This window comes from Pseudomonas sp. BO3-4, assembly GCF_034044115.1.
Taxonomy (GTDB): Bacteria; Pseudomonadota; Gammaproteobacteria; order Pseudomonadales; family Pseudomonadaceae; genus Aquipseudomonas; species Aquipseudomonas alloputida.
This window is the reverse complement of the sequence record NZ_CP139018.1, coordinates 3,748,532-3,806,202: the sequence shown is the minus strand read 5'-3', so window position 1 is coordinate 3,806,202 and position 57,671 is coordinate 3,748,532. Positions and strand designations below refer to the sequence as shown.

At 62.3% G+C, this 57,671-nt stretch carries 46 protein-coding genes and 1 pseudogene (2 of these 47 running past the window's edge); 16 read left to right on the top strand and 31 right to left on the bottom strand.

Features of this window, described 5'->3' with window-relative positions; translation table 11 throughout:
- A protein-coding gene (locus tag REH59_RS17650; protein WP_003250851.1) for an FAD-dependent oxidoreductase crosses the window boundary here: on the bottom strand, positions 1-1,705 show its 5' portion. The gene continues 8 nt to the left of window position 1, outside the view; the window shows 1,705 of its 1,713 coding nt (coding positions 1-1,705); its start codon is at positions 1,703-1,705; the stop codon falls past the left edge of the window.
- Between the two features lie 193 nt (positions 1,706-1,898).
- On the opposite strand from REH59_RS17650, the gene REH59_RS17645 reads away from it, so the two are divergent.
- The 3 genes from REH59_RS17645 to REH59_RS17635 all read left to right on the top strand — a co-directional run bounded on the left by REH59_RS17645 (position 1,899) and on the right by REH59_RS17635 (position 4,711).
- Entirely contained in the window at positions 1,899-2,675 is a 777-nt protein-coding gene (locus REH59_RS17645) for an IclR family transcriptional regulator (protein WP_003250853.1), read from the top strand.
- Between the two features lie 138 nt (positions 2,676-2,813).
- Entirely contained in the window at positions 2,814-3,866 is a 1,053-nt protein-coding gene (locus REH59_RS17640; protein ID WP_004575428.1) for a Gfo/Idh/MocA family protein, read from the top strand.
- A gap of 29 nt (positions 3,867-3,895) precedes the next feature.
- A complete protein-coding gene (locus REH59_RS17635; RefSeq protein WP_014859227.1) occupies positions 3,896-4,711 on the top strand; it encodes a sugar phosphate isomerase/epimerase family protein in 816 nt (271 codons plus the stop codon).
- A 155-nt stretch (positions 4,712-4,866) separates the two neighbouring features.
- Here the strand turns inward: REH59_RS17635 and REH59_RS17630 are convergent, their stop codons facing one another.
- The 5 genes from REH59_RS17630 to REH59_RS17610 all read right to left on the bottom strand — a co-directional run bounded on the left by REH59_RS17630 (position 4,867) and on the right by REH59_RS17610 (position 11,017).
- The gene (locus REH59_RS17630) at positions 4,867-6,192 is read right to left on the bottom strand and encodes an MFS transporter (RefSeq protein WP_014859228.1); all 1,326 of its coding nucleotides are present in this window, start codon (positions 6,190-6,192) and stop codon (positions 4,867-4,869) included.
- 242 nt (positions 6,193-6,434) lie between these two features.
- The gene (locus REH59_RS17625) at positions 6,435-8,123 is read right to left on the bottom strand and encodes an FAD-dependent oxidoreductase (protein ID WP_014859229.1); all 1,689 of its coding nucleotides are present in this window, start codon (positions 8,121-8,123) and stop codon (positions 6,435-6,437) included.
- A gap of 41 nt (positions 8,124-8,164) precedes the next feature.
- The gene (locus REH59_RS17620) at positions 8,165-8,485 is read right to left on the bottom strand and encodes an NIPSNAP family protein (protein WP_003250862.1); all 321 of its coding nucleotides are present in this window, start codon (positions 8,483-8,485) and stop codon (positions 8,165-8,167) included.
- Complete coding sequence (locus REH59_RS17615) at positions 8,470-10,203, bottom strand: FAD-dependent oxidoreductase (RefSeq protein WP_014859230.1); 1,734 nt, start codon at positions 10,201-10,203, stop codon at positions 8,470-8,472. Before REH59_RS17615 ends, REH59_RS17620 begins: the two co-directional genes overlap by 16 nt.
- 4 nt (positions 10,204-10,207) lie before the next feature.
- Positions 10,208-11,017, bottom strand: a complete 810-nt coding sequence (locus tag REH59_RS17610) for a shikimate dehydrogenase family protein (protein WP_014859231.1) — start codon at positions 11,015-11,017, stop codon at positions 10,208-10,210.
- Positions 11,018-11,173: 156 nt separating this feature from the next.
- Here REH59_RS17610 and REH59_RS17605 point away from each other — a divergent pair, with 156 nt between their 5' ends.
- Positions 11,174-11,944 (top strand): IclR family transcriptional regulator, encoded by a 771-nt coding sequence (locus REH59_RS17605; RefSeq protein WP_003250869.1) that lies wholly within the window; start codon positions 11,174-11,176, stop codon positions 11,942-11,944.
- Between the two features lie 151 nt (positions 11,945-12,095).
- Here the strand turns inward: REH59_RS17605 and REH59_RS17600 are convergent, their stop codons facing one another.
- The 7 genes from REH59_RS17600 to REH59_RS17570 form a co-directional block, all read right to left on the bottom strand.
- A complete protein-coding gene (locus tag REH59_RS17600) occupies positions 12,096-12,353 on the bottom strand; it encodes a PAAR domain-containing protein (protein WP_003250871.1) in 258 nt (85 codons plus the stop codon).
- Positions 12,350-13,240 carry a DUF6708 domain-containing protein gene (locus REH59_RS17595; RefSeq protein WP_128573558.1) on the bottom strand — a complete coding sequence of 297 codons (891 nt, stop codon included), beginning with the start codon at positions 13,238-13,240 and terminating at the stop codon, positions 12,350-12,352. The genes REH59_RS17600 and REH59_RS17595 overlap by 4 nt, the downstream gene beginning before the upstream one ends.
- Before the next feature lie 149 nt (positions 13,241-13,389).
- A complete protein-coding gene (locus tag REH59_RS17590; protein WP_320450335.1) occupies positions 13,390-14,286 on the bottom strand; it encodes a DUF6708 domain-containing protein in 897 nt (298 codons plus the stop codon).
- A gap of 4 nt (positions 14,287-14,290) precedes the next feature.
- Positions 14,291-17,281: a T6SS effector BTH_I2691 family protein gene (locus REH59_RS17585; protein ID WP_265536667.1), complete on the bottom strand. Its 2,991-nt coding sequence runs from the start codon at positions 17,279-17,281 to the stop codon at positions 14,291-14,293.
- Positions 17,278-18,174 carry a hypothetical protein gene (locus tag REH59_RS17580; protein ID WP_121783658.1) on the bottom strand — a complete coding sequence of 299 codons (897 nt, stop codon included), beginning with the start codon at positions 18,172-18,174 and terminating at the stop codon, positions 17,278-17,280. Before REH59_RS17580 ends, REH59_RS17585 begins: the two co-directional genes overlap by 4 nt.
- Positions 18,175-18,176: 2 nt before the next feature.
- On the bottom strand, positions 18,177-21,167 hold the full coding sequence (locus REH59_RS17575) for a T6SS effector BTH_I2691 family protein (protein WP_265536666.1): 2,991 nt from the start codon (positions 21,165-21,167) through the stop codon (positions 18,177-18,179).
- A 332-nt stretch (positions 21,168-21,499) separates the two neighbouring features.
- On the bottom strand, positions 21,500-21,784 hold the full coding sequence (locus REH59_RS17570; protein ID WP_003247660.1) for a hypothetical protein: 285 nt from the start codon (positions 21,782-21,784) through the stop codon (positions 21,500-21,502).
- Between the two features lie 164 nt (positions 21,785-21,948).
- Here REH59_RS17570 and REH59_RS17565 point away from each other — a divergent pair, with 164 nt between their 5' ends.
- Complete coding sequence (locus REH59_RS17565; RefSeq protein WP_003247665.1) at positions 21,949-22,377, top strand: DUF2231 domain-containing protein; 429 nt, start codon at positions 21,949-21,951, stop codon at positions 22,375-22,377.
- Entirely contained in the window at positions 22,374-23,666 is a 1,293-nt protein-coding gene (locus REH59_RS17560) for a PQQ-dependent sugar dehydrogenase (RefSeq protein WP_267826867.1), read from the top strand. Before REH59_RS17565 ends, REH59_RS17560 begins: the two co-directional genes overlap by 4 nt.
- A gap of 84 nt (positions 23,667-23,750) precedes the next feature.
- On the opposite strand, the gene REH59_RS17555 is transcribed toward REH59_RS17560, so the two are convergent.
- Positions 23,751-25,883: a TonB-dependent receptor gene (locus REH59_RS17555; protein ID WP_014861625.1), complete on the bottom strand. Its 2,133-nt coding sequence runs from the start codon at positions 25,881-25,883 to the stop codon at positions 23,751-23,753.
- 215 nt (positions 25,884-26,098) lie between these two features.
- Here REH59_RS17555 and REH59_RS17550 point away from each other — a divergent pair, with 215 nt between their 5' ends.
- Positions 26,099-26,680, top strand: coding sequence for a hypothetical protein (locus REH59_RS17550; RefSeq protein ID WP_014861624.1), 582 nt, complete (start codon positions 26,099-26,101; stop codon positions 26,678-26,680).
- A gap of 147 nt (positions 26,681-26,827) precedes the next feature.
- Here REH59_RS17550 and REH59_RS17545 read toward each other — a convergent pair whose 3' ends face one another.
- Together REH59_RS17545 and REH59_RS17540 are read right to left on the bottom strand one after the other, a co-directional pair.
- Complete coding sequence (locus REH59_RS17545) at positions 26,828-27,592, bottom strand: hypothetical protein (protein WP_003247675.1); 765 nt, start codon at positions 27,590-27,592, stop codon at positions 26,828-26,830.
- A gap of 334 nt (positions 27,593-27,926) precedes the next feature.
- Positions 27,927-28,436: a MarR family winged helix-turn-helix transcriptional regulator gene (locus REH59_RS17540; RefSeq protein WP_003247680.1), complete on the bottom strand. Its 510-nt coding sequence runs from the start codon at positions 28,434-28,436 to the stop codon at positions 27,927-27,929.
- Between the two features lie 195 nt (positions 28,437-28,631).
- Between REH59_RS17540 and REH59_RS17535 the strand changes: the two genes are divergently transcribed.
- Positions 28,632-29,150: a DMT family transporter gene (locus REH59_RS17535; RefSeq protein WP_014861623.1), complete on the top strand. Its 519-nt coding sequence runs from the start codon at positions 28,632-28,634 to the stop codon at positions 29,148-29,150.
- Here REH59_RS17535 and REH59_RS17530 read toward each other — a convergent pair whose 3' ends face one another.
- The 3 genes from REH59_RS17530 to REH59_RS17520 form a co-directional block, all read right to left on the bottom strand.
- Complete coding sequence (locus REH59_RS17530) at positions 29,151-30,059, bottom strand: LysR family transcriptional regulator (protein ID WP_047604085.1); 909 nt, start codon at positions 30,057-30,059, stop codon at positions 29,151-29,153. It lies immediately after the preceding gene.
- A gap of 161 nt (positions 30,060-30,220) precedes the next feature.
- The gene (locus REH59_RS17525; RefSeq protein ID WP_012052790.1) at positions 30,221-30,550 is read right to left on the bottom strand and encodes a hypothetical protein; all 330 of its coding nucleotides are present in this window, start codon (positions 30,548-30,550) and stop codon (positions 30,221-30,223) included.
- A gap of 74 nt (positions 30,551-30,624) precedes the next feature.
- The gene (locus REH59_RS17520; RefSeq protein WP_014861620.1) at positions 30,625-31,275 is read right to left on the bottom strand and encodes a DUF998 domain-containing protein; all 651 of its coding nucleotides are present in this window, start codon (positions 31,273-31,275) and stop codon (positions 30,625-30,627) included.
- A gap of 197 nt (positions 31,276-31,472) precedes the next feature.
- Between REH59_RS17520 and REH59_RS17515 the strand changes: the two genes are divergently transcribed.
- Positions 31,473-32,222 (top strand): FadR/GntR family transcriptional regulator, encoded by a 750-nt coding sequence (locus REH59_RS17515; RefSeq protein WP_003247694.1) that lies wholly within the window; start codon positions 31,473-31,475, stop codon positions 32,220-32,222.
- 133 nt (positions 32,223-32,355) lie between these two features.
- Here REH59_RS17515 and REH59_RS17510 read toward each other — a convergent pair whose 3' ends face one another.
- The 11 genes from REH59_RS17510 to REH59_RS17460 form a co-directional block, all read right to left on the bottom strand.
- Positions 32,356-33,936, bottom strand: a complete 1,581-nt coding sequence (locus REH59_RS17510) for an aldehyde dehydrogenase (NADP(+)) (protein WP_144000189.1) — start codon at positions 33,934-33,936, stop codon at positions 32,356-32,358.
- 58 nt (positions 33,937-33,994) lie between these two features.
- On the bottom strand, positions 33,995-35,548 hold the full coding sequence (gene garD, locus REH59_RS17505) for a galactarate dehydratase (protein ID WP_014859493.1): 1,554 nt from the start codon (positions 35,546-35,548) through the stop codon (positions 33,995-33,997).
- A 77-nt stretch (positions 35,549-35,625) separates the two neighbouring features.
- Positions 35,626-36,990 (bottom strand): MFS transporter, encoded by a 1,365-nt coding sequence (locus REH59_RS17500; RefSeq protein ID WP_003247701.1) that lies wholly within the window; start codon positions 36,988-36,990, stop codon positions 35,626-35,628.
- 105 nt (positions 36,991-37,095) lie between these two features.
- The gene (gene kdgD / locus REH59_RS17495; protein ID WP_003247703.1) at positions 37,096-38,007 is read right to left on the bottom strand and encodes a 5-dehydro-4-deoxyglucarate dehydratase; all 912 of its coding nucleotides are present in this window, start codon (positions 38,005-38,007) and stop codon (positions 37,096-37,098) included.
- A 564-nt stretch (positions 38,008-38,571) separates the two neighbouring features.
- Positions 38,572-39,381: a gamma-glutamyl-gamma-aminobutyrate hydrolase family protein gene (locus REH59_RS17490; RefSeq protein WP_004575279.1), complete on the bottom strand. Its 810-nt coding sequence runs from the start codon at positions 39,379-39,381 to the stop codon at positions 38,572-38,574.
- Between the two features lie 465 nt (positions 39,382-39,846).
- The gene (locus REH59_RS17485; RefSeq protein ID WP_014860256.1) at positions 39,847-40,629 is read right to left on the bottom strand and encodes an amino acid ABC transporter ATP-binding protein; all 783 of its coding nucleotides are present in this window, start codon (positions 40,627-40,629) and stop codon (positions 39,847-39,849) included.
- 22 nt (positions 40,630-40,651) lie between these two features.
- On the bottom strand, positions 40,652-41,896 hold the full coding sequence (locus REH59_RS17480) for an NAD(P)/FAD-dependent oxidoreductase (protein WP_003247714.1): 1,245 nt from the start codon (positions 41,894-41,896) through the stop codon (positions 40,652-40,654).
- Between the two features lie 16 nt (positions 41,897-41,912).
- Positions 41,913-42,623, bottom strand: coding sequence for an ABC transporter permease (locus REH59_RS17475; protein WP_014860257.1), 711 nt, complete (start codon positions 42,621-42,623; stop codon positions 41,913-41,915).
- The gene (locus REH59_RS17470; protein WP_003247720.1) at positions 42,620-43,339 is read right to left on the bottom strand and encodes an ABC transporter permease; all 720 of its coding nucleotides are present in this window, start codon (positions 43,337-43,339) and stop codon (positions 42,620-42,622) included. The genes REH59_RS17475 and REH59_RS17470 overlap by 4 nt, the downstream gene beginning before the upstream one ends.
- Positions 43,340-43,508: 169 nt before the next feature.
- Complete coding sequence (locus REH59_RS17465) at positions 43,509-44,261, bottom strand: transporter substrate-binding domain-containing protein (protein WP_010954441.1); 753 nt, start codon at positions 44,259-44,261, stop codon at positions 43,509-43,511.
- 22 nt (positions 44,262-44,283) lie between these two features.
- The gene (locus tag REH59_RS17460) at positions 44,284-45,156 is read right to left on the bottom strand and encodes a MurR/RpiR family transcriptional regulator (protein ID WP_012052078.1); all 873 of its coding nucleotides are present in this window, start codon (positions 45,154-45,156) and stop codon (positions 44,284-44,286) included.
- A gap of 142 nt (positions 45,157-45,298) precedes the next feature.
- Between REH59_RS17460 and REH59_RS17455 the strand changes: the two genes are divergently transcribed.
- From REH59_RS17455 to REH59_RS17445, 3 genes are all read left to right on the top strand, one after another.
- Positions 45,299-46,324, top strand: a complete 1,026-nt coding sequence (locus REH59_RS17455; protein ID WP_003247726.1) for an Ldh family oxidoreductase — start codon at positions 45,299-45,301, stop codon at positions 46,322-46,324.
- 163 nt (positions 46,325-46,487) lie between these two features.
- Positions 46,488-47,684, top strand: coding sequence for an aromatic amino acid transaminase (locus REH59_RS17450; RefSeq protein WP_014860259.1), 1,197 nt, complete (start codon positions 46,488-46,490; stop codon positions 47,682-47,684).
- Positions 47,685-48,072: 388 nt separating this feature from the next.
- Entirely contained in the window at positions 48,073-49,353 is a 1,281-nt protein-coding gene (locus REH59_RS17445) for a serine/threonine transporter (RefSeq protein ID WP_012052080.1), read from the top strand.
- Between the two features lie 71 nt (positions 49,354-49,424).
- Here the strand turns inward: REH59_RS17445 and REH59_RS17440 are convergent.
- Positions 49,425-50,607, bottom strand: a pseudogene (locus tag REH59_RS17440) (MFS transporter).
- Between the two features lie 300 nt (positions 50,608-50,907).
- Between REH59_RS17440 and tpx the strand changes: the two are divergent.
- The 4 genes from tpx to REH59_RS17420 form a co-directional block, all read left to right on the top strand.
- Complete coding sequence (gene tpx, locus REH59_RS17435) at positions 50,908-51,408, top strand: thiol peroxidase (RefSeq protein ID WP_012052082.1); 501 nt, start codon at positions 50,908-50,910, stop codon at positions 51,406-51,408.
- 347 nt (positions 51,409-51,755) lie between these two features.
- Positions 51,756-53,063, top strand: a complete 1,308-nt coding sequence (locus tag REH59_RS17430; protein WP_003247736.1) for an MdtA/MuxA family multidrug efflux RND transporter periplasmic adaptor subunit — start codon at positions 51,756-51,758, stop codon at positions 53,061-53,063.
- The gene (locus REH59_RS17425; protein WP_003247738.1) at positions 53,060-56,158 is read left to right on the top strand and encodes an MdtB/MuxB family multidrug efflux RND transporter permease subunit; all 3,099 of its coding nucleotides are present in this window, start codon (positions 53,060-53,062) and stop codon (positions 56,156-56,158) included. Before REH59_RS17430 ends, REH59_RS17425 begins: the two co-directional genes overlap by 4 nt.
- Positions 56,155-57,671: the start of an efflux RND transporter permease subunit gene (locus tag REH59_RS17420; protein ID WP_014860261.1), read on the top strand. 1,591 nt of this gene lie beyond the right edge of the window; 1,517 of the gene's 3,108 nt are visible here — the first part of the coding sequence; its start codon is at positions 56,155-56,157; the stop codon falls past the right edge of the window. The genes REH59_RS17425 and REH59_RS17420 overlap by 4 nt, the downstream gene beginning before the upstream one ends.

The following is a 57,671-nucleotide window of genomic DNA, read 5'->3' as shown; positions in this document are numbered from 1 at the left end:
ACCCCTGCACCCCGGCAATGTGCCGCCCGGCGACATAGCCAAAGGTCAGCGCCGGCCCCAGGTTGATGCCACCCGACGGGTACCAACCACCAAACACGCTGGCCATGTCGGTACCTGCTGCGTACAGGCCTGCAATCGGTTGCCCGGCCTCATCCAGTACACGGGCATTGCCGTCGGTGCGCAACCCGGCAAAGGTGCCAAAACAGCCGGGCTTTACTTTCACCGCATAGAACGGCCCGTGCTCGATGGGCGCCACGCAAGGGTTAGGGCCCTTGTGCTGTGGGTCACCCTGCTTGCGGTTGAACGGCGTGGAACCGCGGCCAAACGCCGGGTCCTGGCCGTTACGGGCATGGTTATTGAAGTCAGTGACCGTGGCGCGCAGCCCGGACGGGTCAATGCCGCAGGCCTGGGCGAGCTGCTCGAGCGTGGCGCCGCGTTTCAGGTAGCCGTTGCGCACATGCGGCCCTACCGGCAGCGGTGCCGGGCGGGCATGCCCCAGGCCATAGCGGCGCAAGAAGCGATGATCGCAAACCAGCCACGAGCACACCTCCTGGCCCTGCGGCACTGCAGCGACCATGGCCGACACATAGTCGTAATAGCCATGCGCTTCGTTGACGAAACGCTTGCCGTTGGCCAGCACACCGATAACGCCCGGTTTGCCGCGCTCGATAATGTGCGGGAAGTGGCCGACGCTGCCGTCGCGATACGGCACCTGTGAAACCGGTGCCCAGGCCACCGGCGACTTCAGGTCGGTGGCAACCACACCGCCGGCGGATTCGCCCAGGCGCAGGCCATCGCCAGAACACCCCTTGGGCGGCAGCGCCAGGTTGTCGTGGCCGCTGGCATCGCGCGGGAACAGTTGCTGGCGCCGGGCGTTGTCATTGGGGAAACCACCTGCCGCCAGCACCACGGCCTTGGCGCGGATCAGCTGCTCGCCCTGTGGCGTCGCGACCCACGCCCCGCGTACCTGGCCACCCTCGATCAGCAGGCGTTTGGCCGGCGCCGACGCTTGCAGGTGCACACCCAGGTCCTGTGCCGATTTAGCCAGGCGCGCCACCAGTGCCACACCGTTGACCAGGTGCATGGCCCGACCATGGCGGGCCAGGTGGTACAGGTGGCGGCCAAAGCGCTTGCACACGTGCAGCAGTGCTTTGGGCGAGCGGGTCATGTTGAGGAAGGCGGCAAGGTCGGCACCGGCCATGATCGGCATGCCCATGAACGAAGTTTCGCGCATGGTCTTGCGCAAGCGTGGCAGCAGGGCGCCAACCTCGCGGGCATCGTAGGGCGCGGCGATCACCTGGTGGCCGCCAAGGGCTGCCCCCGGCGTATCGCCATGCATGTCCGGGATGCCGTTGCCGTCGGCAAACTGCAACGCCGTGTACTTCTCGAAAAACGCCACCATGTGCGGGCACGCCTCAAGGAAGGCATCGACGCGCTCGGCATTGTAGTTTGCCCCCAGCTCATGGCGCAGATAAGTCCGCGGCTGCTCGATGTCTTCCTCGATGCCGGCCCTGCGCGCCAGCGGGTTGCGTGGCACCCAGGCCCAGCCGCCGGACCAGGCGGTGGCGCCGCCAAACACCGGTTCTTTCTCCGCCACGATCACCTTCTGCCCATGCCAGGCAGCCGTGACGGCCGCCGCCAGCCCGGCGGCGCCAGAACCTATGACCAGTACATCGCATTCGGTTTCGAGAGGAGCGGAAGGCATTGCGGGTTTCCTGTGCTTTTATTAGAACAATGTTCCACATTCTTATCGGCAGCGGGTGGTCCTGCAAGGTCAGGTTGGTCATGTCAGGCAAGAACTGGGCGATCATCGGACATTCGAGGTGGCCCGAGCTGCGCTGGCTAGCGACGATGTGGAATCATCTTCTAGAATCCGCAAAAAATCAGGGACCTGTGACATGGCTGGTAGTCAGATCGAACGCGCCTTCAGTCTTGTAGAAAGCCTTACCGGTGAACCCCAAGGGCTGCCGTTACAAACCCTGGCCGAGCGCCTGGACATTCCCAAAAGCGCTGCCCATCGCATGCTCACTGAGCTGGTGCGGCTGGGCTACGTGCGCCAGAACCGGGAAAACAGCCGCTATCAACTGTCGGCCAAGCTGGTAGCGCTGGGCTTTCGTTACCTCGCCAGCAACGGTGCCGACATCATCCAGCCGATTCTTGACCGCCTGGCCCAGGACAGCGGTGAGCTGGTGCGCCTTGGGGTGATCGACGGTGCCCGGCAAACCTGGATCGCCAAGTCTCAGGGGGCCCGCTCCGGGCTGCGCTACGACCCGGACATGGGGCGCGACGCGCCGCTGTTCTATACCGCCTCCGGGCATGCCTGGCTGGCCAGCCTGGACGATGAGCAGGCGCTGCAGATGGTGTTGCGCCAAGGTATTGCCGACCCCGACCAGTTCGGCCCGAACGCGCCACGCTCCACCGACGAGCTGCTCGCCTACCTGCACCGCGCCCGCGAGCGTGGGTATGCCTGGGTCGAGGAGACCTCCGCCATCGGCACCTCAGCCCTGGCCGCAGTGGTACGCCGCCCGCAAAGTGACGAGGTGATCGGCGTGCTGAGCATCGCCGGGCCCAGCGCGCGGCTGGCACAAAGCCGCCTTACCGCGCTGGCACCGCTATTGCTGTCGGCGGCAGAAGAGCTGTCGGCGGCCAGCCCCGCCAGCGAGCTGTTTGCCTGAGAGGATATTCCGGTCGATTACCGCACAGTCTGTTGCGCCCGTTCTTCTGAAAAGCTGAACTTGGTTCTAAATTGTCGAGTGTGAATTTTGGAACCCGGTTTCAGAATTTCATAACAACAATGACAAGAGGACAGGCTGTTGAACGCACCCCTTCGTATTGCCTTGATTGGCGCCGGCATTATGGGCCGGCAGCATTACCAGCACTTGCGCAATGTGCCGCAAGCCCAACTGTGTGCGGTAGCCGACCCCGGCCCGCAGGCCGAGGCCTTCGCTGCCGAGTGCGGTGTGCCCTGCTTTGCCGACCACCGGCAAATGTTGGCGCATGCGCGCCCCGAGGCAGTGATCGTCGCTAACCCCAACAACCTGCATGTCGCCACCGCCCTGGATTGTGTCGAGGCCGGAGTGCCAGTGCTGGTGGAAAAACCGGTGGGCGTGAACCTGGATGAAGTGCGTGCTCTGGTGGAAGCCTCACGCCGCCGAGGTGTGCCGGTGCTTGTAGGGCACCATCGCCGACACAATCCGCTGATCGCCAAGGCGCACCAGGTGATCAACGAAGGCAAGCTGGGCCGTTTGATCAACGTCACCGCGCTGTGGCAGCTGCAAAAGCCCGACAGCTATTTCGAAACGCCCTGGCGCCGCGAGCCAGGGGCCGGTTTCTTGCTGACCAACCTGATCCACGACCTTGACCTGTTGCGTTACCTGTGCGGCGAGGTGGTGCAGGTGCAGGCCTTCACCCGCAACGATGTCCGCGGTTTTGCCAACGAAGACAGCGCCGCGGTGCTGCTGCAGTTTGCCAACGGTGCCCTGGGCAGCCTGACCGGGTCCGACGCGGTGGCTGCACCGTGGAGCTGGGAGCTGGACGCTGGCGAAAGCCCTGTGTACCCGCGCCAGGATGGCCAGCCGTGCTATCTGCTGGCCGGTACCCAAGGAGCACTGAGCATTCCCCAGCTCAAGCGCTGGCATTACGCCGAGGCAGGCTCGGGCTGGCATACGCCCCTGTTGCAAAGCTCGGAGAGCATCCCCGCCGGCGAGGCATTGACCCTGCAATTGCAGCATTTTGTGCGGGTTGCCCGGGGCGAACAGGCGCCGCTGATCGACGCTGCCGACGGGGGCCGCACACTGGCGCTGATCGAAGCGATAAGGCAGGCAGCCCAAAGCGGTCGGGCTTGCGCGCCCGAGCACATTGGCTGATACAACCTTACTATTGCGGGTGATGATAAATGACTGATCGAATTTTTTCCCTCGCGGCCCTGACGGTGCTCGAGCTGTCTCCACCGGACATGGTCGAGGCCGCCGCCCGAGCGGGTTACAGCCATGTCGGCCTACGGCTGGTGCCAGCCACCGAACAGGAGCGGCATTTCCCGTTGGTCGCCGATGCCGAACTGCGCCGGCAAACCCAGGCGCGCTTGCGCGACACGGGTATCAAGGTGCTCGACCTGGAGATCCTGCGTCTTGAACCGGCCACCTGTGTGGCCGATTTCGAAGCGATCCTGGCGGTGGGCGCCGAGTTGGGTGGCACTGAATTGCTGGTAGCGGGCAACGACCCCGACGAAGCGCGCCTGACCGAACGCTTTGCCGCATTGTGCGAGCTGGCGGCGCAATACGGCATTCACCCTCACCTGGAGTTCATGCCCTGGACCGACGTACGTGACCTGCGCCAGGCCATGCGGGTGGTGGCCAACGCCGACCGCGCCAATGGCTGCGTACTGGTGGATGCCTTCCACTTCAACCGCTCCGGCTCTTCGCTGGACGACCTGGCGCAGCTGAAGCCGCAGCGCATGCGCTATGCCCAACTGTGTGACGTTGCTGGCCCGGTACCGGCTGACATGGACGAGATCCTGCGCCAGGCGCGTAACGAGCGACGCTTCCCGGGTGATGGCGACGCCGACCTGGTTGGCCTGTTGCGCGCCTTGCCGCCGAGCGTGCCGCTGAGCCTGGAAATCCCCACGCGGCAATTGCTGGAGCAGGGCATCAGCGGCGAACAGCGCGCGCGCATGGCGCTGGAGAAAGCCAAGGCGGTGTTGGCCACCGTCTGATCGAGCGAACGTGGCGCCTGTCACCGGCTGCGTCACGTTCGTGAGTGAACCCGCTCCCACACCGAACATTGCCTTGTCGTTGTTTGCTTCTCAAGAAATACCAGGCCAAAAAAAAGGGCCCGCAAGGGCCCCGTAGAGGTAAGTAGCTAGCGCTCTCAGGCGCTCTCGACCTTGCGCGGTGCCATGAAATACATCCACACCAACGCCAGGAAGTACATGGCGGGGATCATGGTAAACAGCAAGGCATAGTTGTTGTTGGTAGCGGTCAGCACGCTGCCGACAATCTGCGTCATGAACATCCCGCCAATTGCCGCACACATGCTGCCGAAGCCGAATACGGTGCTCACCAGATGCTTGGGTGTGTAGTCCATCACCAGGCTCCAGATATTCGCCGTCCATGCCTGATGCGCACCTACCGCGATCGAGATGGCCGCCACCGCGACCCACAGTCCACTGGCGTTGGCGGCAAAGATGACGCTGAGCATGGTGCAGGCAAAGATCAGCATGGACACCAAGCGCGCTGTCGTGGCACGCACGCCACGGCCGATCAGCCACGACGACAGAATGCCACCCCCGATGCTGCCGAAGTCTGCCGTCAGCCAGATGATGATCAACGGGATGCCCATCTGGGTCACGTTGATGCCCAGGCTGTATTGCTGGTTCAGGAACGGCGGCAGCCAGTACAGGTAGAACCAGAACACCGGCGCGGTAATCGCATAGGCCACTGCAAAAGCCCAGGTGCCACGCAGGCGCAGGATACGGCTGAACGGCACGCGGGTCGGCTCGGGCTCGTCATCCTGCTGGATGTACTGCACCTCGCTCTGACGCACGCGGGGGTGGTCTTCAGGGTTGTAGTACTTCAGCACCCAAAACACGACCCACACCAGGCCCAGGCTGCCCATTGCGATGAACGCAGCCTGCCAGCCCCACACAGCCAGGATCAGCGGCAACAGCGCGGGGGTGACCATGGCACCAACGTTGGTACCGGCGTTGAACAGCCCCGTTGCAATGGCCCGCTCACCCGCCGGGAACCACAGGCGCACGGTCTTGACGCAGGCCGGGTAGTTGGCGGCCTCGGTCAGGCCGAGGATGAAGCGGCAAACCATGAAACCTGCCGCCGAGGTGGCCAGGCCGTGGGCCCCCGTGGCCAGGCTCCACAGCAGTACAGCGAAGAAGAAGGCCCGTTTGACCCCGACCTTGTCGATCAGTCGGCCTTGCAGCAGAAAGCCGATGGCATAGCCGACCTGGAACCAGAAATTGATGTTGGCGTAGTCCATCGCCGTCCAGCTCATTTCCTTGGCCAGCACGGGCTGCATGATGCCGAGGGCGGCGCGGTCGATGTAGTTCAGGGTGGTGGCGAAGAACACCAGGGCGAGCATGCCCCAACGGGTCTTGCCGACGCCGAAGGCGCCGCGGAGCTTGTCGCCGATCGAGCCCTGGGACATCCGGGGCGCGGCGGGGGGGATCTTGGAGTGGTTCATAGACTGCTCGTTTCTTGAAATTGTATTCAGCTGCGGTGCTACGGGTACGTGACCGTTTCCCAGGCAGGGGGGGCACGCAAGGCCGGTGCATGGTGAGCAGTGAAGACGGCAGCGTCAATTCAAGAGACGGGCTACTGTTCGGTTATCGAACGGTTGCGTTGGCCTGCGGGCGCGGCAGGTATTCACGTCACTGAAGGGTAGAAGGCTTTGGCCCTGGTTGCCTGATGGGCGCAACACCGACATCAATGATGTGCACGGCCCCCGCTCAACGCTCTACCGGCCAGATACCCGAAGGTCATCCCAGGGCCAAGGGTAATGCCGCCGCTCGGGTAGTACCCACCCATCACGCTGTGCATGTCGTTACCCACTGCAAACAACCCGGGTATCGGCTGCCCTGCGTGGTCCAGTACGCGGGCTGAGGCGTCTGTGTCCAGGCCGGCGAAGGTGCCAAGGCTGCCTGGCAGCAGTTTCACCGCATGGAACGGCCCCTTCAGCAACGGCCGAAGCGACGGGTTAGGTGCCTGCTGCGGGTCGCCTTGGGCCCGGTTGTAGGCCGACGCGCCACGTAGAAAGGTAGGGTCTTCACCTTGTGCGGCATGATGGTTGAAGCCCTCCACCGTGCGCTGCAACTGCTCGGCGTCGATCCCGCAGCGCTGCGCCAGTTGCGCCAGGGTAGCGCCGCTGTGCAAATAGCCACTGCGCTGATAGAAGCGGGTAGGGAAGGGAAAGGGCTTGGCCCAACCGATGCCATAGCGCCGTTGCGCAGCATGGTCGCAGATCAGCCAGGCCTCCGGCTGCTCAGCCTGCGGCGTGGCGGCGAACAGCGCGTTCATGAAGTCGTGGTAGCAATCGGCTTCGTTGACGAAGCGCCGACCATCGCGGCGCACGGCGATGAAACCGGGCTTGGCACGGTCGATCAGGTGTGGGAAATGGCCGAAATGGCCATCGCGGCGCGGTACCTGCGATACCGGCGCCCAGGCGCCCCCGTGGGCGCCTGCCGCAGACACCCGCCCACCCGCCTGTTCGCCCAGGCGCAAACCATCACCGCTATTCTCCCTGGGCGCAGCGGAGTAATGCTGGTCACCGTCCGGCGCGTGCGGCATCAGCTGCGAGATACGCTGGCGATCATGTGGGAAGCCACCGCAGGCCAGCACCACACCACGCCGTGCGTAGATCGCTTGGCCATCGGCAAACAGCGCGCCGTTGACCCGTTCTTCGCACAACAACAGACGGCTGGCCGCTTTCTCGGTCAGCAATGTCACGCCACGATCAAGGGCGCTGCGCAGCAGGCGCGCCACCAGCGCGTTGCCATTGACCAGATGCAGGCCGCGACGGTGCAGCAGCAGGTCTCGGCCATGGCGCAACAGGCGCTTGCCAACATGCAGCGCTGCCTTCGGCGAGCGTGTGGCGTTGAAGAAGGCAGCCATGTCGGCACCTCCGGCAATGCCCATGCCGGCCAGGCTGACGATGTCCAGCGGTGGGCGTAACGTGTGCAGCCAAGGCCCTAGCCGTCGCCCGTCGTAAGGTAATGCACACAGCGAGCGACCACCGCGTGCACTGCCATCGCCTTCACGCATGTCGGGCATACGGCTGCCGCACTGGAACTGCACGGCAGTGTGTTGCTGGAAGAACGCCACCATTTCCGGACCATGGCGCAGGAAGGCGCGTTGACGCGGGTCCAGCTCGCGGGTGTGGGTTTGCGCACGCAAATAGCGCTCCGGGGCATCGTCGGCTTCGACGATGCCTTCGGCGATGGCCAGAGGGTTGCGCGGTATCCACAACCAGCCCCCCGACCAGGCACTGGTGCCGCCCAGCTGGCTGGCTTTTTCCGCGACGACCACTGTCAGGCCATGATGCGCGGCGGTTACGGCGGCAGCCAGGCCAGAGGCGCCGGAGCCGATGATGAGTACGTCACATTCAAGGGGGGGCATGGAAGGGGTCCGCTCGGCTGTTGGAAGAGGTGGCGTGTGGCTTACTGCAGCGGTGAGAAACCGGTCGGGCGCAGCAGCCGCGATTGCAGGCGCAGTACCGCGCCCAGCTCGCGGTTGCGTCGCGAGAATTCCGCCCAGCGTGAGTCTGCCGCCATGGCTGCGCGGCGCGCCATGCGGTCGTCGAGGCTGGCATAGCCCCAGATGTGCACCACTTGGTTGACGTCGCCGAACTCGCTGGTGAAAAAGCCCACCAGGTTGCCCAGGTGTTCGCTCTGCACCTCGAGTGCGTGGCTTTGGTACAGGGCCAGCCAGTCGGCCATTTTCAATGGGTCGAGGGTGTAGGTTCTCAGTTCGTAGTACATGCCGGGTTCTCCGTAGGGGTAGCCGGCGCCTGCAGGCGCGCGGTGATGTGGTTGGCAGCAAGCCAGCCGAAGGTGAGGGCAGGGCCCAGGGTGATGCCGGGGCCGGGGTAGGTGCCCTTCATCAGTGAGTTCATGTCGTTGCCGACCGCATACAGCCCGGGAATGGGCAAACCGCTGCGGTTCAGCACGTTGGCATCGGCGTTGGTCACCAGGCCACGGGCTGAACCGAGGTCGCCGGTGTGAATGCGGATGGCATAGAACGGCCCCTTGGTCAGGGGGGCCAAGCATGGGTTGGGCGTATGTTGCGGGTCGCCCATGTAGCGGTTGTAACTGTTGCCGCCTTTGCCAAATGCGCGGTCGATGCCATTGCCGGCATCGCTGTTGAACTGTGCAAGTGTTTGCGCAAACACCTGTGGATCGACACCGATGGCCAGGGCCAGTGCCTGCGATGTGGTGGCCCGATACAGGTAGCCTGCGTCGATCAACGCCTGGTTGTTGACGGGCTTGGGCCGCGCCAGGCCAAGCCCGTACCGGTTCATTGCTTCGGCATCGCAGACCAGCCAGCAGCTGGCAATGCCGTTGGCGAACATGGTGTGCACGAAGTGGTGGTAGGAGTCGGACTCGTTGACGAAGCGCCGCCCGGCTTGGTCTACCGCAATCACGCCGGGCTTGGCGCGGTCGGTGACCAGGTGCGGGAAGCGCTCACGTTCACCATCGGCATGACGCAGTTCGGAAACCGGTGCCCAGAAAAAGTTGGCCGCCAGGCTCTCGCCCTCGGCTGCTGCCACGGCCTGGGCAAGGCGCAGGGCGGCTCCGTCGTTGGCCGGTGGTGACATGGTCAGGTGCGGCGCCTTTTGAGCAGGGCGGTAGCCGGCGGCCATTGCGCCTGCTGCGAATCCGCCCATGGCGCACACCACGCCACCACGGGCCATTACCCGCTCACGGCGGCCCTCGCGCTGTACGACCACGCCCGTGATCACGCCGTGCTCGGCGATCAGCTCCACGGCTTCGCTGCGCAACCACAACTGCGTGCCGTGGGCGAAGGCGCTGGTGGCCAGGCGGGCGATCAATGCGTTGCCGGTGGTAAGCCGGGTGCCGCGTGGGTGCTGCAGGCGGTCGCGCGCGTAACGCGCCATCAGCTTCAGGCAATGCCACAGCGACTTGGGTGAGCGGCGAATGCTGAGGAAATGCTGGATATCCACCCGGTTGACCATCATGCCGCCGAACAGCAGCATGCCGGGCGGTGGCATCTGCAGGTCCTTGAAGCGTGTGCCCAGGTGCTTGCCGTCGTATTCGACCATTTCCAGCGCCCGGCCGAACTGAGTGGCGCCGGGTGCATCCGGGTAATAGTCGGGCGAGAGTGGGCGCAGGGCATAACGCAGTTCGGTGTTCTGCTCCAGCCAGCGCAGCGCTTGGTGGCCATGCTCGATGAAGGCATCGCCCAAGGCGGGATCGTAGCCGTCGCCGATGACCTGCTTGAGGTAGGTGCGCATTGCCTCGGGGGAGTCCTTGGCGCCGGCGTCACGGGCTTGGTCGGTGCCGTACAGCCACACCGCGCCGCCAGAAATCGCCGAGGTGCCGCCAAAGCGTTCGGCCTTTTCCACCACCAGCACCTTCAGCCCACGGCGGGCCGCGGTGGCGGCAGCGGCAAAACCACCGGCACCGCTGCCAAGCACAATCAGGTCGAAGCTGTTGTGTGTGTGCTCCAGAGTCGTCATGGCTTCAGATCTCCAACGGTGTGACGCCCATGAAGGCGCCAAGGTGGCCCAGTTGGGCGAAGGCCATTTCCGGGCCAGTCTGGATCCTGCAACCTACTTGCCGCGCGCGGTTCAGCAGCGGGGTAATCTCGGGTGAGGTGACCACGTCGGCGACCAGGGTGTCTGGCTGCAGGGTAGCCAGCAGGGCGGCGGACAGCGGCAGCTCTGCGCGGGTGCCCATGCCGACTGGGGACGCGTTGGCCACCAGGTCGAAGTCTTCCAGCCCATTGAACTGTGTGCTGACCGTGAGCCCGGGGAAGCCGTTGCCGAGCAGTTCGCATACAGCATCCATGCGTGCGGTGCTGGGGTCGCTGAGGGTAATGCTGGCGATCCCTGCCTCAGCCAGTGCATAGGCAATGGCACTGCCAACACCGCCGCAACCGATCACCAGTGCCCGTTTGCCCGCCGGCTCGAAGCCATGCTTGTGCGCAGCGCCGAGGAAGCCGGCGCCGTCCACGTTGTCGCCCAGCAGGCGTCCGTCGCGCTCGCGACGTATCACATTGACCGAACCCAGGGCAGCTGCGCGCTCGCTCAGGCCGTCCACGCGGTTGGCCAGCGCCTGCTTGTAAGGCACGGTGACCACGCAACCGCGCAGGTTCTGCCAGCCACGCAGGGTATCCGCAAAGCTGTCCAGCGCCGCCTCGTGCAGGTCGAAGGGCAGCATGGCGAGGTTGCAGTTGTTGTGGTTGAACCAGGTGTTGAAGTTTTCCGGAGACTTCACCTGGGCGATGGGCGAACCGACGATGGCGACCAGTTCAGTGGAACCTCGAATCATGCTGACCTCCTTATTGGCGTTGTTATGGAGGCAAGGGTGAGGCAGAGGGACGCGTGCAACAATGCGTCAAGCGGCCACTTAATGCGATAATCGCAGTCATGATCCGGTTATCGCAGTAATCGGCTGTTTTTGTTCCTCTGGTAGCGAGTCGAATGCATGAACACACCCGCCATCCATCCCCGTGACTTGATCGCGGGCTTGCAGAAAGGCCTGGCGCTGATGCAACTGTTCAGCGCCGAGCAGCCGCGCCTGAGTGTGCCGCAGGCGGCCAGGTTATCTGGCCTTACGCCCAGTGCGGTGCGGCGGTTTCTGCTGACCTTGGTGCACGAGGGCTTTGCCGAAACTGACAGCCGGGAGTACTGGCTGACCCCCAAGGCCTTGCGCATCGGCCAGGCCTATGTGGACTCGGCGCAACTGCCGCGCATGCTGCGGCCGATTGTTGAACAGGTGGCGCGGCAGACCCAGGAGCACGTATCGGTGGGTACCCGCGATGGCGATGAGATCATCCATCTGGTGCGTAGCCGGTATAGCCATGTGGCGTCTTTGTCGATCAGGCCGGGCTCGCGGGTACCCATGTATTGCACGGCCGGCGGGCGGGTCTGGCTGGCCTGGCTGGATGAGGGGGAGCGGGACGAATACTTTGCCCGTCAGCCGCTGCGGGCGTTGACGCCTTACACACTGACAGACCGGGCGCAGCTGGACGCTGAGCTGTTGCGCGTGAAGGGGCAGGGGTTCTGTATCGTTGATCAGGAATATGAAATCGGCATGCGGGTGCTGGGGGTGCCATTGCTGGGACGGGCCGGTCAGTTGAAAGCGACGCTGACCATCACGACTCATGCTTCGCGGTTGAGTATTGATGAGATACGGTTGCGGTATTTACCGACCCTGTATGAGGCACAGGCGTTGCTTCGGCCAGTGCTGGATTGACGCAGACATGGCGCAGTCTGCGGGCATGGCGCCATGCGTGTGAGAACGGGTCACCCAGAAAGGTGGCTTTGCTCGCCATTTGGGCCGCTGGACGGCCCAAACCTGTTGACTGGCAGGCTTCAGCATCCGGCTCGGTGGCCGGTAGTGGCTTTCAATCAATGAGCCAACCCTGGTCCCCCTCGATCAACGTCCCTCCATGACTGGTAGTGTCACCCTCCCTTGCTGCGGGGTGGCCCTCGATGATTGTGCAGGCAGCGCCGGTTTCGATAACGGCGCCACAACTGATGCGATCGCCCACACGAGCGACGGCCTTGCCATCCACGAATGTTGCATTTGCGCCGGTTTCCACAGTGCCTTCGCCATGGAGCGGGCAGCTATGACGATGGCCTACCAGTACGATGGGTTTCATTTGCGCTTCCTTTTGCCGGGTTGAACGGGGGCTTCTTCGAAGGCTGCTGGTGGCGGTGGCGCTGCTCGGACGTTGAACAGGCGGCAGATGCCATACCAGCAGAGGGCGACGGAGAGGTTGTAGGGAAACAGCACGGCCCAGAACGGCAATTGCCAGTTCTTTTTGCCCTGCATTTCACCGGGCTCGCCGGTTCGCCAAGGGGCATAGTGGCGCCAGGCTTCTGCCGGGGTCAGGCAGATGGCGTGAAGTGGCTTGTGCCACCAGTTGGGTTCACCGGGCGGGGGGAGTTTGTCTGGGCCGTGGTTCATGAAGTGGCGCAGGTATTCCCACACTTCGGCCACATGCTTGACGCCGGGCTCGGTGGGTTCGTTGCTGTCGACCCAGAGACAGTCTTTTTGATGCAGGCTGCCGTCTTCCCGGCGGGGGGCGAAGGCGAGGGCATAGCTGGTGCTGAATGATGAGCCGCCGTATTCGGTGCGTTTGAAGATGCCACCTCCGGTGTTAGCCCATTCAAACACAAATACCTTGCTCAAACGTTGGTAGTAGATTTTTTGGGTTGATCGGTTGAGGCAGATGGTTGATAAGCCCTTTATAAAGAAAATTCGATAAGCTAGGAAAGGAGTGAAAACGAAGGGGGTTATTAATAATAAAAGCATCAATAAAATGTCTTCGTTGTAAAGTTTCGAGATGTTAGGGGGTAGATAAGGGTAAGTGCCTATCAGCAGTGTGATCGTCATTGCGCAGTATAGTTTCCCCATAAACACGGAATCTGTTATCCATGGGTTTCTCAGGCACAAGGTATTCTTGGATACGTTTGCCAACTGCCCTCCAATTGCAGGGGCGTGTCCGGAGTATGACGTTGAATTGAATATCCAGATGGTTGCCATGATCAGTGCTCCAGACGAAAAAATGACAGGGTCTCAGCCATGGCCGGGAAGTCGCGGGTGCCTGGCACGTTGGTGTAGTGCACCGTCAGGATGGGGACGCGTGAACTGCAGACAGGGCCTGGAGGTAGCGCTGCTGACGGAGGTGTCGCTCATGTACGCTTCCCTTTTTTGGTTGAATGCGCTGGGGCCTCCTCAAATGCTTCGGGAGGCGGTGGCGCTGCTCGGACGTTGAACAGGCGGCAGATGCCATACCAGCAGAGGGCGACGGAGAGGTTGTAGGGAAACAGCACGGCCCAGAACGGCAATTGCCAGTTCTTTTTGCCCTGCATTTCACCGGGCTCGCCGGTTCGCCAAGGGGCATAGTGGCGCCAGGCTTCTGCCGGGGTCAGGCAGATGGCGTGAAGTGGCTTGTGCCACCAGTTGGGTTCACCGGGCGGGGGGAGTTTGTCTGGGCCGTGGTTCATGAAGTGGCGAAGGTATTCCCACACTTCGGCGACATGTTTGACGCCGGATTCGGTGGGTTCGTTGCTGTCGATCCAGAGGCAGTCTTTTTGATGCAGGCTGCCGTCTTCGCGGCGGGGGGCGAAGGCGAGGGCATAGCTGGTGGTGAAGGAGGAGCCGCCGAATTCTGTGCGTTTGAAAATACCGCCTCTTGTGTTATTCCAATCAATAACCATGAGTGTGTTTATGCGTTTGTAATAGATTTTTTTGGTGGCTCTATTGAGGTATATTTCAGAAAGTTTTTTTATTAAGAAAACACGGTAAGCTAAGAATGGAGTAAAAATAAATGGTCCGAGGAGCTGTATTGCAATAAATACATATGCCCCTTCCTGTTGGTAATTGATTGAGTGGGTGAAAAATCCTGTGTAGGATACAATCGCGATGGCTAAAATCGTGGCGGTATACATCTTGGCCATGAAGACTGAGTCGGAAACCCATGGGTTTCTGAGCTGCGCTAATGTATTGGTTATTTTGCTGATCTGTCCGTGGATTTTTGGTTGGATATAAGTGTTTTGGTGTGGACTAAATAACCATGTTGTGGCCACAGTGCTACCTCTCGACATGAAGGGTTGAGGTTGAATGAGTATTGGCGAATAAGCCTTGGTTTGGTAGAAAATTTATTAATAGAGTGCCGCTTTTTGCTCTGGCTCTATCGATTCTGTAATGTAAAACAAGGCCTGCGCAAGTTAAGTGGCAGGTCGGCTCAGTCTTTGAGGGGGTTGCCTTGCTGTCGAAGTCCAAGGTGCTTAAGGTGCCATGCCATAAGCTCTGCCCTATAATGAAGTCTTTTAGGAGTACGGTTAGTTCAATGGTGGCCATGCCCTCGTCTACATGGCTATGGATGATTGTTGCCCAATCTGGTTTTGGCCACTGATTGTTGATAATCAATCGTGTAGTAAGCCCTTCAAGATTTAGTCGTGCTGTTTGTTCAGCAGTCAGAGCAATGGGAGCGTAGATCTGAGTATGCCAGGCTTCAAGCTCTTCGTTGATATTGGTGAAGCTGGGGAGAAGTTTCTGGTGGTCTAACTTAATCCCAGAACGGATTTCGCCATCGTTCTCTCTTGTGCCAAAAATACTTCTGCTTGCCCAAAGCTCTATCGGAGTATGGAGGCGCTCATGTGCTTTAGCGTGTAGGTAAAGCCCACCGACAAGCACGATAGCACCGACAAGCACGAGACCCGCAGCAGCCCAGCCTGCGAAGGGGATTAAAGATGTTGGGCCAGAAATCGCGAGGCTAGCTTCCAGTATAAGAGCGGATCCAGCGGCAGATGTGAATCCACCAGCAGCAGTATACGCACCTGATAGAGCCCCCCCATTTCGGGACTGTCGATACCCTTTTAATATGTCTGAGGTTAGTCCAAGGATAATCGCCGGGTAGCCAGAGGCGCGGGCGAATAAATTGCTACTTAAGTGCTTTACTATGCCATTTCCAAACGCCATTCCTGGCGCCGTAGAACTGAACTTGATGACTACGGCTTTATGCGTGGCCCGCACGCTAACCAGCGTCACTACCGCCGCGCCGATCACCCCGAAGACTGATGAAGCAAACCCCATCGTGTATTCCGGTGCATCACTCTGCTGCAGGTTGCTGTACGCCGTCTTCAGCGAGATCACGTTGAACCACAGCATCCCCGCGTTTAAACCACCCCCACCGCCGGAAGTGAGCAACCCAAGGAAGTTGGGTTTCACGCGCGCAGTGGTGGTCAGCTCGATGGACACCGTGCGGCTTCCTGATATGCGCAACGCTTTCATCTCTTCAACCTGCGCCATGCCGCTCTTCAAATACCGCTGCACCTCCTGGCTAAAGGGATTTTCCGTAATGGCCTGTTCGGTGATTCGATAGCGCGCCGCCAACAACCCCAGCGCTTTCTCGGCATTGGCCTCGCGCGCTGCCAGCAACACTTGCTGGCGCAGGCCATGGCTGGCATCCCAACGGGTCTGGCCACGCAGGCGCTTGAGCACCACGGCATTGACCGACTGGGCGGTGAGGTCGGTGATGTCCGCCATGGCCGGGAAGCGACCGGCCAGTCCTTCGATCACGTTGTCGCTGGCGCCGAACATGGAGCCGATCGAATCGGCTTTGTCCTTGAACGGGTTGAACGGCGCCAAGGCGGTGTAAAGCGGGCTGTCGTGCTGGTCCAGCCATTGCTCCAGGCGTTTGAAGCGTCGGTCATGATCTTCGGTGCCGGGTGTCGGCTGGCCCATCGGGTGAATCAGCAAGGCCAGTGAGATTTCCAGACCGCGGGCGGAGGTGCGTTCGTCGCGGTCATAACAGGCCAGTGCCGCAGCCAGGCTGTAGGGGTTATCGATGTGTTGGGATTCGGCCGTCGCCAGCCAGGTGTCATGATCGTTGCTGGCGTGCAAGGCCAGCTTGCGCAGGGCGGCAATCCGTCGTTCCAGCGCGTCGCGTTCGGCGAGGAAGCGCCGGTATTTGTCGACATCGAGGCGCTGTGCCAGGCGCGCGCCATTGGGGGAGTAATCTTCATGGGTGAGGGCCTGGAAATGGGACTCGGCCGGCGACAGGGCAGGCCCCCGGCGTGACGTGCCCAGCCTGAACGCGGCCAGTTCCGGTGAAGGTGCATCCGCCGGGTACAGGCTTTCCAGCGTCTTGTTCAGCAGCATGGCGACCAGGTTGCGATGGTGAAAGTCCCGGCTCTGCGGGCTGAGCTGTTCGGCATCCAGCCGGTAGCATGCCGGCACGCGCTCCTGCTCGGGAGGTTGGGCGGGTTTTGTGTGCTCCAGTTGCTCGGCCGGCATCAGGTCACGCAGTTGATGCTGGTAGGCCGAGACCGACAGGCTCAGGTCCAGGGCCATGCCTTCGGCGTCGGCGAGCGCCACCACCACTGGCACTTTCGGCTGGGTCCAGGGGTAGTGGCGGGCGATGGCATTGAGGTTGCCGATGGGCAAGGTTTCGGTGACCGGGTCGCTGCTCCAGGTCAGCGGCATGCGCCGCTCGGTTGGCTTGAAGTCTTCGACCCAGGTTTGCAGGGCACTGACCGGCAACACATGGGGCTGGGTGGACGGCGCCTGGTTGCCGCTCACCAGCTCGGCCATGTCCAGCTGGCGCATGTGCCGTTTGCGCAGGGCTGCCGAACCGGTGATACGGGCGGTGATGGCGTTGGTCCACAGGTGCGGGCTGTAGCCGATCCACACTTCCTTGGCCGTGTCCTGGCAGGTGTCGGCCCATACCCAGCCCATGCTCTGGCCAGACAGGTAGCGCTCACGGCGGTGGTAGTCCTCCAGCCCTTGGTAGCGCAGCTCCTTGTAGAGGCCCGCGCCGACGTGCTCGTGAATGACCAGCTTTTCGCCCAGAGGGCCTTTCATGAACACGTAGACATAGCCCGGGCGCAAAGCGCGGAGGGTGTAGGCCGAGTGCTGCAGCGTGGGGAAGCCTTGTTCCAGGTTGAAGCCTGCATCGGCATAGCGGCAGGCGGGGGCGTCGCCGGTGCGGGGCACGATGGCGTAGCGCACCGGCAGGATGGGCACGCGTGCGCTGCAGGCAGGGCCAGAGGTGGCGCTACTGACGGAGGCGTCGCTCATGTACGCTTCCTTTTTTGGGTTGAATGCGCTGGTGCCTCCTCAAATGCTTCGGGAGGCGGTGGCGCTGCTCGGACGTTGAACAGGCGGCAGATGCCATACCAGCAGAGGGCGACGGAGAGGTTGTAGGGGAACAGCACGGCCCAGAACGGCAATTGCCAGTTCTTTTTACCCTGCATTTCACCGGGCTCGCCGGTTCGCCAGGGGGCATAGTGGCGCCAGGCTTCTGCCGGGGTCAGGCAGATGGCGTGCAATGGCTTGTGCCACCAGTTGGGCTCACCGGGCGGGGGGAGTTTGTTCGGGCCGTGATCCATGAAGTGGCGGAGGTATTCCCATACCTCGGCGACATGCTTGACGCCGGGTTCGGTGGGTTCGTTGCTGTCGACCCAGAGGCAGTCTTTTTGGTGCAGGCTGCCGTCTTCCCGGCGGGGGGCGAAGGCGAGGGCATAGCTGGTGCTGAACGATGAGCCGCCGTATTCGGTGCGTTTAAAAATACCACCGCCGGTATTGCTCCACTCAATGACCAGTAACTTGCTTAAACGTTGATAGTAGATTTTTTGGGTCGCCCGATTGAAGCAGAAGCTTGATAAACGTTTTATGAAATATATTCGATAAATGAGGAAAGGTAGGAAAGTGAAAGGCATAAGCAAGAATCCCGTCGCTAATAAAGGAGCGGATTCGTACATGCGCCATATATCTCTAGAGAGTAAGTGTGGGTAAAAGCCGGCAATTGACAAAATAATTATCGCGCAATACAGCTTTCCCATGAAGACAGAGTCTGTGACCCATGGATTCCTTAAGCATAAAATGGTGTCAGATAAGCTTAATAGTTGCCCTGTGATAGAGGGCTTGTGTCCAGAGTCTGACATTGAGTTGAATATCCAGATGGTTGCCATGATCAGCGCTCCAGACGAAAAATTGACAGGGTCTCATTGTCTTCGTCCAGGCCTTGATTGGCGTTGTAGGTTAGATGAAGTGAGACATGATTTTGGTTGGCGAGTGTGTTTTCGAAATGTAGAACTAAGCCAGCATCTACGAGGTGGCCGGTCGGGCTGATTGGAAAAACGTCAATTCCGTGGTTGTCACGGACGGAGCTCAAACTTCCTGACCATTCACTTACGCCTAGCCTGAATGCAGGCAGCAGCACTGTGAACTCTACGGTTGGTTGGGGGGTGGCTACTTCGTTATGTGTGATAGCTGTCCAATTTGGCGGCGACCAGTGGTTATTCTGATGCCATCGGGTGTCGGCTTTAGTTATGCCGAGGGATAGGGCCTGCTCGGCGGATAGTAGCTTGGGCCCGTAATGTTCATTGTGCCAAGCCTTAATTTCCGTTTGCAGTGAGGTGAAAGCAGGAAGTTTCTTGTCAAAGTCCAAGTTGATGTCGGCGTGCGCCTCTCCATCATTGATGCGATTGCCGAATATGCTACGTGCTGCCCACAGTTCTATTGGGCTGTGAAGGCGTTCATGTGCCTTGGCGTGTAGGTAGAGGCCTCCTGCGATGATGGCTACACCTACGAGGACAAGGGCAGCGGCGGCCCATCCGGCAAAGGGCACAACCGATGTCACGCCTGCAATTGCAAGTCCTGCTTCAAGGACGACAGCGGAACCAATAGCCATGGTGAACCCACCCGCCACAGTGTAACCGGCTGCAGTTAGATCACCATTTTCGTACTGTCGTAGCGCCTTAGTACCGTCCGCGAAAAAACCCAGCGCAATCGCCGGGTATCCGGCTAAACGCGCAAACAGATTGCTACTCAAAAACTTGATAACCCCATTGCCAAAGGCCATGCCCGGCGCTGTGGCACTTAATCTCAGCATGACGGCCTTTTGCGTTGCCCGTACGCTGACCAACGTTGCCGCCGCTGCACCAATCACCCCGAAAACAGATGAAGCGAACCCCAGGGTGTATTCCGGTGCGTCGCTCTTTTGCAGGCTGTTGTAAGCCGTCTTGAGCGATAAGATGTTGAACCACAGCATCCCCGCGTTTAAACCACCACCACCGCCGGAGGTGAGCAGCCCGAGAAAGTTAGGTTTCACCCGTGCAGTGGTGGTCAGCTCGATAGACACCGTGCGGCTACCCGAGATGCGCAACGCTTTCATCTCTTCAACCTGCGCCATGCCGCTCTTCAAATACCGCTGCACCTCTTGGCTAAATGGATTTTCCTTTATGGCCTGTTCGGTGATTCGATAGCGCGCCGCCAGCAACCCCAGTGCTTTCTCGGCATTGGCCTCACGCGCTGCCAGCAACACTTGCTGGCGCAGGCCATGGCTGGCATCCCAACGGGTTTGGCCACGCAAGCGCTTGAGCACCACGGCATTGACCGACTGGGCGGTGAGGTCGGTGATGTCCGCCATGGCCGGGAAGCGACCGGCCAGCCCTTCGATCACGTTGTCGCTGGCGCCGAACATGGCGCCGATCGAATCGGCTTTATCCTTGAACGGGTTGAACGGCGCCAAGGCGGTGTAAAGCGGGCTGTCGTGCTGGTCCAGCCATTGCTCCAGGCGTTTGAAGCGTCGGTCATGATCTTCGGTGCCAGGTGTCGGCTGGCCCATCGGGTGGATCAGCAACGCCAGTGAGATTTCCAGACCGCGGGCGGAGGTGCGTTCGTCGCGGTCGTAACAGGCCAGTGCCGCAGCCAGGCTGTAGGGATTATCAATGTGTTGGGATTCGGCCGTCGCCAGCCAGGCGTCATGATCGTTGCTGGCTTGCAAGGCCAGGTTGCGCAGGGCGGCAATCCGTCGTTCCAGCGCGTCGCGTTCGGCGAGGAAGCGCCGGTATTTGTCGACATCGAGGCGCTGTGCCAGGCGCGCGCCATTGGGGGAGTAATCTTCATGGGTGAGGGCCTGGAAATGGGACTCGGCCGGCGACAGGGCAGGCCCCCGGCGTGACGTGCCCAGCCTGAACGCGGCCAGTTCCGGTGAAGGTGCATCCGCCGGGTACAGGCTTTCCAGCGTCTTGTTCAGCAGCATGGCGACCAGGTTGCGATGGTGAAAGTCCCGGCTCTGCGGGCTGAGCTGTTCGGCATCCAGCCGGTAGCATGCCGGCACGCGCTCCTGCTCGGGAGGTTGGGCGGGTTTTGTGTGCTCCAGTTGCTCGGCCGGCATCAGGTCACGCAGTTGATGCTGGTAGGCCGAGACCGACAGGCTCAGGTCCAGGGCCATGCCTTCGGCGTCGGCGAGCGCCACCACCACTGGCACTTTCGGCTGGGTCCAGGGGTAGTGGCGGGCGATGGCATTGAGGTTGCCGATGGGCAAGGTTTCGGTGACCGGGTCGCTGCTCCAGGTCAGCGGCATGCGCCGCTCGGTTGGCTTGAAGTCTTCGACCCAGGTTTGCAGGGCACTCACTGGCAACACATGGGGCTGGGTGGACGGCGCCGGGTTGCCGCTCACCAGCTCGGCCATGTCCAGCTGGCGCATGTGCCGTTTGCGCAGGGCTGCCGAACCGGTGATACGGGCGGTGATGGCGTTGGTCCACAGGTGCGGGCTGTAGCCGATCCACACTTCCTTGGCGGTGTCCTGGCAGGTGTCGGCCCACACCCAGCCGGTGCTCTGGCCGGACAGGTAGCGCTCATGGCGGTGGTAGTCCTCCAGCCCTTGGTAGCGCAGCTCCTTGTAGAGGCCCGCGCCGACGTGCTCATGAATGACCAGCTTTTCGCCCAGAGGGCCTTTCATGAACACGTAGACATAGCCTGGGCGCACAGCGCGGAGGGTGTAGGCCGAGTGCTGCAGCGGGGCGAAGCCTTGTTCCAGGTTGAAGCCTGCATCGGCATAGCGGCAGGCGGGGGCGTCGCCGGTGCGGGGTACGATGGCGTAGCGCACCGGTAGGATGGGCACGCGTGCGCTGCAGGCAGGGCCGGAGGTGGCGCTGCTGACGGAGGCATTGGTCATGCGAGCTCCTTGCTCAGAGAGACAGTCTTTTCGAACCAGAGACGCACTGCGGCAACTTTCAGTACTGACAAGACTGAAATGCCGTTATTCATACTGTGCTGGATTTCAGGCCCGACTCTATGCTGTAAGAAGTTTCCTACTTACTTGCTAAGATGCGCGGGCGATCAAGTATCTGGAATTCAAGTGAAAGACAATGCCTCGATCGCTGCTTTTGGGTCGAGGCTGAAAGTGTAAGATTTTATTTGAATGTATATGTATTGTGTTTGCGCAATATCGTGTGAAAAGTTGCAGTGTTTTTGTAGGAAGTTTCGTACTTTGAGATTGTTATATGTTCAGTTTTTGCACTTGGCCATCACTACCTGGCAAGTCCTGGGCGTGCCTCCCGAGCGGCTGGCATAACGCACGCAGTTATTCAGGGATTTCTGTCGCGCAATGCTCAATGTATTGCCCCAGGCCAGGCCGCCTTCCCCGGTAGTGGGGACGGCCTTGGCAAAGCAGTTGGAGCCCACTGCAGGCGTGGCGTAGCGTGCCTTGCTGGCGTTGCTGGAGCAGCCGGCGAGAGCCAGGCTGAGGCCGAGCAGGGTGGCCAGGGCCCAGTACGCGTTTGGTCTGCTCATGTATTCCCCTTCTGCGCTTGGCAGCAAATGCCTTGCAGGATATTTCATTACAGCGAAGCGGTGAACTATCGGGGCGTCAAGGGGCTCCTTTGCTAAGCGCACCCCGCGCTTACCTGATGGCGCAAGACCATCAGCCCTGGGTCACTGAATGAAAAGGAGGCACCGTGACCGCACCTGATCAAACCCTTTACCGCTGTACGCCCAGCCCGCTGCATGCCCTGCTGCTGGCGGGCAGCGTACCGTTGTTCCTTGGTGCGCTGCTGAGCGATATCGCCTACTACAACAGCTACCAGATTCAGTGGAGCAACTTCGCCGCCTGGCTGATCGCCGGTGCCCTGGTGTTCTGTGGGCTGGCTCTGTTGTTCGCGCTGGCCAACCTGATCCGCGCCGAGCGCAAGGGCGGGCGCGCTACGCTGTACTTCGTGCTGCTGCTGGTGACTTGGGGGCTTGGGCTGATCAATGCCTTTGAGCATGCCAAGGACGCCTGGGCGGTGATGCCTTCTGGGTTGGTGTTGTCGGTCATCGTGACAGTGCTCGCGGTGGTGGCCGCCTGGACCGGTTTGAGCAACCTGCGTTCAGGAGGTGTGGCATGAAGCCTTTGCATGCATTTAGCCTGTTGGGCGTGGCGCTATTGCTGAGTGCCTGTGGTGGCGACGGCGAGCCGACCCAGGCCCATGGCCCGGACCCGAAGCTGCCGGAGCCTCAGCGCGGCTTGCTGCCGAGCATGAAGATTGCGCAACCGGCTGCCTGGGGCGAACTGAAACCGACCGTGCCGGAGGGCTTCAGTGTCACCGCCATTGCCACCGGCCTGAAAATCCCGCGCCAGAGCCTGGTGCTGCCCAATGGCGACATTCTGGTGGCTGAGGGCCGGGGAGGCAGCGCGGCCAAGCTCAAGCCCAAGGATGTGATCGCCAGCCAGATCAAGGCCAAGGGCAATACCCAGGTCAAGGGTGGCAACCGCCTGACCTTGCTGCGCGATGCTGATGGCGATGGCAACTACGAGGTACAGGCCGTGTTTGCGGATAACCTCAACGCACCGTACGGCCTGGCCTATGCCAACGGCAAGCTGTATGTAGCCAACCAGGATGCGCTGGTATGCTTTGACTACAAGGAAGGCCAGACCCAAGCCGACGGCCCGCCAACCAAGGTCACCGACCTGCCGGCCGAAATCAACCACCATTGGACCAAGGCGCTGACCATCAGCCCGGATGGCCGCTTCTTGTATGTGGGTATCGGCTCGAACAGCAATATCACCGAGCGCGGCCTGGAGGTGGAGATCGATCGGGCCATGGTCTGGCAGGTCGATGCCGAGACCGGCGCACACCGGCCCTATGCCACCGGCTTGCGTAACCCGACGGCATTGACCATCCAGCCGCAGACCGGGCAGTTGTGGACGGTGGTCAACGAGCGGGATGAGCTGGGCCCCGACCTGGTGCCGGACTACCTCACTTCGGTACGTGAAGGGGGCTTCTATGGTTGGCCTTACAGCTACTGGGGGCAGCATGTGGATGAGCGGGTGCGGCCACAGAACCCGGACAAGGTGGCGGCGGCGATCAAGCCGGACTACAGCCTGGGTTCGCATGTGGCTGCACTGGGTGTGGACTTCTCGACCCCGGCAATGGGCGAGCGCTTTGCCGACGGTGTATTCGTGGGCGAGCACGGCAGCTGGAACCGGCCCAACCCGGTGGGGTACAAGGTGATTTTCGTGCCGTTCAGCAATGGCAAGCCTGCTGGGGAGCCGATCGACTTCGCCACGGGCTTTCGCGGTGAGGATGGCAAGACCCGTGGGCGACCGGTTGGGGTGACGGTGGACCCGCGTGGGGCGTTGATCATTGCCGATGACCTGGCGAATACGGTGTGGCGGGTGACGCGTAATCGCTGAATGCTATCTGAACACATCGTCAAAGCTTGCTGGCGATGGGCCGCAGAGCGGCCCAATTGCTGACTGACAGGCATTGCGCGTGGGTCAGAAGCGGTAGTTGAAGCTGGCTTCCAGTGTGCGCGGTGCCCCTGGGGTGATCAGGTCGACCGAGCCATGTGCCGAGGCATAGTAGTCACGGTCGAACACGTTCTTCAGGCGCAGCGCGGCATCCCACTGCGGCACGCTGTACAGCAGCGCGGCGTCGAAGGTGGTATAGCCTGGCATCACCACCACATTGTCGAGCGCTGTGTAGCGTTCGTCGACGTAGTTGGCTCCGGCGGCCACACGCCACTCTGGTGTCAGGGTACGTACCAGCCAGACGTTGGCGCTGTTGCGCGGCGTCAGGGTAGGGGTCTGGCCTTCGTTCGCCACGCCATTGGTCTTGCTGTTGGACTTGGTGATTTCGGCGTCCAGGTAAGCGTAACCGGCATAGATCTGCCACTTGTCGGTGAGATGCCCGCTGACGGTGGCTTCAAAGCCATCGGTACGCTGTTCGCCAGCCAATACGGTCAGGTTGGGGTTGGCCGGGTCGGCAGTCTTCATGTTGGTGCGCTCAAGGCGGAACACTGCGGCGGTCAGTGACAGGCGGCTGTCGAGCAGGTCCCATTTGGCGCCGATTTCATAGTTGGTGGTTTCTTCCGGCTCCAGGTGCTGGTTGCTCGGGCTCACCGCGAACACTTCGCCCGAAGGCTGATAGCTGCGGCTGACCGACACGTAGTAGGACTGGATGGCGTCTGGCTGGTAGACCAGACCCGCACGCGGGCTCCAGGTCTTGTCGGTACGATCCAGGTCGATGTTTTGCACGCGGTCGTCGTCGTACTCCTGGCCAAAGATGTCATAACGCACACCGACCAATGCCTTCCAGTGCGCGTTCAGCTCGATCATGTCCTGCACGTACAGACCGGTGGTCTGCTGGAAGTTGGTGCCCTTGGACGACAGGTTGGCGGCATGTTCCGGTACCGGCACCAAGGCATCACGGTACACCGGTACCTGGGCCACGTTGGTCTGGCTCAGCACGCGCTGGTACTTGTCCTGAAAGCCTGCTTCCACGCCGTACAACAGGTTGTGCTGCATGCCGGCCAGTTGCGCTTGTTGCTTGAGCTCCGTCTGGTTGAACACACCGTACTCATCGCGGGCGACGTTGCCGCGGTTGAGCTTGATCAGCAGTTCACCGTCGGGCGCGGTGACGAAGCGCGTCGGGCTGCTGTCGGCCAAGGTGTTGTTGCGGTCCAGGTCGTAGCGGTAGTAACGGCTGGTGTTGGTCAGGGTGAAGTTGTCGTTGATGCGGTAGTCCAGGCTGGCTGTAAGCGAGAACACCTCGCTGCGGGCGTAATCCTGGTCCGCATCGCCAGAGCCAAAGCGCTTGTCGCGGTCCACGTCCACCGGGCGGTTGCCCAGGGCCGGGATGCCGAAGTCGATCAGGCGCTTGTCGTACAGGTAGGTGGCGCCCAGGTTCAGTTCCAGGTCGTCCGAGAGACGGAAGTAGGCCGACGGTGCGATGGCCTTGCGGTCGATGTAGCCATCATCGCGGAAGGTGTCGCTGTCTTCGAAGGCACCGGTCACGCGGTAGGCCTGGTTGCTTTGCGGGTCGGCCCAGCCGGTGTCGAACTGGGTTCGGCGTTTGCCTTCGCTGTCGACGTTCATGCCGACTTCGCGCTTGGGCGTGAAGCTTGGTTTTTTGCTGATGCTGTTGATCAGCCCGCCCGAGGAGCCACGGCCATACAGCACCGCGGCCGGGCCCTTGATCACCTCGACACGCTCGATGTTGGACAGGTCGCGAAAGTACAGGGCGTCGTCACGCACGCCGTCTATGTACATGTCGCCAATGGCGCTGAAGCCACGGATGGTCACCTGATCGCGTTGGCCGTCGCCGTTGGACAGGCCGATGCCGGGCACGTTCTTCAGCACGTCTTCCATGGACTGTGCGCCTTGGTCCTTGATCACGCTTTCGGGAACGACGTTGACGGTTTGCGGGATATCGCGCAGCGGCGCGTCGATCTTCATGGCGCTGCGGCTTTCACTGGCCTTGTAGCTTTGCTGCTCATAGACGCTGGTGACGGCGGTGGCGGGCAGGGCGAGGCTACTTTGCGTATCGGTTTGGGCGGCAGCGTGGACAGCAGGCACAACGAGCAGGCCCAGCATGGAAATGGATGCTGGGGCAACAGACCTTTTTGCCATTACAGGCGACTCTTTGTTGTTATCGGGGTCACGAATAGTAATGATTTGCAAATGTAAAGCAAGTGTAAAGAATTCGTATTAGCTATAACAGTGATCTCTGCGACGAAATGTGTCGCCATCCGGGAGGGCCGGCAAGGCGGCAGGTAATGGCTATGCTTGTTAGCGCGTGAGCCTTTCACGCGCCTATTCGGACTTGATCACAGGGAAGCACGCCTATGAACCCCATTCGTACTCTCGCTCGTGCTGTAGCCCTTGCCACGCTGGCCTCTGCTGCCAGCTTCACGGTACAGGCTGCCGGTATCCCCATCGGGAGCGAGGCGCTGGAAAGCCATGTCACCACACAGGTAACGGCTATCGACCTGGCCACCCGACAAGTCACGGTGAAAGGCCCTGACGAGAAGAAGGATGTGACGTTCCAGCTGACCGAAAAGGCCAAGGCGCTGCCCAACCTGAAAGTCGGTGACCAAGTCGACATCTACGTGACACGCGCCGTGGCCTATGTGCTCAATCCGGAAGTGGGTGGGGCGCCGAAAGCGACTGAAGAGTCCGGTACCATTCGTGCAACCGAGCAAAACCCTAACCCGGGCGGCGAGGCGTTCCGCCAGGTCAAGGTTACCTCTCAGATCAAGAAGATCGACCTCAACACGCATGAGGTGAGCTTGTTGCCACCGGAGGGCAAGCTTCAGGTGGTCAAGGTCGAGAATCCAGACCTGCAGAAACGCATGAAGAACCTCAAGGTTGGCCAGACGGTTGACGCGATCTACACCGAAGTACTGCGCGTCGAAACCTCGCGCTGACCTCGGCCGTTGCTGACCTCGGTTACTCGCCTACGATCGGCCGTTTGCGGTCCGGGCAGGCTGGTGCCGGGGAGCGGGCCTCAGTAGCCGGCGGCTTCGATCAAGGCCTGGGGCTCTGCACGTTAGGGGTAGTCGACTTGTGGTGTGTCACTGCCGCAGGCTTCGGGTAGCCCGGGTCTGGATGCGCTGTGAGGCCTTGCAAGCCGGGGGATGGCGCTGAAACAGCTGAAGTACCCAGTCGGGGCGGGTCTTGCTGGCATCGTTGAGCCAATTGGCGACTGAGTCCTGGGCGTATTTCTCAGCTTCGGCCAGCAGCGGTACCAGCAACGGCTCGGCCACTTCTGGTTGTTGCTTGAGCGTGGCAATGTGCTCGCACCAAACGCCGCGCGGGCGCAGGATCTCGATGCAGAACCGACGTACCAGCGGGTCTGCATCGCCGGTATGGCGGCCGAGTAGCGCCAGGGCCGCTTCAAGGTGCTGGGCCAGGCGCGGGCGCAGGGCAATCCATGCCCATTCACGCACGCCGAAGTGCTCATCGCGGGCGAAGCGAAACTGCGCCAGCAGGGCATCTTCCGCAGGCTGCGAGCGTGACAGGTACGCCTGGGCGAACGCTGCCCAACTGCGCACGGTATCGGACGGGTGCGTGCAGCATTGCTCGAACACGTGCTGGCGCAACGACTCGGCGGCTTGCTCCAGCCACTTGCCCAGCGCCAGGCCAATGTCCGCCACTTTTTTTGACAGGCCCAGTGCCTGGGCCTGGTCCGCACTGGCAGCGAGGTGCTCAACCAATGCTGCTGGCAGTTGGCCTGTCAAGGCGTTGACCAAGGCGGCTTGATCCACCGCCAGGCATTCGGCCAGGTTGCGGGTTGGCAGTTGGCCAAGGTCGATCAGGGACTTTCGGTCGTCGCTCATGGCTAAAGCTCCATGGCAGTGGCACGGTGCAGTCGATTGCCGGCCAGGTACGTGCACAGCCTCGTTGATGTGCACATCCTCCAGTGGACGGCCCAGTGCCGAGTCTTCGATGGGCGAAAGCTGAAACCCTCGATGGCCAGTGGCTGTCTGGCAAGGCGGCGGATGAACAGGCGCCGGTAAAGGGCCGCTGGCAGGCAGGCCTCGAGCCAAGGTTGGCGACGACTTAACTGGTCGTGTTCGCTATGTACCCGGGGCTTCCTGCCAAGCCGGGCCAATACGCTCTGATTCTGCAACATCATCCACCTCCATGTGGTCTTGCGGGTGTGCCTTGGGTTCAGTGCTTGTCCGGTGGCAGTGCCAGGGCAGGACTGGCCGAGAGTGCCTGTAGCGTGGCGGACAGGGCATCACGTTGCGCGTTGTCCAGTGACTGCATGATCGTGCCGATCCAGTCGGTGTGTTCGGCGAAAACGGCGTCGAGTACCGCTATGCCTGCCGAGGTAAGGCTGATGCTCAGCTTGCGCCGGTCATGGGCGTCCTTGCGGCGCTTGATAAAGCCATCACCCTGCAGGCCGTCGAGCAGGCCGGTCACGGTGCCTGAGGTGATTGCCAGGCGCGTCGCCAGCTCCAGCGGTGCCAGGCGGCCGCCTGCACCTTGCAAGGTCAGGAGGATTGCGAACCGCCCTTCCGACAGGTTATGGCGGGCCAACCGTGCGGCGCATACCCGGTTGATGGCCGCTGCAGCGGACAGCAGTTCGAAACACAGGCGCACGTTCTGCCTGGCGTCAGCGGGGGCCTCGGCCAGTGCATCGAGCATGATGTGATGCTTGTTCTCAAGAGTATTCATAAGGCGCAGTTTATCTTGGTGCCTTAGTAAGTCAACAGCACAGATGTTTCAGGGTTAAGACAACATGCGCACGCCGGACGGAAGGGATGTTTCACTATGCATGGTACGAATAGTTCAAGTGCAGGATTTTGATTTCTATCAGTACTGGGTAATGCACCATCATGGTGGCCATCGATACCTTGGATGAGGACTGCCATGTTCAGTAAATCGATGCTCCTGCTGGTGCTTCCTGTGGCAATGGCGTTGCTTGCCGGTGCTGTGTTGCCATTTCAGGCCGCCGGCAATGCTGCGGTAGGCCGGGCCCTTGGGCACTGGCTGTGGGGGGCTTTCACATCGTTGACGGTGAGCATGCTGGTGGTGATCGCTGCGCTGCTGATTATCCGGGTACCGGCACCAGACATGGGCAAGGCCTTGCAAGGGCCCTGGTGGTTATGGATTGGAGGCGTGCTGGGGGCAATGTATGTAGCCGGCGCCGCAGCACTCACCCCGAAACTTGGCGCAGCAGGGTTCCTGGTACTGGTGGTGGCAGGGCAGATCATCACGGCAGTGCTTGCCGACCACTACGGGGTGATGGGGCTGGGTGGCAAGCCGCTTAGCCTGGCCAGGGTGGCTGGCGTGGTGCTGATCCTGTGCGGAGTGTTGCTGGTACAGGGCCCTTGGGCAACGGCGTCACCGGCCCATTCCACGGCAGCTGTGAAGGGGCAAGAAAACTGATCAGCGCCCTGCTTGGCTGCAGGCCCATACGGTTTCGCGCAGCCAGCGGTGCCCGGGGTCACTGTCCTTGCGGTTGTGCCAGGCTTGCTGATAGTCGAACGAGGGGATGGCCAGTGGCGGCGTGAACTGGCGCAGTGTCCTGTGCTGGCGCAACGACCCCACGGCGCGGCTGGCCACCGTCAGGATCAGGTCGGTGCCGGCCAGCACTTCGACTGCCGCACTCCAGTGTGGCAAGGCCAGGGCAATACGGCGTTGCAAGCCCCGGGCGGCCAGTGCGCGCTCGATTTCATCGAAAGCATCCGGGCGCATGGCCATCAATACATGTGGGCGTGCCAGCCAGTCTTCCAGGGCCATGCCGCCGCTGGCAGGCAGCGCCTGGCGATCGGCAACGCTGATGAAGCGATCCGCAAACAGGGGCTGGGCGGTGATGTCCTGAGGCAGTTCGGGGAACAGGCCAAGGGCCAGATCCAGCTCGCCATCGAGCAACTGCGCCAACATGGTTTCACGGCTGGCCTGGCTGATGGCCAGGTCCACCCCGGGCGCGACTTGGCGTAGGTGGCGCAGCAGGTGCGGCAGGATGATGCGCGAGGCGTAGTCGGACAGCGACAGCCGGAACCGGCGCTGGGCCCGGGCTGGCTCGAACAGCGGGGTGGCCAGCAGGCTGTCGAGATTGCTCAGTGCATCCTGTAACGGTTGTGCCAGCGATTGGGCGCGGGCGGTAAGGGCCATGCCGCCACCTTGGCGTACCAGCAAAGGGTCGTCGAAGTGTTTGCGCAACTGCGCCAAGGCGTGGCTGACCGCCGGTTGGCTGCGGTGCAGGCGCAGGGCTGCGCGGGTCACGTGCCGTTCACTGAGCAGGGCATGCAGGGCGAGCAGCAGGTTGAGGTCGATCTTGCGCAGTTCATCCATCAGGTGAATGGCCTTGGTCAATTCTGGCGACTCGGATCAGCTTAACAAATGCTTGAGTCTTGCACGCGCTTACAAGCTGCTGGCGATAGAGGCCTTTTCGCAGCATATGGACTCTACTAAATGGCTTTATGTTTGAGCTGTAATTTACTGATAAAAAAGAGTTATCTTCTTGCAGTCGCATGCTGAACACACTGTTCAAAGTAAGTCCGCTTTATCGCTTCAGGCTTGAGCCGCGAGCGGCTGTTGTACGTCTGCTCGGTAATGCCGAAGGCAGTCATGCGCATCCAGGGTTTGGGGAATTTGCGTACCTGCAGCTTCTTGCGCGTGGCATACAAGGTCACCCCGGAAAGCTTGGCCTGTTGGGCCTCGGCGGCTATCTGCGCGCCCCAGCTGCAGGTGTGGCGATCGTTCTGGCTCAGTGCCCTGGCTTGGGCGCCGAAAGCGAAGGTGGCCAGCAGGCAGCCGGCCATCGTTGCTAGAAGTACTCGCATGTTGCTGTCCTAAGCATCTGAAAGAGAACGGAGTTTGCCTTCGCTTTCCACAGCCGTGGGCCAGCAATTTGCCGTCAGGTCACAGCCATGCGCAGCGGGCTGGCCACGGGCCTGCGCAGGCTTGTCCAGGCCAGGCTGGCAACCCAGAGCACCGAAACACCGTAGTTAAGGCGTTGATAGAGGCCGAACAGCTGGCCACTCTGCGCTGCCTGGCCCATCAACGCGACGGTGATGATGGCCAACACCACGCAAGCCAGGGAAAGCAGCGCCAAGGCGGGGGAGCCGGCAATGCGGTTGCCCAGCCATGCCCATACGGCGCTGGCCAAGGTCAGTGAGAGGAACATCAGCAGACCAAACAGGTTATGCAGTTGCTGCGAGGTAGATGGCTGTGCCGGTGCACAGCCCTGGTCGCAAGGGAACCAGCCGGTGCCCAAACTGCCCATGCCATGCAGCAACACCAGGCCCGCACTCAGCAGCGCCAGCTTCGAGCTGCGCCAGCGCCGCACCAGGCCCCAGGCAAACAGGGCAAACAGCAGGGCCAGAGGGAAATTGTTGACCCGTGGCGACCAGCTGTGGGTTGGCGAACCGGCCGCGCCAAGCTGGCTCATGGCCTGTTGCAGGTGATCATAGCCAGGGTAGGCCTGAGCGGTGAGCCATACCCCCACCAGCAGCCAGAGGGGGATCAGCAGGCCACTGCCGAGCAAAAGGCGGTCGAGGGTTTTCATACTGCAGATTCCTTCCATGGAACAGTGAGCGTGAAGGCGTACAGTACAGGCTTGCGCAGGTCATGGGCCACGAATTCTGTGCGTTTTTCAGGGGCCAGGGACTGCAAAGATGGCAATAAATACCGCACGGGGTGTATGTGATCGTACAACCGCTTGCGCTATGATGAGCGCTGTCTTTCAAGGTGAAATACAGGGCAATGACAGAGCAGCAGGTACAGGCAAGGACCCGGCGCAAGCCGCGCAGTCTGGCCCAGGAACTGGTCACGGTGCTGACCGAACGCATTCGCAGCGGCCAGCTCAAGCGCGGCGACAAGCTGCCGACCGAATCGCAGATCATGGCCGAAGAGGGCGTCAGCCGCACGGTGGTGCGTGAGGCGATCTCGCGGTTGCAGGCCGCCGGGCAGGTTGAGACCCGCCACGGCATCGGCACCTTCGTGCTGGATGCGCCGGCTACGGGCGGTTTCCGTATCGACCCGGCCACCGTGGTCACCCTGCGCGAAGTGCTGGCGGTGCTGGAGTTGCGCATTGCCCTGGAGATCGAGTCGGCCGGGCTGGCGGCCCAGCGGCGAAGCGACGAAGCCCTGGCCGGTATGCGGGCGGCGCTGGACGAACTCAACGAGGGGGCGGCCCACGCCACCGATGCGGTGTCGGCGGACTTCCAGTTCCACCTGCGCATTGCCCAGGCCAGCGGCAACCACTACTTCGCCGACATCATCAACCACCTGGGTACCAGCATCATTCCGCGCACCCGGCTGAATTCGGCGCGCCTGGCCCATGATGATCAGGCGCATTACATGAGTCGCCTGATGCATGAGCACGAGGCGATCTATGAGGCGATTGCCCGGCGTGACAGCGAAGGGGCGAAGATGGCCATGCGCATGCACCTGAGCAACAGCCGCGAGCGCTTGCGCCAGGCGCATGAGGCGGCGGAAGCGCAAGGGACCTGAAGCCTTTGCTGCCAGTACTGGCCTCTTCGCGGGCAAGATAGCCCTGTAGGAGCGGGCTTGCCCGCGAAGAGGCCGGTACAGTCAAAAAGAAAAGCCCCGCCGTGCGCAGGGCTTTCTTGTTGCTTGCAACCGGTCAGATCGCCCCGTCACTCCACTGCCCGTTCACCAACCGCCGCAGCCCCAGCGGGTTGCCGTCGCGCAGTGCCTCAGGCAGCAGTGTCTGCGGGTAGTTCTGGTAGCACACCGGGCGCAGGAAGCGGTCGATGGCCAACGTGCCGACCGAGGTGCCACGCGCATCGGAGGTCGCCGGGTACGGGCCTCCGTGCACCATCGCATCACAGACTTCGACACCGGTCGGGTAGCCATTGACCAGGATTCGACCGACTTTCTCCTCCAGCAGCGGCACCAGCCAGGCGAACGCATCGAAGTCTTCCGCCTCGCCGATCAGCGTCGCGGTCAGCTGGCCGCGCAGGCCGAGCAGCGCGTCGCGCAGTTGGTCGTGGTCCTGCACCTCTACAGCCACGGTGGTGGGCCCAAACACTTCCTCCTGCAACAGCGGGTCGGACTCGACCAGCAGGCGTGCATCGGCCTTGAACAGCTGAGCGCGTGCCTGGTTGCCTTCCTGCGCCTGGCCGGCCACATGCTCGATACCGGCATGGGCATGCAGGTGTTCAAGGCCGCCAACGTAGCTGCGCAGGCCGCCAGCGTTGAGCATGGTTTGCCCGGCTTGCTGGTCCAGGTACTGGCCAAGGTCTGCGAGCAGCTGGCTGTACTGTGGTGACTGCAGGCCAATCACCAACCCAGGGTTGGTGCAGAACTGCCCGGCGCCCATGCACACGGACCCCGCCAACTCGCGGGCAATGGCCTCACCACGCTTGGCCAGGGCGCCCGGCAGGATGATGACCGGGTTGATGCTCGACATCTCGGCAAATACCGGGATTGGCTGCGGGCGCTCAGCGGCCATGCGGCAAAGGGCATCGCCGCCTTTGAGCGAGCCGGTGAAGCCAACCGCCTGGATGGCGGGGTGCTTGACCAGCCACTCGCCCACGCCGCCACCAAATACCATGTTGAACACGCCCTTGGGCATGCCGGTACGCTCAGCGGCGCGCACGATGGCGCAGCCGACCAGGTCGGCCGTGGCCATGTGCCCGCTGTGCGCCTTGAATACCACCGGGCAGCCCGCGGCGAGGGCGGCCGCGGTATCACCACCGGCGGTGGAGAAGGCCAGCGGGAAGTTGCTGGCCCCGAACACGGCGACCGGGCCCACACCGATGCGCATCTGGCGCAGGTCTACGCGTGGCAGCGGCTGGCGCTCGGGCAGTGCCAGGTCGATGCGCGCGCCGAGGAAGTCGCCGCGGCGCAGCACTTGGGCGAACAGGCGCATCTGCCCGCTGGTGCGGCCGCGCTCGCCCTGGATACGGGCGGCGGGCAGTGCAGTTTCGCGGCAGACGATGGCGACGAAGGCGTCATCCAGTTCGTCGAGTTCAGCGGCGATGGCGTCGAGGAACTCGGCCCGACGTGCCGGAGTCAGTTGGCGGAACTCGGCGAAGGCAGCGGCAGCGGCCTTGGCGGCCTGGTCCACTTCGGCTTCGGTGGCCTGGGCAAAGCTGTAGGGCAGGGCTTCGCCAGTGCTGGCGTCCAGGCTCTGCAGGCGCTGAGGGCCAGCGGCACTGCGCTGACCGGCGATGAAGTTATGGCCGAGGATTTCAGGCATGGGGTGCTCCTGTGGGATTGAGAGTGGCGTGTGTGAATGCGTGGTCAGGGCTGCGGCATCAGGTAATGGGCGCCGGGTTGAACAGGGTGATGTCGTTGTGCAGCCGGTGATGTTCGGCCCAGGTCTGCTTGCGGCCGCTGGCTACGTCCAGGTAGTAATGGAACAGCTCCCAGCCCAGCTCCTCGATGGTCGAGCGGCCACTGGCGATGCGACCGGCGTCGATGTCGATCAGGTCGGGCCAGCGCTGGGCCAGTTCGCTGCGGGTGCACACTTTGACCACCGGTGCCATGGCCAGGCCATACGGGGTGCCGCGGCCGGTAGTAAAGACGTGCAGGTTCATGCCGGCTGCCAGCTGCAAGGTGCCGCAGACAAAGTCGCTGGCTGGGGTGGCGCAGAAAATCAGGCCTTTGCGATTGACCCGTTCGCCTGGGCCGAGCACACCCTGGATAGCGCCGCTGCCGGACTTGACGATCGAACCCAGCGATTTCTCGACGATGTTCGACAGCCCGCCTTTCTTGTTGCCCGGCGTGGTGTTGGCGCTGCGGTCGGCGGCGCCTTGCTGCAGGTAGCGGTCGTACCAGTCCATTTCGCGCACCAACGCGTCGACAACGTCCTGGTTTTCCGCGCGCGAGGTCAGCATGTAGATCGCGTCGCGCACCTCGGTCACTTCAGAGAACAGCACGGTGGCGCCAGCGCGGACCAGCAGGTCGGCGGCATAGCCCAGTGCCGGGTTGGCGGTGATGCCCGAGAAGGCGTCGCTGCCACCGCATTGCATACCGAGGATCAGTTCGCTGGCCGGGACCGTTTCGCGGCGGCGCTGGTCGAGCTTCTTCAGGCGGGTTTCGGCCAGGTCCATGATCTGCTCGATCATTTCAACAAAGCCAAGGCTGGCATCTTGCAGGCGGTACAGCCATGGGTCGCTGAGGTCCACCGAGGGGTCGTTGTCGTGCATCACCTGGCTGGCTTGCAGTTTTTCACAGCCCAGGCTGATCACCAGTGCCTCGCCGCCCAGGTTGGGGTTGCGCGCCAGGTTGCGCACGGTGCGGATCGGGATGTAAGCGTCGCGGGCGTTGATTGCCACACCGCAGCCGTAGCTGTGGGTAATGGCTACCACGTCATCGACGTTGGGGTATTTGGGCAGTAGTTCGTTGCGAATGCGCTTGACTGCATGTTCCAGCACGCCGGTCACGCACTGCACGGTGGTGGTGATGCCGAGGATATTGCGGGTGCCGACAGTGCCGTCGGCGTTGCGATAGCCCTCGAAAGTGAAGCCCTCCAGCGGCGGCAGCGGTTGTGGCACTGCATCGCAGCGCGGCAGGCTGTCCAGGTCCGGGGCGGCCGGCATGGCCAGCTGGCTTTCCTGAACCCAGCTACCTTGGCGCAGGTCTTCCAGCGCGTAGCCGATGATTTGCCCGTAGCGGCGCACGGGCTCGCCCTTGGCGATGGCCACGGTGGCCACCTTGTGGCTTTGCGGCACGCCTTCGATCAGGGTCAGGCCGTCGGCGAAGCGGGCGCCTTCGCCCAAGCCGCCGTCGTTGACAACGACCACGACGTTGTCGTCGTCGTGCAGGCGGACGTAGCGGGGCGAGTCGGAATGTTCGATCAACTGCATGTTTGGGCCCTACTTGTCAGGTTCTCAGGCTTTTGTACATCCGCCCATGCCGGGTGACCCGGCGCGGGCGTGTTTTTTCAGTGACGGGAGCTGGCCAGTTCGCCGTCGGTGGCAGGCTCAGCGTGTGGCTTCGGGGCAGCATCACGCAATTCGATACGCTTGATGGGGCCGACGATAACCAGATAGCTGAATACCGCGACCAGCGCGTTGGCACCCACGTACACAAGCGCCCACTTGAACGAGCCGGTGGCGCTGATGATGTAGCCGATCACGATAGGGGTGGTGATCGACGCGATGTTGCCGAAGGTGTTGAACAGGCCACCGGACAGCCCGGCGATCTGCTTGGGTGAAGTGTCCGCGACCACCGCCCAGCCCAGTGCGCCGATGCCCTTGCCGAAAAACGCCAGCGTCATGAAGCCAACCACCATCCACTCGGCATCGACGTAGTTGCAGAACACCATGGTGGTGGACAGCAGCAGGCCACAGACGATCGGCAGTTTGCGCGAGAAGGTCAGCGAGTTGCCGCGGCGCAGCAGCCAGTCGGAGATCACGCCACCCAGGACGCCGCCGATAAAACCACACACCGCCGGCAGCGAGGCGATGAAGCCGGCCTTGAGAATGGTCATGCCACGTTCCTGCACCAGGTACACCGGGAACCAGGTGAGGAAGAAGTAGGTGATGGCGTTGATGCAGTACTGGCCCAGGTATACGCCCAGCAGCATGCGGCTGGTCAGCAACTGCTTGATGTAACCCCATTTCGGGCCGTCGCTGCCGCGCTTCTGGTCCATGTCGACCAGGCCGCCGTTCTGCTCGATGTGCTCGAGTTCGCTTTGGCTGATGCGCGGGTGTTGGCGCGGATTGTAGATGGTCTTCAGCCACACCATCGAGAAGATGATGCCCAGCACACCCATGACCACGAAGACGTGCTCCCAGCCGAAGCTGAACACGATCCAGCCCATGATCGGGGCGAACAGTGCAGTGGCGAAATACTGCGCCGAGTTGAAGATGGCCGACGCCGTGCCGCGTTCCTGGGTCGGGAACCATGCGGCGACGATGCGCGCGTTACCCGGGAATGACGGGGCTTCGGCGAAACCGACCAGGAAGCGCAGGGTGAAGAGGGTGACCACGGCCCAGGCAACCGGCAGGCCACCGACAAAACCCTGCAGCAGGGTGAACAGCGACCAGGTGAAGATGCTGAAGGCGTAGACGTTCTTGGAACCGAAGCGATCGAGCAGCCAGCCACCAGGAATCTGGCCAGCCACGTAAGCCCATCCGAAGGCGGAAAAGATATAACCGAGGGTTACGGCGTCAATGCCGAGGTCTTTCTGCAGGCTGGAGCCTGCGATAGCAATGGTAGCGCGGTCGGCATAGTTGATCGTGGTCACCAGAAACAGCATGAACAGGATCAGGTAGCGCACATGCGTTTTCTTAGTCGCTTGCATGCTGGCAAAACTCCCACTAGTTATTTTTGTGCGGGCTCACGAATTGTAACCGGAGTGGGGGTAGGCCCACTCCGGGTGCGGCATCTGGCAGGCCGCGGGCAGCGCTTACTGCGGGCCCATCTTGTCCATCAGCGCGGCGAGCATTTCGTACTCTTCGGCGGTGAGGTCGGTCAGCGGAGTGCGCACCGGGCCAGCGTCGTAACCGGCAATTCTGGCGCCGGCCTTGACGATGCTCACGGCGTAGCCGGCCTTGCGGTTGCGGATGTCCAGGTAGGGCAGGAAGAAATCGTCGATCAGCTTGGCCACGGCGGCGTGGTCGTCACGGGCGATGGCGTTGTAGAAGTCCATGGCGGTTTTCGGCACGAAGTTGAACACCGCGGAGGAGTAAACCGGTACGCCCAGGGCTTTGTAGGCGGCAGCATACACTTCGGCGGTCGGCAGGCCACCCAGGTAGCTGAAGCGCTCGCCCAGGCGACGACGGATCGACACCATCAGTTCGATATCACCCAGGCCGTCCTTGTAGCCGATCAGGTTCGGGCAGCGCTCGGCCAGTTTTTCCAGCAGGTCGGCGTTCAGGCGGCAGACGTTGCGGTTGTACACCACCACACCGATGTTTACCGATTTGCACACCGCTTCGACGTGGGCGGCGACGCCGTCCTGGCTGGCTTCGGTCAGGTAGTGCGGCAGCAACAGCAGGCCCTTGGCACCCAGGCGCTCGGCTTCTTGCGCGTATTCGATGGCCTGGCGGGTGGAGCCACCGACACCGGCGAGGATCGGTACCGAAGTGGCGCAGGTATCGACCGCGGTCTTGATCACCTGGCTGTATTCGCTGGCGGCCAGGGAGAAGAATTCACCGGTACCGCCAGCGGCGAACAGCGCGCTGGCGCCGTAGGGGGCCAGCCACTCAAGGCGCTTGATGTAGCCAGCCGGGTTGAAGTCGCCCTGGGCATTGAAGTCGGTGACCGGGAAAGACAGCAGGCCGTGGGAGAGGATGGATTTAAGTTCTTGTGGATTCATTGTTGTTGGCATCCTGTGGCGCTTGGGTGAGGGGGTGTTGTTTTGTGTTGGAGGTAAGTTATCGTACAACTTGTGCGATGACTAGTCCTTTTTCAGAGTTTTGTGTTCTCGCCAGGGTGGCCGTCTGGATAGGTGTGTTGTGGCGCAGATCGAGCGCCGCCCGCGCGGCGCTTCGCGGGTAAACCCGCTCCTACGTTTGTTTCGGGCCAGTATCGCCTGTGCCAGACGCGCGCGACCGCCTTGTTTGTACGACGCGATATCGAGGCATGCGCCAAGGCGTTCGCGCGCAAATGCCACAGGCATAACTGGCCCGAAACAAACGTAGGAGCGGGTTTACCCGCGAAGCGCCGCGCGGGCGGCGCTCGATTTCACAGGCGCAGCAGGTACGACGACAAACACATGGCAGTCATCGTATCTCTTAAGGGAAAGGAAAAAACGATCGCGGAGACAGGCACAAGCCCGCCGCCCGATTCCACGGGAAGTGTTCTGGGACCAGCAGAGGATGACCGGGGAAACGGGGGCGGCCTTGCACCGCCCCGCGATCAAAGCAGAGGAAACTGAAGGTCAGGCCGCGTGCTGGCGCTTGATTTGCGCCTTGCGTACCTGGGCCCGGCAAGCATCGCCGAAAGCCTGGAAGATCTTTATCGAGTCAGGGTTCTTCGCCGCCTGCCATTCAGGGTGCCACTGCACCGCGAACAAGAACGGCGAAATGCTTGGCGCATGAATCGCTTCGACCAGGCCATCTTCGGCACGGGCGATCGCTTCAATACCGGCGCCGAGCTTGTGCAGGCCTTGGCCATGCAGCGAGTTGACGCGAATCTCGTCGGTACCCAGGGTGTCGTGCAGCCAGCTGCCCGGCTGGATCTTCACCCCATGCACCTGGGCGTACTGCACTTCGACCGGGTCTTCCGGGTTTTCCCGGTGGTCATTGAACCCAGGTTCGGCATACACCTTCTGGTAAATGTCGCCACCCAGGGCCACGTTGATTTCTTGCATGCCGCGGCAGATGCCGAAAATGGGCAGGCCACGCTTGATCGCCGCCTTGACCAGCGGAATGTCGAACAGGTCGCGGTTCTGGTCCTGGCCTTTGCCTGGGGTCTGGTTTTCCTGGCCATACAGGGCCGGGTCGATGTTGCTGCCAGCGCCAGTCAGGTAAACGCCGTCGGCCATGTCCAGGTAGGTCTCGAGGTCGTCAGTGCCGCAGCAGGTAGGCACCAACACCGGGACGCAATCGGAGAACTCGACCAGCGGGGTAATGTATTTGTGGGTCATGACCTGGTAGTCATGGCCTTTGCGCTCTTGGCTGCCCATGGTCATCAGGACGACGGGTTTGCGCAGGGAAGGTTGCTTGTTGCCAATGTTGCTGTTGGACATATGTCACCTTGGGACAGGTTCGACCTGTCGTTGTTGTGCAGGCGCACGGCGCGGGGCCTTGGGTGCTGCCTGTAGCCCCGAGCACTGCCGGCTCGTCAGAGGCGACGATTCCGGTCGGGGCTTGTAGATAGCTTGCCAGAGCCGTTCGATATGTCAAACGACGGAAGCGGGCTTTAACGCGGGGGATACGCCGTTTTCTGGGGTCTGAAACCGATGTGGGCCTGTGGCGGCGTGGGTTTGGCAGGGGCTGCGGTCAATAATATTTAACGATGCAGTTGGGTCATTGCAGCGGCGCAATGAATAGGTCGCTTGAAGTCACCTTGGTCCATGTGTGCGGCCTTGTGTTGCGAAAGGGCCGCAAAGCGGCCCCTCGGATTTCAGCACTGTGCATAGATTGCCGGGGCTGCTGCGCAGCCCTCTCGCGACGCAAGGCCGCTCCCACAAAGTCCAGTGACAGGTCTTCAATCAGTGCAGTATCTGCGCCAGGAACGCCTTGGCCCGCTCGGTGCGCGGCTGGTTGAAGAACACCTGTGGCGGGCTGTCCTCGATGATCTGCCCTCCCTCAAGGAACAGCACCCGCTCGGCGACCTGCCGGGCAAAGCCCATTTCATGGGTGACGCATAGCATGGTCATGCCCGTGCCAGCCAACTGCACCAGCACGTCCAGCACCTCGGCGACCATTTCCGGGTCCAGCGCCGAAGTGGGCTCGTCGAACAGCATGATCCGCGGCTTCATGCACAGCGCCCGGGCGATTGCCACGCGCTGCTGCTGGCCGCCGGACAGCTGGCTGGGGTACTTGTGCGCCTGGCTTTCGATGCCGACCTTGCTCAGGTACATGCGTGCCCGCTCCTCGGCGTCCTTGCGTGACAGCCCGCGCACGCTGGTGGGGGCCAGCAGGCAGTTGTCGAGCACGCTCATGTGCGGGAACAGGTTGAAGTGCTGGAACACCATGCCGATGTCGCTGCGTACCTGTGCGGCCTCGCGCGTGGTGGCCGCCAGGTCGATGCCGTCCACCTGGATGCTGCCCTGCTGGGCGATTTCCAGGCGGTTGATGCAACGGATCAGGGTCGACTTGCCCGAGCCGGACGGCCCGCACAGCACGATGCGTTCGCCTTCGCGCACCTGCAGGTCGATGTCACGCAGCACGTGGAACGCGCCATAGTGCTTGTTCAGGCCTTCGATGCGAATCAGCACCGGACGCGGGTCGGGTTCGGGGGCAAGGGTGGCAAGGCTCAGTGGTGCGGTCATCTTGTTGTTCTCCCGCGTGGGTTCAGTCGAAACGGGTCGCGCTGTAAGGCGCGGGGTCGGTGAAGGGGGGCTCGCCAGTGAGCAGCTCGGCCAGCAGCCGGCCGCAGACCGGGCCCAGCGTGAGGCCGTGATGGGCGTGACCGAAGTTGAACCACAGCCCTGGGTGGCGCGGCGCCGGCCCGATCACCGGGCGCATGTCGGGCAGGCAGGGGCGGCGGCCCAGCCATGGTGTGTCGTCCAGCCGTTCGCCGAGGGCCGGGAACAGCTTGCGCGCCAAGGCCTCGCAGCGGCCCAGCTGAATCTGATTGCCAGGCGCACTGGCTGCGTCGAACTCGATGCCGGTGGTCAGGCGCACGCCGCGCGCCATCGGCGCCAGTACATAGCCGCCTTGGGTGTCGCAGATCGAGTGCTCCAGCTGAGCGCCGTCACGGGTGCTGTAGTGCATGTGGTAGCCCCGCTTGATGGCCAGCGGGATCTGGTAGCCCAGGCCGCTGAACAGGTCGGCTGACTGAGGCCCAAGGCAGGCCACCACTTCGTCGGCAGTGATCGGGCCACGCTGGCTCTCTACCCGCCATTGGCCATTGGCCTGGCGCAGGCTGCGCGCATCGCCATGCACGAACTGCCCGCCGCGCTGCAGGAACAGCGCCGCATAGCCACGGGTGAGCGCGCCGGGGTTGTTCACGGTTTTCGGGTCGAGCCAGTGGATGCCACCGACCACGGTGGCGTCCAGCTGATGTTCACGTGCCTGCAGCTGCCCGCATTCAAGGATTTCGAACCGCAAGCCGTAGCGGCTCAGGCCCTTGGCATCGGTTTTTGCCTGCTCGAACAGCGCGGGGTCGCGGAACACTTCGATCCAGCCTTTGGCTTGCACCAGGCCCTCCAGGCCGGCGGCAGCGATCAGCGCGTCATGCTCGTCGACACAGCGCTGCACCAGCGGCAACATATCGGCGGCGGCGCCGGCCAGGCGCCCGGGTGCCGACTGGCGCCAGTAACGCCACAGCCACGGTGCGGCCTTGGGCAGGTGCGCCAGGCTGTAGCGCACATCGGGCTGGCGGTTCAGGCCGTAGCGCAGCAGTGCGCCGAGTTGCCGCGGGAAGGCATAGGGGATGACACTGGAGCGCTCGATCAGCCCGGCGTTACCGTGGCTGGTGCCGCTGCCCGGTTCGTCGCGGTCGATCAGAATTACCTGGCGCCCGCGTGCCTGCAGGTGCAGCGCGGTGCTGACGCCGACGATGCCGGCGCCGAGGACAAGGGTCTGGCAATGCATGAAACGTATCCTTCGGTCAGTTCAGGTGGCGGCCCAGGCGGGCTTCCAGGTGTTTCAACAGGCGCCGCACCAGTTCGACGATCACCAGGTAGAGCACGGCGGCCCACAGGTAGATCTGGAAGTCGAAACTGCGCGAGAAGGCCAGTTTGGTCACGCCCATCAGGTCGTAGATCGTCACCAGCGAGGCGACCGCGCTGGCCTTGATCATCAGGATCAGTTCGTTGCCCAACGGGCCAATGGCTACCAGCAGCGACTGCGGCAATATCACCTTGAAGAAGGTGGTCGAGCGCTTCAGGTTCAGCGCCCGCGCCGCTTCATGCTGGCCAGGCGCAACCGCCATCAGGCTGCCGCGGAAGATCTCGGCCTGATAGGCGGCGGTGTTCAGGGTGAACGCCAGCAAGGTGCAAAACCACGCATCCCGGAAGAACCACCACAGGCCGACGTCCTGCCAGAAGCCCTTGAGCGAGCCCAGGCCGTAATACAGCAGGAACAATTGCGCCAGCAGCGGCGAGCCGCGGAAGAAGTACACGTAGCCGGCGGCCATGCGCTGCAGCACCAGGCTGCGAGACAGGCGTGCAAGGGCCAGCAGAAGACCGAACACAGCACCCAGGCTGAAGGAAATCGCCACCAGCTTGGCGGTTACCAGCAGGCCGTCGATGAAGCGCGGGCCGTAGCGTTCCAGCAGGTCGGGGTCAAGCACCATTGCCAGCAGTTGATCGAAGCTCATGCGCGTGCTCCTTGCAGGTGGCGGTTGCTGCGCCGTTCGATGTAGGCGAACACGCGCCCGGACAGTGCCGCGAACAGCAGGTAGCCCAGGCAGGCGACGCCGTAGAAGAACATCGGCTCCTTGGTTACGCTGACCGCCAGGTTGGTCTGGCGCATCAGGTCGACCAGCGAGATGGTCGACACCAGCGAGGTGTCCTTGAGCAGCGACAGCCAGTTGTTGGACAAGCCGGGCAGGGCGATGCGGGTCAGTTGCGGCAGCAACACCTTGAAGAAACCGGTGCGCTTGCTAAGCCCAAGCGCCGAGCAGGCTTCCAGCTGGCCCTTGGGCAGGGTCTTGAAGGCGGCCAGCCAGATCTCGCTGGAAAACGCGGCGAACACCAGGCTGAAGGCGATCATCGCGGCGAGGAAGGTGTTGATGAGGAACTCACCTTGGTAGCCCATGGCGGCGAGGATCTTCTGCGCGGCGATCTGGCAGCCGTAATAGATGATCAGCAAGGTCAGCAGCTCGGGCAGGCCGCGGAAGACGGTGGAAAAAGTGGTGGCCCAGGCCCGTGGCAGGCGTTTGCGTGAGCGCGCCGCCAGGGCGACCACCAGGCCCAGTGGCAGGCCGATGGGCAGGCAGGCCAAGGCCAGGGAAACGGTAACCAGCGCGCCGGCCAGCAGCGCCTGGCCCCAGCCTCCGCTGGCGAAAGACAGCAAGGACAATTGATCGAGCATGACGAACCTCTTGGGCAGGTTATGCGGCCTTGTGGGAGCGGCCTTGCGTCGCGAACGGGCTGCGTAGCGGCCCAGGGTTTATGCAACTGCAGAGATTGCCGGGGCCGCTACGCGGCCCTGTCGCGACGCAAGGCCGCTCCCACAGGGGGGGCGCACAACTTCCTGAAGATCAGTTGTAGATATCGAAAGCAAAGTACTTGCTGGCGATCTTCTGGTAGGTGCCGTTGGCCACAATCTGTTGCAGCGCGGTATTCAGGCGCTGGCGCAGGGCTTCGTCGTCCTTGCGCACAGCGATCGCGGCATCGGCCTTGGTGTCGGCCACGTCGCCAAGGATCTTGCAGCAATCCCCGCCGTTCTTGTTCATCCACTCGTGCAGCGGGAATTTGTCGGCAATCACGCCGTCCAGGCGGCCGGCCGCCAGGTCTGCGTTGGCTTCGTCCATGGTCGGGTACAGTTTCACGTCGGCACCGGCCTTGCCGTACACGTCTTCGGCGTAGATGGCCTGGGTAGAGGAAGACTGCGCACCGACGGTGTAGCCGACAAAGTCGGTCTGGGCGCTGTCGATCTTGCTGTCCTTGGCAACCGCCACGGTCAGGGGCGTGCGGTAGTAGTGGTCGGTGAAGGCGATCTTCTTGCGTCGCTCTTCGGTGTCGATCATCGATGCCACTATCGCGTCATACTTGCGCGCCATCAGGGCGGGGATGATGCCTTCCCAGTCCTGCGCCACCAGCGTGCATTCGACTTTCATCTGTTCGCACAGGGCATGGGTGATGTCGACATCGAAGCCATGCAGCTTGTTATCGGCGTCTACATAGTTGAAGGGCGGGTAGGCACCCTCGGTGGCGAACCGCAGGGTTTCAGCGCTGGCGGCACCCGCCAGCAGCAGGGCGCACGCACCCAGCAAGGCCATGGACTTGTTCATCTCGCACCTCATTGCACTCTTGCTATTGTTGTTTGCCCGTCGACCACGAGGTGTAGCCGACGAATTCGTTATGTAGAGCGGCAGTTGCTTCCAAGCGTTTTTCAACATCCGGTCCGAGCTTCTTGCAGACCTCGTTGACCATCAGATGCACCCACGACAGCATCGTCGAGGTGGATTCCCAGAACAGGTTGAACTCGGTGGGGATGCGGAACACCTCGTCGGCATTGGCATCCGCCCAGTCACAGAAGGTGTCGGTCACCAGAGTGACCGCAATGCCAGCCTCGCGCGCCTTCTGGCACAGCATCAGGGCATGGCGGGAATAACGGCGCGCCTCGAACACCACCAGGGCGCTGTCTTCGGCGCGGCCCAGCAGCACTTCGCCGAAGTGCCCGGCGCTGATGTCGACCAGTTGCACGCCATCGCGCAGGTATTGCAGCAGGTGGCTCATGCACATGGCGATGCCGCGCTCGGTCTGGAAGCCGGCGATGAACACCCGCGGTTTGCTCGCTAGGCGTTGCGCCACGTTGTGCCAGGCGGGGCTCTGGCGGTATTCGTGTACGCGCACCAGGGCGGCGATTTCCAGCTCCAGGCTGCCGGCGTTGTCGCTGGCGTCCTGGTTCTGGCGGTAATCTTGCAGGCGATCACCTACCAGCCACGGGCCATCGCCCAGATCGTTCTGCAGGTCTTGCTTAAGCGCCTTGAGGTGGGCATAACCCAGGGAGCGACAGTAGCGCCCGACGCTGGATTCGCTGACGCCCAGCTTGGCGGCAATGCTGGCCGAGGTCTGGAACGGCAGTTCGTGCAGGTTGGCAAGCATGTAGGTGGCGATCTTGCGACCCGAGGCAGCGGCCCCTTCGAGGCTGTTTTCCAGGCGTTGCTTGATCAGTTGGCTCATGCTGCGGCTCCAGGGGTGAGGCTTGGGAAGAAAATGAATGTTTTCTGTCATCAAGTCAACATTTGACAGATTACTGTCACATGAAGGAAAGTTTTTGTCGTTGCAACGCTGTAGCCATTCCAAAATCAACAAGGAGCTTCAGATGTCCGCACCTTCCACCAGCACCGTTGTGCGCGTGCCTTTTACCGAGCTGCAAAGCCTGTTGCAGGCCATTTTCCAGCGCCATGGGTGCAGCGAGGCCGTGGCCCGGGTGCTGGCCCACAACTGCGCCAGCGCCCAGCGTGATGGCGCCCATAGCCATGGGGTGTTCCGCATGCCCGGTTATGTCTCGACCTTGGCCAGCGGCTGGGTCGATGGCCAGGCCACGCCACAGGTCAGCGACGTGGCCGCCGGCTATGTGCGTGTCGATGCTGCGGGCGGTTTTGCCCAGCCAGCACTGGCGGCGGCCCGTGAGCTGTTGGTGGCGAAGGCGCGCAACGCAGGCATTGCCGTGCTGGCGATCCACAACTCGCACCACTTCGCCGCGCTATGGCCGGATGTCGAGCCGTTCGCCGAAGAGGGCCTGGTAGCCCTTAGCGTGGTCAACAGCATGACCTGCGTGGTGCCGCATGGTGCGCGCAAGCCGCTGTTCGGTACCAACCCCATCGCTTTTGCTGCGCCTTGCGCCGAGCATGACCCGATCGTTTTCGACATGGCCACCAGTGCCATGGCCCATGGCGATGTGCAGATTGCCGCGCGCGCCGGCCAGCAATTGCCGGAGGGCATGGGGGTGGATGCCGATGGCCAGCCGACCACCGACCCGAAGGCGATCCTGGAAGGCGGCGCCCTGCTGCCATTTGGCGGGCACAAGGGCTCGGCGTTGTCGATGATGGTCGAGCTGCTGGCGGCGGCGCTGACCGGCGGTCATTTCTCCTGGGAGTTCGATTGGTCCGGGCATCCGGGGGCGAAAACGCCATGGACCGGGCAGTTGATCATCGTCATCGACCCAGGCAAGGCCGAGGGCGAGCGCTTTGCCCAGCGCAGCCGCGAGCTGGTGGAGCACATGCAGGCGGTGGGGCTGACGCGCATGCCGGGCGAGCGGCGCTACCGTGAGCGCGAGGTGGCCGAGGAGGAGGGGGTGGCGGTGACCGAGCAGGAGTTGCAAGGCCTGAAGGAGCTGCTTGGCTGATCTGGCCCCTTCGCGGGTTTACCCGCGAAGAATCCAGCCCTCATCCCCGGTCATGCAATGTTGCATAGACAACCTTGCACAATAGTGGATGTTCCTGAGCCCGCTCTGCGGGTATGCTCAACACTGACTTTCCGTACCGTCCTGATCCAAGGAGCTGCACGCTGTGTTCAAACATGTCGATGCCTATGCCGGCGACCCGATCCTCTCGTTGATGGAAACCTTCAAGGCCGACCCGCGCGCCGACAAGGTCAACCTGAGTATTGGCCTGTACTACGATGAGGCCGGCGTGGTGCCGCAACTGGCGGCGGTGGATGCGGTGGAAAAACGCATTGCCGGTCAGGACCACGAAGCCTCCCTGTACCTGCCGATGGAAGGCCTGGCCAGCTACCGCCAAGCCATCCAGGCGCTGCTGTTCGGTGCTGATCACCCGGCCGTGACCGGCGGCCGGGTGGCCACCGTACAGACCGTGGGTGGCTCCGGCGCCCTGAAGGTTGGTGCCGACTTCCTCAAGCGCTACTTCCCGCAGTCCGAAGTCTGGGTCAGCAACCCGACCTGGGACAACCACCGCGCCATCTTCGAAGGTGCAGGCTTCAAGGTGCACACCTACCCGTACTTCGACCAGACCACCCGTGGCGTGGACTTCGACGGCATGCTGGCCACCCTGCAGAGCCTGCCGGCCAACAGCGTGGTGCTGCTGCACCCGTGCTGCCACAACCCTACCGGTGCCGATCTGCAGCAGCACCAGTGGCAACAAGTGGTCGAAGTGGTCAAGGCGCGCCAGCTGATCCCGTTCCTCGACATCGCTTATCAAGGCTTCGCCGAAGGCCTGGTAGAAGACGCCTACGCTATCCGCGAAATGGCCCGTGCCGGCGTGCCGTGCCTGGTCAGCAACTCCTTCTCGAAAATCTTCTCGCTGTATGGCGAGCGGGTGGGCGGCCTGTCGGTGGTGTGCGATGACGAGGCCACTGCCCAGAGCGTGCTTGGCCAGCTGAAGGCCACCGTGCGCCGCAACTACTCCAGCCCGCCCAACTTCGGCGCCCAGCTGGTTGCCGGCGTACTGAGCGATGCTGGCCTGAATGCCCAGTGGGCCGAAGAAGTCGAAGTGATGCGCAAGCGTATCCTCGACATGCGCCAGGCGTTGGTCGATGCCCTGGCCGTGCTGCTGCCGGGCCAGGACTTCCAGTTCTTCCTGCGCCAGCGCGGCATGTTCAGCTACACCGGCTTTAGCGTCGAGCAGGTACGTCGCCTGCGTGACGAGTTTGGCGTGTACCTGATCGACAGCGGCCGTGTGTGCATGTCCGGCCTGCGCCCGGCCAACCTGCAACGGGTTGCCGAAGCGTTCGCTGCCGTTCAGAAGTAACTCGCCAGCCACGGCCCCTCCTGCGGGGCGCGGTTGGACTTTGTGGGAGCGGCCTTGCGTCGCGAAAGGGGTGCGGAGCGCCCCCACGATTGCAGCTCTGCCGCTGAAATTGCTGGGGCCGCTTTGCGGCCCTATCGCGACGCAAGGCCGCTCCCACAGGCGGCCCCCAGAGGCGGCCCCACAGGCTCCCAAGCCGCTACATTCCATCGATCGACACCAGCAATGCCTTCCACTTGTAAAGACAAGTGCAACCGCTCCTCGGAAAAGGGCTTCGCAAGTGCAACCTTTCCGTGCACAATCGCGCCCCTCTTTTCCGGTTGAGTTGGGCGAAACGTCTATTTCGCCATTCTCAGCCTGTTGCAGTCTTGCGAGTGGAGCTTCACCCGGAATGAATGAGCAGGCCCCAAGCGTTGAACAACGCTTTGCAGAATCGACCCCCGCCGCCCTCGGCACTTGGGCGCGTCACGACACCACCTGGATGCTGGGCCTGTTCGGCACAGCCATCGGCGCCGGGACACTGTTCCTGCCGATCAACGCCGGCCTTGGCGGCTTCTGGCCGCTGTTGATCCTGGCCGTGCTGGCCTTCCCGATGACCTATTTCGCCCATCGCGGGCTGACCCGCTTCGTCCTTTCCGGGCGCGATGGCAGCGACATCACCGAAGTGGTCAAGGAGCATTTCGGCATCACCGCCGGTGCCTCGATCACCGTGCTGTACTTCTTCGCCATCTTCCCGATCCTGCTTATCTACAGCGTGGCGCTGACCAACACCGTGTCCAGCTTCATGGAACACCAGCTGCACATGCAGCCGCCGCCTCGGGCAATCCTGTCATTCGTGCTGATCCTCGGCCTGCTGGCCATCGTGCGCTGCGGGGAGCAGGCCACGGTCAAGGTCATGAGCCTGCTGGTCTACCCGTTCATCGTTGCGCTGGCGTTGCTGGGCCTGTACCTGGTGCCGCACTGGACCGGTGGCATTCTCGACAGCGCCACAGAGGTGCCGCCGGCCTCGGCCTTCCTGCACACCCTGTGGCTGGCCATTCCTGTGATGGTGTTCTCGTTCAACCATTCGCCGATCATCTCGGCCTTTGCCGTCGACCAGAAGCGCCGTTACGGCGAGCACGCCGATGAGCGCAGCGGCCAGATCCTGCGTCGTGCCCACCTGCTGATGGTGGTGATGGTGCTGTTCTTCGTGTTCAGCTGCGTGCTCACCCTGAGCAGCGCCCAGCTGGCCGAAGCCAAGGCGCAGAACCTGTCGATCCTATCGTACCTGGCCAACCACTTCAGCAACCCGACCATCGCGTTCGCTGCGCCGTTGATCGCCTTCGTGGCCATCGCCAAGTCGTTCCTCGGCCACTATATCGGTGCCAGCGAAGGCCTGAAGGGCATCATCGCCAAGACCGGTGCGCGCCCAGGCGCCAAGGCCCTGGACCGCGTGGTTGCCGCACTGATGCTGGTGGTGTGCTGGATCGTTGCCACCCTCAACCCAAGCATTCTCGGCATGATCGAGTCGCTCGGCGGCCCGATTCTCGCGGTGCTGTTGTTCCTGATGCCGATGTACGCCATTCGCCGTGTGCCATCGATGCGCAAGTACAGCGGTGCGGCCTCCAACGTGTTCGTCGTTGTGGTCGGCCTGGTTGCGCTGACTTCGGTGGTGTACGGCCTTGTAAGCTGATTCACCCGTTTCATTCAAGAATGCCCGGGTCGCTTGTCGCCACCCGGGCATTTTTTTGCCTGATCAAGGGTTCAGCAGCGTTGCATTCCATCGTCCTTGGTGCATGCAAGCAGCCACCCTCCGCACAGGCTGGCCACCACGAACAGCACGCCCAAGCCTGCCGGTAGCTCGCTTTCCAAACCTGCGACCACACGTCAAACCGGCACCGGCGAACAGCAATGTCGTATTGAGCGACGCTGCCGCACCTGCCTGACGCGGATAGCGCGCCAAAGCCTGGGTCGTTGCGGCGGGGCGTACCAGGGTTGTCCCGGTGGTACAGACAATCATCGGCAGTAGAACACCCAGCACAGATAAACCTGCTACCCATTCCCACATCAAAAGGGTGATGCCCGCCGTACTTATAAGCAGCAAGCCTGCTTTTATTTGAGCTTGCGGGCTTACGCGACTGTTCAAGTAGGTCGCAGCCATGCCGCCGACGATGTATGCCAACCCATAGCCGATAAAGACCAGAGAAAATTGATAGGCCGTCAGCTCTAGCCTGCCCATCAGCAGCAAGGGCGCTATGACGATAAAGGAAAAATGGCAGGCAAAGGCGAGGCTGGAGAGCATGGCATGCGCGAGATAGTCCGTGTCTCGCAGCATCACCCGATAACTGGACATGCTTGGCGCCCGGTCATGCGACGCAGGTGCGTCATGGAGCAGCACACACGATAGAAGTGAAACGATTGCAGCGATGATCACGAATACCGTAAAGCTTGCCTTCCAGCCAAACGACTGTTGAAGAAAGGCACCTGCCAGCGGTGACAGGGAGATGAACAACCCGCTCGTGCTTGTTAACAGGATGCGCATGGCATTGCGTTGTGTACCGCTGTAGAGGTCCTGCACAAGCGCCTGGCCTAGCACGAGGCTGCCGCAACCCAGGGCCTGCACCAAGCGAAAGGCCATGAACGTTTCATATTGGGTTGAAAATACGCAACCGAGCGCCCCCACAATAGATACGCTCAACCCAGCGAGCAACAAACGCTTGCGCCCGATGCCATCCGACAGTGGGCCGATCACGATTTGCGCCATGGCCACACCGACAGCAAAAAAGCTCACTGAGTACGCAATCTGTTTTGTGTCGACCCGAAACTCATCTGAGAGCGCAGGGAATGATGGGAGGATCACGTCCAGAGGAAACACACCCAGCAGACATAACAAAATCAGCAATGTCGAGCACAGGTGGCGCCGGAGCGAACCAGCGGGGCGGTTCATGCCATTAACTCCTCGATTGGAACTGCAAGAAATAGCTTTCGTCATCCAGTAAATCAGTACGCTAAAGATGTACAAGGTGAGCTTGGTAGCGAAACTTCCGATAGAGGTGTAGGAATTGTAGGGAGAGGCCGGGATGGGCGTTCGGCAACGGTGAGGCAACTGGCCGTAACCGCGGCTATCGGCATTTTTTGTCCACAAAAATCGTCCGGCAATGGAACAATTTCACCTGCCCCCATAGGCACCCGGCTGCCTTCATGCTTAACTCAGTGTCCTTTTCAAACCCCGCATAAGGATTTTGTCATGGCTCAAGTGACTCTCAAAGGCAACCCGGTCCAGGTCAACGGTAACCTGCCACAGGCCGGCGCCCAGGCTCCGGCTTTCTCCCTGGTAGGTGAAGGCCTGGCTGACAAGTCGCTGAAAGACTACGCCGGCAAGCGCAAGGTGCTGAATATCTTCCCAAGCGTCGATACCCCAACCTGCGCCACCTCGGTGCGCAAGTTCAACGCCCAGGCCAACGACGTTGCCAACACCGTGGTGCTGTGCATCTCGGCTGACCTGCCGTTCGCCCAGGCACGTTTCTGCGGCGCCGAAGGGCTGGACAATGTGAAGAACCTGTCGACCCTGCGTGGCCGCGAGTTCCTCGAAAACTACGGCGTAGCCATCGCCGACGGCCCGCTGGCCGGCCTGGCCGCCCGCGCCGTGGTGGTGCTGGACGAGAACGACAAGGTGCTGCACAGCGAACTGGTTGGCGAAATTGCTGACGAGCCGAACTACGACGCGGCGCTGGCTGTACTGAAGTAAGGATTGCGTGGGGCAGGGCGGGCGTCTGTAGCCTGTGATGGCCTCTTCGCGGGTAAACCCGCTCCTACAACGTGCGGCACAGGTTTCAACGGCTGTGACATCCCCGTAGGAGCGGGTTCACCCGCGAAGGGGCCAGACCAGGCAACCGAACCTTCAGGCCCGCCACCGCTCCAAGCAACACCCTGTAACGGCCCGGAACACGTTCCGGGCCGTTTTCATTTAAAATTCCGCCGCTTGGCAACGTCAGGCAAAGGTAAACCTCTGGTAAAGGCCCTTTGCTAAAACGATGGCAGTGCTTATCGTTCATCCTCCCCAAGTCGTCATTCCGAACAAGGTTCGTTCAACCCATGCAAGCGTCCAATTCCCGTTCCCTTCGTCGCTGGCTCGTCGGCCTGCTGATCCTGCTGCTGGTGGCTGCACTGGCCTGGTGGCTGTGGCCCGCAGCGACGCCTGCGCATAAAGAAGCCAGTGGCATGCGCGGTGGCAAGGGCATGGGCATGATCGGCGGCCGCCCAGGTTTTGGCGGCTCCAGTGACCCGGTACCCGTACGTGTCGTGCCGGTGCGGACAGGCGACTTCCCCCTCTACTACAAAGCCTTGGGCACGGTCACCGCGACCAATACGGTCAATGTGCGCAGCCGCGTGGCTGGCGAACTGGTGAACATCCACTTCAAGGAAGGCCAGCGCGTCAAGGCTGGCGACCTGCTGGCCGAAATCGACCCGCGCCCTTATCGCATCGCCCTGCAGCAGGCCGAAGGCACCTTGGCGCAGAACCAGGCACAGTTGAAGAACGCTCAGGTCGACCTGGCCCGCTATAAAGGCCTGTACGCTGAAGACAGCATCGCCAAGCAAACCCTGGACACTGCCCAAGCCCAGGTTGCGCAGTTCCAGGGGCTGGTCAAGACCAATCAGGCACAGGTCAACGACGCCCGCCTGAACCTCGATTTCACCCAGATCCGTGCGCCGATCAGTGGCCGTGTGGGCCTGCGCCAGCTCGATCTGGGCAACCTGGTGGCCGCCAACGACACCACCGCGCTGGTAGTCATCACCCAAACCGAGCCGATCAACGTCGCCTTCACCCTGCCGGAAACCGAACTGAGCACTGTGCTGGAGCGCTACCGCAGTGGCGCCAGCCTGCCGGTCGAGGCCTGGGACCGCGGTGACAGCAAGCTGCAGTCCACCGGTGTGCTGGGCAGCATCGACAACCAGATCGACACCACCACCGGCACGCTGAAGTTCAAAGGCCGCTTCGAGAACAAGGACCTGGCCCTGTTCCCCAACCAGTTCGTCAACGTGCGCTTGCTGGCCGACACCCTCAAGCAGGTGGTCATGGCCCCGGCCGCGGCCATCCAGTTTGGCAACGATGGCACCTTTGCCTATGTGGTCAACGAGAAGAGCACCGTCAATGTCCGCAAGCTCAAGGTGGGCGCCAGCGATGGCGAGAACAGCGTCATTCTCGACGGCTTGAAGGCCGGCGATCGCCTGGTGCTGGAAGGCACCGACCGCCTGCGCGAAGGCACCCAGGTGGAAGTGGTCGAAGACAGCTCGCAAGTGCCGACCACCCCGGGCCAGCACCTGCAAGGGCAGGAAACCAAGGGCGCGGCGCAAACAGATGAAGCACAACCTGGCAACACAGCAGGCAAGGCGGGCGCATGAACCTCTCGCGCCTGTTCATCCTGCGCCCGGTCGCCACCACGCTGAGCATGCTGGCCATCGTGCTGGCTGGCCTGATCGCCTACAAGTTGCTGCCGGTTTCCGCCTTGCCGCAGGTGGATTACCCGACCATTCGCGTCATGACCCTGTACCCCGGCGCCAGCCCGCAGGTGATGACCAGCGCTGTCACCGCGCCACTGGAGCGCCAGTTCGGCCAGATGCCGGGCCTGGAACAGATGGCCTCGACCAGTTCTGGCGGCGCGTCGGTGCTGACCTTGCGTTTCAACCTCGACATGAACATGGACGTTGCCGAGCAGCAGGTGCAGGCCGCGATCAACGCCGCCAGCAACTTGTTGCCCAGTGACCTGCCGGCACCGCCGGTGTACAACAAGGTCAACCCGGCCGACACCCCGGTGCTGACCCTGGCCATCTCCAGCAAGACCATGCCGCTGCCCAAGCTCAACGACCTGGTCGATACCCGCGTGGCGCAAAAGCTGGCGCAAATCAGCGGCGTGGGCATGGTCAGCATTGCCGGTGGCCAGCGCCAGGCGGTACGCATCAAGGTCAACGTCGACGCCCTGGCGGCCAATGGCTTGAATCTGGATGACGTGCGCACGCTGATCGGTGCCTCCAACGTCAACCAGCCCAAAGGCAACTTCGACGGCCCGACCCGGGTGTCGATGCTCGATGCCAACGACCAGCTGCGTTCTCCCGAGGAATACGCCAACCTGATCCTGGCCTACAACAACGGTGCGCCGCTGCGCCTGAAAGATGTGGCCGAAATCGTCGACGGCGCCGAGAACGAGCGGCTGGCCGCCTGGGCGAACGAGAACCATGCTGTGCTGCTGAACATCCAGCGTCAGCCGGGCGCCAACGTGATCGAAGTGGTCGACCGCATCAAGGACCTGCTGCCGTCGATCACCGACAACCTGCCGGCCGGCCTCGATGTCTCGGTGCTGACCGACCGCACCCAGACCATTCGTGCCGCGGTCAAGGACGTGCAGCACGAACTGCTGATCGCCATCGTTCTGGTGGTGATGGTCACCTTCGTCTTCTTGCGCCGCTTCAGCGCCACCCTCATTCCGTCGATTGCCGTGCCACTGTCGCTGATCGGGACGTTCGGGGTCATGTACCTGGCCGGGTTCTCGGTCAACAACCTGACACTCATGGCCCTGACCATCGCCACCGGCTTTGTGGTCGATGATGCCATCGTCATGCTGGAGAACATCTCCCGGCATATCGAAGAGGGCGAGACGCCCATGCAGGCGGCGCTCAAGGGTGCCAGGCAGATTGGCTTCACCCTGATTTCGCTGACCTTCTCGCTGATTGCGGTCCTGATCCCGTTGCTGTTCATGGCGGACGTGGTCGGTCGCCTGTTCCGCGAGTTCGCCATCACGCTGGCAGTCGCCATTCTGATTTCCCTGGTGGTGTCCCTGACCCTGACACCGATGATGTGCGCGCGTCTGCTCAAGCGCGAGCCCAAGGAAGAAGAACAAGGCCGCTTCTACCGTGCCAGTGGCGCCTGGATCGACTGGCTGATCAAGCACTACGGCAGTGCCCTTCAGTGGGTGCTCAAGCATCAGCCGCTGACCTTGCTGGTGGCGGTGGCCAGCCTGGTGCTCACGGTGTTCCTGTACATGGTCGTGCCCAAGGGCTTCTTCCCGGTGCAGGACACGGGGGTGATCCAGGGTATTTCCGAAGCGCCGCAGTCCACCTCGTTCGCCGCCATGAGCGAACGTCAGCAGGCCCTGAGCAAGGTCATCCTGCAAGACCCGGCCGTGCAAAGCCTGTCGTCCTACATTGGCGTAGACGGCGACAACGCCACGCTCAACAGTGGTCGCCTGCTGATCAACCTCAAGCCCCACGGCGAGCGCGATGTCAGCGCCAGCGAAGTGATCAGCCGCCTGCAGCCGCAGGTCGATCGGCTGGTGGGCATCCGCCTGTTCATGCAGCCGGTGCAAGACCTGAGCATCGAGGACCGGGTCAGCCGGACCCAGTATCAGTTCAGCCTGTCGTCGCCGGACGCCGACCTGCTGGCGCAGTGGAGTGGCAAGCTGGTGCAGGCGCTGCAGCAGCGCCCGGAACTGGCCGATGTGGCCAGCGACCTGCAGGACAAGGGCTTGCAGGTGTACCTGGTCATCGACCGTGACATGGCCAGCCGCCTGGGGATCAGCGTGTCGCAGATCACCAATGCCCTGTACGACGCCTTCGGCCAGCGGCAGATCTCGACCATCTACACTCAGGCCAGCCAGTACCGCGTGGTGTTGCAGTCCAAGGACGCCGCCACGATCGGCCCGCAGGCGCTGGAGTCGATCCACGTCAAGGCCACCGATGGCGGCCAGGTGCGCCTTTCGGCGCTGGCGCGGATCGAGCAGCGTCAAGCCCAGCTGGCTATTTCTCACATCGGCCAGTTCCCGGCAGTGACCTTGTCGTTCAACCTGGCTCACGGCGCGTCGCTGGGCGAAGCCGTGCAGGTGATCGAGCAGGTGCAGCAGGACATCGGCATGCCGCTGGGTGTGCAAACCCGCTTCCAGGGTGCGGCCGAGGCCTTCCAGGCATCGTTGTCGAGCACCTTGCTGCTGATTCTGGCGGCGGTGGTGACCATGTACATCGTGCTGGGGGTGCTGTACGAAAGCTACATCCACCCGATCACCATCCTCTCGACCCTGCCGTCGGCGGCGGTCGGTGCCTTGCTGGCTTTGCTCATCAGCGGTAACGACCTGGGCATGATCGCTATCATCGGCATCATCCTGCTGATCGGTATCGTCAAGAAGAACGCGATCATGATGATCGACTTCGCCCTGGAGGCCGAGCGCCACCAGGGCATGAGCCCGCGTGATGCCATCTACCAGGCGGCGCTGCTGCGCTTCCGGCCGATCCTGATGACCACCCTGGCCGCGCTGTTTGGTGCGGTGCCGCTGATGCTTGCCACCGGTTCCGGTGCCGAACTGCGCCAGCCACTGGGCCTGGTGATGGTCGGCGGGTTGCTGGTCAGCCAGGTGCTGACGCTGTTCACCACCCCGGTCATCTACCTGTACTTCGATCGCCTGGCCCGCCGCCTGCGCCCGGCCACTGACGTGAAGCAGGCCCAGGCATGAACCTGTCTGGGCCTTTCATCCGTCGCCCGGTGGCGACCATGCTGTTGAGCCTGGCAATCATGCTGCTGGGTGGGGTCAGCTTTGGCTTGCTACCGGTGGCGCCACTGCCGCAAATGGACTTCCCGGTGATCGTGGTGTCGGCGAACCTGTCCGGTGCCAGCCCCGAGGTCATGGCGTCCACCGTGGCCACACCGCTGGAACGCAAGCTGGGCAGCATTGCCGGCGTCACCACGCTCACCAGCAGCTCCAACCAGGGGTCGACACGGGTAATCATCGGCTTCGAGATGGGCCGTGACATCGATGGCGCAGCCCGTGAGGTGCAAGCGGCGATCAACGCTACCCGCAACCTGCTGCCCAGTGGCATGCGCAGCATGCCCACCTACAAGAAGATCAACCCGTCGCAGGCGCCGATCATGGTGCTGTCGCTGACTTCGGATGTGTTGCAGAAAGGCCAGCTGTATGACCTGGCCGACACCATCCTTTCACAGAGCCTGGCTCAGGTATCGGGGGTAGGGGAGGTGCAGATCGGCGGCAGTTCGCTGCCTGCCGTGCGCATTGCCGTCGAGCCGCAACTGCTCAACCAGTACAACCTGTCGCTGGACGAAGTGCGCACCGCCGTGTCCAACGCCAACCAGCGCCGGCCCATGGGCTTTGTCGAGGACACCGAGCGCAACTGGCAGGTGCGGGCCAACGACCAGCTGGAAAGTGCCAAGGATTACGAGCCGGTGGTGATTCGCCAGCAGAACGGCACCATTCTGCGCCTGTCTGACGTGGCGACTGTCACCGACGGCGTTGAAAACCGTTACAACAGCGGCTTCTTCAACGACCAGGCAGCGGTGCTGCTGGTGGTCAACCGCCAGACCGGCGCCAACATCATCGAAACGGTCGACCAGATCAAGGCGCAGCTACCGGCACTGCAGTCGTTGCTGCCCGCCAGCGTGCAACTGAACGTGGCCATGGACCGCTCGCCCGTGATCAAGGCCACCCTCAAAGAGGCCGAGCACACCCTGCTGATCGCCGTGGTGCTGGTGATCCTGGTGGTCTACCTGTTCCTCGGCAGCCTGCGCGCCTCGCTGATCCCCAGCCTGGCGGTGCCGGTATCGCTGGTGGGTACGTTCGCAGTCATGTACGTGTGCGGTTTCTCGCTCAACAACCTGTCGCTGATGGCGCTGATCCTTGCCACCGGGCTGGTGGTGGACGATGCCATCGTGGTGCTGGAAAACATCTCCAGGCACATCGAGAACGGCCAGCCACCGATGAAGGCGGCCTTCCTGGGCGCCAAGGAGGTGGGCTTCACCTTGCTGTCGATGAACGTGTCGCTGGTGGCGGTGTTCGTCTCCATCCTGTTCATGGGCGGCATCGTGCGCAACCTGTTCCAGGAGTTTTCCATCACCCTGGCGGCGGCGATCATCGTCTCGCTGGTGGTGTCGCTCACCCTTACACCGATGCTCTGCGCCCGCTGGCTCAAGCCGCACCAGGCCCAGCAGACACGCCTGCAGCGCTGGAGCGACAA

Coding starts and splice junctions, on each gene's coding strand:
- REH59_RS17645 (WP_003250853.1), top strand. CDS start 1,899: ATGGCTGGTAGTCAGATCGAACGCGCCTTCAGTCTTGTAGAAAGCCTT.
- REH59_RS17635 (WP_014859227.1), top strand. CDS start 3,896: ATGACTGATCGAATTTTTTCCCTCGCGGCCCTGACGGTGCTCGAGCTG.
- REH59_RS17630 (WP_014859228.1), bottom strand. CDS start 6,192: ATGAACCACTCCAAGATCCCCCCCGCCGCGCCCCGGATGTCCCAGGGC.
- REH59_RS17625 (WP_014859229.1), bottom strand. CDS start 8,123: ATGCCCCCCCTTGAATGTGACGTACTCATCATCGGCTCCGGCGCCTCT.
- REH59_RS17620 (WP_003250862.1), bottom strand. CDS start 8,485: ATGTACTACGAACTGAGAACCTACACCCTCGACCCATTGAAAATGGCC.
- REH59_RS17615 (WP_014859230.1), bottom strand. CDS start 10,203: ATGACGACTCTGGAGCACACACACAACAGCTTCGACCTGATTGTGCTT.
- REH59_RS17610 (WP_014859231.1), bottom strand. CDS start 11,017: ATGATTCGAGGTTCCACTGAACTGGTCGCCATCGTCGGTTCGCCCATC.
- REH59_RS17605 (WP_003250869.1), top strand. CDS start 11,174: ATGAACACACCCGCCATCCATCCCCGTGACTTGATCGCGGGCTTGCAG.
- REH59_RS17600 (WP_003250871.1), bottom strand. CDS start 12,353: ATGAAACCCATCGTACTGGTAGGCCATCGTCATAGCTGCCCGCTCCAT.
- REH59_RS17595 (WP_128573558.1), bottom strand. CDS start 13,240: ATGGCAACCATCTGGATATTCAATTCAACGTCATACTCCGGACACGCC.
- REH59_RS17585 (WP_265536667.1), bottom strand. CDS start 17,281: ATGAGCGACGCCTCCGTCAGTAGCGCCACCTCTGGCCCTGCCTGCAGC.
- REH59_RS17580 (WP_121783658.1), bottom strand. CDS start 18,174: ATGGCAACCATCTGGATATTCAACTCAATGTCAGACTCTGGACACAAG.
- REH59_RS17575 (WP_265536666.1), bottom strand. CDS start 21,167: ATGACCAATGCCTCCGTCAGCAGCGCCACCTCCGGCCCTGCCTGCAGC.
- REH59_RS17570 (WP_003247660.1), bottom strand. CDS start 21,784: ATGAGCAGACCAAACGCGTACTGGGCCCTGGCCACCCTGCTCGGCCTC.
- REH59_RS17560 (WP_267826867.1), top strand. CDS start 22,374: ATGAAGCCTTTGCATGCATTTAGCCTGTTGGGCGTGGCGCTATTGCTG.
- REH59_RS17555 (WP_014861625.1), bottom strand. CDS start 25,883: ATGGCAAAAAGGTCTGTTGCCCCAGCATCCATTTCCATGCTGGGCCTG.
- REH59_RS17550 (WP_014861624.1), top strand. CDS start 26,099: ATGAACCCCATTCGTACTCTCGCTCGTGCTGTAGCCCTTGCCACGCTG.
- REH59_RS17545 (WP_003247675.1), bottom strand. CDS start 27,592: ATGAGCGACGACCGAAAGTCCCTGATCGACCTTGGCCAACTGCCAACC.
- REH59_RS17540 (WP_003247680.1), bottom strand. CDS start 28,436: ATGAATACTCTTGAGAACAAGCATCACATCATGCTCGATGCACTGGCC.
- REH59_RS17535 (WP_014861623.1), top strand. CDS start 28,632: ATGTTCAGTAAATCGATGCTCCTGCTGGTGCTTCCTGTGGCAATGGCG.
- REH59_RS17530 (WP_047604085.1), bottom strand. CDS start 30,059: ATGGATGAACTGCGCAAGATCGACCTCAACCTGCTGCTCGCCCTGCAT.
- REH59_RS17525 (WP_012052790.1), bottom strand. CDS start 30,550: ATGCGAGTACTTCTAGCAACGATGGCCGGCTGCCTGCTGGCCACCTTC.
- REH59_RS17520 (WP_014861620.1), bottom strand. CDS start 31,275: ATGAAAACCCTCGACCGCCTTTTGCTCGGCAGTGGCCTGCTGATCCCC.
- REH59_RS17515 (WP_003247694.1), top strand. CDS start 31,473: ATGACAGAGCAGCAGGTACAGGCAAGGACCCGGCGCAAGCCGCGCAGT.
- REH59_RS17510 (WP_144000189.1), bottom strand. CDS start 33,936: ATGCCTGAAATCCTCGGCCATAACTTCATCGCCGGTCAGCGCAGTGCC.
- garD (WP_014859493.1), bottom strand. CDS start 35,548: ATGCAGTTGATCGAACATTCCGACTCGCCCCGCTACGTCCGCCTGCAC.
- REH59_RS17500 (WP_003247701.1), bottom strand. CDS start 36,990: ATGCAAGCGACTAAGAAAACGCATGTGCGCTACCTGATCCTGTTCATG.
- kdgD (WP_003247703.1), bottom strand. CDS start 38,007: ATGAATCCACAAGAACTTAAATCCATCCTCTCCCACGGCCTGCTGTCT.
- REH59_RS17490 (WP_004575279.1), bottom strand. CDS start 39,381: ATGTCCAACAGCAACATTGGCAACAAGCAACCTTCCCTGCGCAAACCC.
- REH59_RS17485 (WP_014860256.1), bottom strand. CDS start 40,629: ATGACCGCACCACTGAGCCTTGCCACCCTTGCCCCCGAACCCGACCCG.
- REH59_RS17480 (WP_003247714.1), bottom strand. CDS start 41,896: ATGCATTGCCAGACCCTTGTCCTCGGCGCCGGCATCGTCGGCGTCAGC.
- REH59_RS17475 (WP_014860257.1), bottom strand. CDS start 42,623: ATGAGCTTCGATCAACTGCTGGCAATGGTGCTTGACCCCGACCTGCTG.
- REH59_RS17470 (WP_003247720.1), bottom strand. CDS start 43,339: ATGCTCGATCAATTGTCCTTGCTGTCTTTCGCCAGCGGAGGCTGGGGC.
- REH59_RS17465 (WP_010954441.1), bottom strand. CDS start 44,261: ATGAACAAGTCCATGGCCTTGCTGGGTGCGTGCGCCCTGCTGCTGGCG.
- REH59_RS17460 (WP_012052078.1), bottom strand. CDS start 45,156: ATGAGCCAACTGATCAAGCAACGCCTGGAAAACAGCCTCGAAGGGGCC.
- REH59_RS17455 (WP_003247726.1), top strand. CDS start 45,299: ATGTCCGCACCTTCCACCAGCACCGTTGTGCGCGTGCCTTTTACCGAG.
- REH59_RS17445 (WP_012052080.1), top strand. CDS start 48,073: ATGAATGAGCAGGCCCCAAGCGTTGAACAACGCTTTGCAGAATCGACC.
- tpx (WP_012052082.1), top strand. CDS start 50,908: ATGGCTCAAGTGACTCTCAAAGGCAACCCGGTCCAGGTCAACGGTAAC.
- REH59_RS17430 (WP_003247736.1), top strand. CDS start 51,756: ATGCAAGCGTCCAATTCCCGTTCCCTTCGTCGCTGGCTCGTCGGCCTG.
- REH59_RS17425 (WP_003247738.1), top strand. CDS start 53,060: ATGAACCTCTCGCGCCTGTTCATCCTGCGCCCGGTCGCCACCACGCTG.